The following is a 57,671-nucleotide window of genomic DNA, read 5'->3' as shown; positions in this document are numbered from 1 at the left end:
GGGCGACGCGGCAGGTATCTGGGCACCAGCAGACCGGGGTCACCGTAGACCGGGAGGCACGCCGCACCCGACCGCTGGGCCGCCTCCCGGGTGAGTGGCCCCCGGACCGCGAGCAGTTCGGCCCGCGGATCCACGTACTCGCCGGCCTCCATCACCCCTGCTCCCCACACCACGCAGCCCGGCCCCGCGAGCGCGACCACGCTGCCCGTGACGAAGTGCTTGCGGCCCGGGGCATGCGGAGCGACCCACCGGGCCGGGGCTCCGGAGATCCGGCGGATCAGCCAGGGGGTGAGCCGGTCACCAACGTTGCCCTGACTGGGCGCCCGGCACCAGAAGGCGGGTACGGTATCGACCACGTCACTCACTGTAGCGAACGGACCGCCCTTCTCGTGCGCACCTACCACCGGGATGTCCCGTGGCTGAGGTACGCGCTGGCGGCCATCGAGACGTGGTGCCACGGGTTCGCCGAAGTCGTCGTGATCACCCCGCGCACCGGATCGGCCGCTGTGCGCCGAGCGGTCGGCGGCGACGTACGTCTGGAGATCTGCCCGGACTACCGGGACGACTACCTGGGGCAGCAGGTGAGCAAGCTGTACGCGGACGAGTTCACGGCCGCCGGCCTCATCTGCCACGTCGACTCGGATGTCATCTTCACCCGCCCCGTCTCCCCCGCAGACCTTCTGGACGGCGGCCGCCCGTGGATCGTCCGCCGGGCGGTTTCCCAGCTCGGCCGGCACCGGCCCTGGGTCGCCCCGACGGAGGAGTTCCTGGGCCGGCCGGTCGCCTACGACTTCATGCAGCAGCCGCCCTTCACCTACCCGCGCCGACTCTATGCGCAAGTGCGCGCCCTGTCCCTGGAGCGTCACGGAATGCCGCTGGACCGCTATGTGGCGGGTCGGCCGCCTCGGGGCTTCTCCGAGTTCAACGTGCTCGGTGCCCACGCCTTCGCCACCCACTGCACCGCGTTCGCCTGGTACGACGCACACACGGCGCAGGTGCCGCAGTTGTGCAGGTGGTACTGGAGCAGAGGCGGCATCGACCCTGGCGTGCGGCAGGAGCTGGAAGGGATCGTCGGCAATCCGGCAGGGGACACATTCCCCGTCCGTTAGAACGCCGGACACCCCGCCCGACCCCCGCAACACCGCGTGGCGTCACCACACGGCCATCACATCGCGCTGCCCTCGGGAGGCGGCACGACCTCTCGAGGAACACCTCATGAAAATTACTGTCAGAGGCGCCGGCGCCGTCGGCGGGAATCTCGCCGCCAAGCTCAGCACGGCCGGTCACGACGCCCAGAGGGCCGGTGCCCGCGGCCCCGAGGCCGTCCGGGCGGACGTGCCGGAGACCGGGGCCCGAGCGGCGGACCTCGCCGACGCCGTCCAGGGACGGGATGTCATCGTCCCGGCCCGCCCGACGTGATGCCGGGCGAGCCCATCATGGTGTGGTGCGTCTGACAAGTGCACGCGGCCCGCCCCTCCCAGGCAGACGCGGACCGCGTAGCCGCGAAGTGGCCCAGTGGCGGGGCCGGGTGGCGCGTGCGTCAGCCCTACAGCATCACGCAGCTGTCGGCGTCTCCGACGTGGCAAATGTACAGGCGGACATCGGCCACGTCTTTGGCGTGATCCGCAGGCTTGATTTTGTGGAACTTGCCGTCGTTGGTCCAGGCGGAGCCGTTCCACTTCGAGTACTTGGTGTAGAGGCCTTCGCTCACCCCGTCGCTCGAACAGTGGTCAACGACCGCCATGTCCCAGTCGGTCTTGTAGGCCTGCTTGCCGTTGTACTGGATGGTCTCGTACCAGTGGTAGGTGCCGGAGGCGGTTCCGCAACCGTTGGCGGTACGGCCCGAGAAGGTTCCGCCCGAGGCGTGGGCGGTGCCGGTGAACGTAACCAGCAGGCCGGCAGCAGTGACTGCCGTGGCCAGTAGCCGCAGCGCGCCCTTGATGGCGTCATTTCGCATGGTGGGTCCTTTTCTTCCGTGAGTGGTGCCGCTGTTTGGGTCTGTGCGTGTCCGGGGTGGCTTCTGCGAAGGCACGGCTCCATCCCGGGTTCGCCGACTCCCCCTCGTCGGGCTCGTCCGTCCGCTGTGCTGCCGGGGCGGGGCCTTTGGGGGTGTCCGTCGCGTTGTTCTCTGTCGTGTACCAAGGTGCGCGCCGGGCCATCGGCTAACCTTGGACGAACATTGAATTGGCTGGTCGAAGGCGCTGTGCCAGGGTGGTCTCGAAACTCGGGGGGCACGGTGGGGGTTGAGTTCGCTGTCTTCGGCAGCGTTGAGGCGCGCGTGGACGGCCGAATCGTCGATCTGGGCCACGCCCGGCAGCGGGGTGTGCTGGCCGTGCTGCTCGTCGACGCCAACCAGGTGGTTTCGGTGGACCAGCTTGTCGACCGCGTCTGGGCCGACCGTCTTCCGCAGCGGGCCCGGAACACGCTCTACGGCTATGTCTCCCGTCTGCGGCAGGCTCTGGCCGTCACCGAGGGTGTGGATATCGTCCGGCGATCCGGTGGCTATGTCCTCGACGTCGAAGCGACGGCAGTGGACCTGCACCGTTTCTACGACCTTGTCGCCCGGGCTCGGGCAGCCGCGCGGAGTGTGCAGGACGAGCAGGCTGCGGCCCTGTTCGGGCAGGCACTCGGCCTCTGGCGGGGAAACGCCTTCGCGGGTTTGGACACCCCTTGGATCAACGCCCTCCGCGATGCCGTGGACCGGGACCGGCTCGCTGCCGAACTCGACCACACCGACGTTCGGCTCCGCCGCGGTCACCACAGCGGATTGCTGGGCGAGTTGTCCGCCCGGATCGAGAGGCACCCACTGGACGAACGGCTGGCCGGCCAGTTCATCCTTGCCCTGTACCGCTCCGGCCGCCCGGCCGACGCCCTCAGCCAGTACCGGCGAATCCGGCTGCTGCTGGCCGAAGAACTCGGCTGTGATCCCGGCGTCCCGTTGCGGCAACTGCACCAGCAGATCCTCACCACCGACCCCGCACTGAACGTCCCACCCGCCGGGCGCGCCACGGGCTCTGCACCCGCCCTCGTGCCGCGCCAGTTACCCGCACCCCACCCGGGCCCCACGGCACGGTTCGACGTTGTCCTGCCCGGTCCGCAGACACCGCAGCGCCCCAGGACGGGTAACCGCCTGATCGGCCGGGCAGCGGAGTTGGCGGTTCTCGACGGGGCGATCGAGGATGCCCTTGCCGGTGTGCCAGGGGTGGTCGAGGTAGTCGGAGAACCGGGTATCGGCAAGACACGGCTGCTCGGCGAACTGGAGGAGCGGGCGAGACAGCGCGGTTTCGTGTCCCTGGCCGGCCGCAGCGTGGAGTTCGACCGGGCTCCGTATGGTGCGTTCGTGGACGCCTTGGACGACCACCTCGGCAACCTGGACTCCGGAAGACTCCGGCAGGATGGCTCACCGTCCGGCGCGTTGGCCCTGTTGAGCACCGTCTTCCCCGCGCTCAGTGAGCGTCTCCCGACCGGCCCCGATCCGGTGACGGTCGAACGGTACTGGTTCCACCGGGCGGTACGGACGTTACTGGAGGCGCTGAGTGCCGACGGCGGGCTCGTGCTCAGCCTGGACGACCTGCAGTGGACGGACGACGGTACAGCCGAGCTGATCGACCATCTGGTACGGCACCCGCCGAGGACACCACTGCTGCTGGCCCTCGCCTACCGGCCCCGGCAGGCCCCGCCGCGACTGGCCGCAGCTCTGGCCCGGGCGGGAACACAGCAAAGAGTGGCCAGGGTTGAGCTGGGTCCGCTGTCCCCAGCCGAGGGAGCGGAGCTGTGCGGGGCCAGGAGGGATCACTGGCGTTTCCAACGGCTGTACGAGGCCAGTGGCGGCAACCCTTTCTACCTCGAGGCGCTGACCCGGAGCGTCGCACACGAAAGCCCGTCGGCTGTCCCGGCCCCTGTCGCCGGCGATCTGCCACAGTCGGTGCATGCCGCACTGCTGGAGGAACTGGGAGGTCTGTCGGCCACTGCGAGGGTCTGTACAGAGGCGGCCGCGGTGCTCGGCGACTCCTTCGAAGCCGACATGGTGGCAGTCGTGGCCCAGACCGGTGAGACGCAGGCCCTCGCCGCTCTGGACGAGGCCGCGGAGAGGGACCTCATACGCCAGATCGGCTCCACGCGGCAGTTCCAGTTCCGCCATCCGCTGGTGCGGGCAGCGGTGTACCAAGGAGCGGGCGGCGGTTGGCGGATCGAGGCGCATGCCCGGGCCGCGGTCGGCCTGGCGCTGCGCGGCGCACCGCTGACCGTCCAGGCGTCGCATGTGCAGCGTTCGGCGCGCGTAGGAGACGAACGCGCCGTCGACGTACTTGTACGGGCCGCCCGTCAGGTGATGACGGTCGCACCGGCCACCGCCGCGCACTGGACACACGAAGCCTTGCGGTTGCTGGGCACGCAGAGTCGGCTACGGCCCGAACTGTGGATCCAGCAGGCCAATGCGCTGGGCATGGCGGGACGTGTGTTGGAAAGCCGTGACGTCCTGCGCACGGCCTCCTCTTTCCTGCCCGCGCCGGCCCGGGGTCAGCGGGCCCGGGTGACTGCCCTACGAGCCACCATGGAGTGGGCGCTCGGCCGGTACGAAGAGGCCACGGCTCTGCTGCTTCGGGAGTTGGCCGATCACGAGGGCCGGCTGACGCCGGAGACCGCCGCGCTGGAGTTGGGGGTCGCAGTGGTCGCGCTCCGCACGAACGACTTCTCCACCGCCGTCGACTGGGGCGAACGCGCGTTGCGCTCCTCGGAACGCATCGGCGACCCGCCGCAGGCCACCGCCGTCCGCGCTCTGCTGGCACTGGCGCATACCTGCGCCGGCGACGCCCGGGCGACCGACTACCTCGACCTGGTGGCGGCAACCCTCGACGACACCGACGACCAGCAGCTGGCCGGGCAGATGGACACCCTCGTCATGACGGGCTGGACGGAGATGCTCCACGAACGGTACGACGCCGCACTGGGGCATCTCGACAGAGGCCTGGAAGTGTCACGCCGCACCGGCCAGAGCCTCGTGCTCGCGGACCTGTTCGCCGCCTCCGCGTACACCTACATGTGGCTCGGGCGGCTGGACGAGGCGGCGACATATGCGAGCGACGCGCTGGAGGCGGCCTCACTCGTCGGCAGCAGCGAGCCGCGCTCGCTGGCCGAGGTGGTGAGCGCGGCGGTCGCGATGTGGCGGGGAGACTTCGCCGAGGCACTGAAGATCTGTGAGGAGTCGCTGTCGCCTGACGGCCCTGCACTGGGCGCGCACCGGTCGGCGATGGTCGGGATGCTCGGGCAGACGCTGCTGCTCAACGACGATCCGAAGGGCTGTGTCAGCAAGGTGCTCGAAGCGGGCGGCGGCCCGCACCTGTTCGGGTTCGAAGCCCCGGTCCGCCCTATGTGGTTCCGGCTGTTGTCTGTCGCCCAACTGGCTCTGGGTGACGTGACGGCTGCCGAAGGATGGGCGGACCGCGCTGCCGCTGCCGCAACCTCTGACGGACCGCCCGGTCGGCGCGGTTTCGCATTGCTGGCCCGCGCCGAGGTACAACTCGCCCGGCAGAATCCGGCAGCGGGCCCCACCGCGTGCGAGGCTGCTACCGAGTTTCGCGCGGCTCGCATGCTCCTCAACGAGGGCATGGCCCGGCTGACGGCCGGTACCGCGCTGTCTGCCTTCGGCCGCCAGACCGAAGGACTCGCCCAGTTGGAACAAGCCAAATCTCTGTCCGTCACCTGCGGAGCCCTCGCCCTGTCCGAGCTGGCCGATCAGGAACACCACCGAATCGCCGTCCAACCCCCGCCTGCGACAACCGGAACCTGAGGGTGCCGAATGACACAAGTCCACCGCGCCTGTGGGCATGATGGCTCTCCTCGCGTGGGGGATGCGGGTGCGGGCAGCCCCCGGCTGGAGTACAGGACATGGATGTCCCTGCGGCCGCGGGCTGCGGAACCCAGACTCAGGATGACCGGCGGCGCCCGCCAGACGAGGCACCCACTTGGCCGAGTCGCGTCCCCGGATCTGCTGACAACAGCACCGGTCCCGTGCCCGAGCCCGTCGTAAGCAGCGCAGCGCCGCGCCCCAGGCCGTCACCGCCACCGGCGCCGGGTCATCAAGGAAGCGCATCGGGGCGTCCAGCGGTCCAAGTGGCGTATCACGGCATGCGAGTGGAGGCGGATGCTGGTGGAGTCTGCTGTGTCCCTGACCTCCACTCATTGGAGATACATCATGCTGTCCTTCCGTAAGACCTTCGCGGGCGTTGCCCTTGCTGCTGCCGCGGTGATGGCCGGTCCCGGCATCGCCTCGGCCAACGACCACTCCGAGCGGGGCGAAGGGCCGGCTCCCTACGGGCAGTGCAACGACTTCACCACGCAGCTCGGAGTGGTGAATGTCAACGAGGGCCCGGTCTGCATCAACTTCGGCCCTCTCGACGAAGCAGGTGAGAACAAGGGCGGTGGCGACGACGTGAACTTCGACTGCAACGCAGCCGTCACCCAGGTCGGCCTGGTCAACGTCAACCAGGGCCCGGTCTGTATCGACTTCTGAACCGCACGCTGAGGGGCGGGCTGCCCGCAACCGACAACGGTTGCGGGCAGCCGCACGCGGCTGAGAAGGGCCGGCGTTCACCGCTCGCATCGCTGCGGCCCGTACCAGAAGCAATACACACGTATGAGTGGGTGAGGGACGGCCGCCCGGGAGACCCGGACAGCCGCCCCTTTCCTGCGCTGTGCGTGCCCGCTGTCCGTGGCGTCAGGCGAGGACGTCGCCGGAGTCGTCGGCCGTTCTCAACTGCGCCGACGAAACCGGCCGAGAAGGACCGGACGGGCCGGCGCGCCCTGGTCCTTGAGCGCCTTGGCGGCCAGGGCGGTGACGGCCGAGGAGTCCAGGCCCCCGGACAGCAGGCTGCACAGGGGAACGACGGGGATGAGCTGCCGGGAGACGATGTCCTCGAGGAGTTCTCATACGGTGAGGATCGTCCGGTCCGGGGGTCGATGTGCTCCTTGGCCTCCAGGGCCCCGTACCAGTGCTTGGTCGGTCCCTTGCGGCGCACACGGATGAAATGGCCGGGACGGACCTCGAACATGCCGGTGAAGATGGCGTGTTCGGGGGGCCTGACCATGTCGAGGATCTCACTGAGACCGTCGGCGTTGACGCGGCGCGGGATATCGGGGTTGGCGAGGATCGCCGTCCGAGATCGGCCGCTGCGGGGCCGTACGCGGTTCGGCGGGTCCGGGGCGTGCCGGGCGGTTCACCGGTGGCCGTGTGGGATCAGGTGTTGTCGGGCCAGGTAAGGCGTCGGGCGTGGTGGGCCCATACGGCGATGACCATGAGTGCGGCTGTCATGCCGCCCAGGGTCATGACCGTCGAGGGTGAGCCGGCGTCGACGGCGAAGCGAGCAGGGCGCCGAGGGAGATCGTGGCCTGGAAGGAAGCGGTGAACATGACGGACGCGGCTTCGGGGGTGTCGGGGCTCGCCTTGGTGAACCAGGTCTGGGACGAGACGGGAACGGCCCCGTAGGCCACGCCCCAGACGATGAGGAGAGCGACGGCTCCGGCTTTCCACTGCCCCAGCACGGGAAGGAGCAACGTGGCGGCCGCGATCATGCCGGCGGCCGTGCCGAAGGTGGCGCGCGGGTGGCGCGCGACCAGTGAGCCGCCGAGAAAGTTGCCGAGGATGCCCGCCGCGCCGTAGACGAGCAGGAAGACGGTGATCAGCCCGGAGCTGACGTCGGTGACCTCCTCGAGGAACGGTGTGACGTAGGTGTAGGTCGCGAAGTGCGCCAGCACGACCAGAACGGTCAGCAGCAGCGCGACGCGGGTGGCGACGCTGTTGAGCATGCCGCGCAGCACGGTCAGGCGGGTCGTCCGGCGGGGCGGCAGGGGCGGCATGACCATCAGCAGCATGATCAGCACGGCGACGGTGAGGGCGCCCATGGCGATGAACGCGGTGCGCCATCCGGCCAGGTCGCCGATGAAGGCGCCGGCGGGCACGCCGAATACGGAGCCGAGGGGGACGGCGGAGAAGATCACCGCTGTGGCCCGGCCGACGGATTCGGCGGGTACCAGGCGTTCGGCCAGGGAGGCGCCGATGGACCAGAAGCCGCCGATGACGATGCCGACGAGGACGCGGGAGAGCAGGACCATCCAGTAGGCGGGTGCTGCCGCGGCCAGGAAGTTGGCGACGGCGAGAAGGATCATGAAGACGCACAGCATCAGGCGGCGGTCGATCCGCGCGGTCGCCACCGTGACGACGGGCGCGGCGATCGCTGCGAGGAGGCCGGGCATGGTCATCATCAGACCGGCCATGCCGTCAGAGATGGTGAAGCCGGCCCCGATCTTGGTCAGCAGCCCGATCGGAAGGATTTCCGTGGTGACGATGGAGAAGATGCCCAGCGTCACCGCGACGACGGCCAGCCATCCGATCACCGGGGAGCGAGGCGGTAAGGCCGCCCCACCCAGGTCGTGCGTGGTGGCGGTGGTGGATGCAGCCATGGATTCCGTCCTGTGATGAGTGTGCTCTTGCGTGATCAGTTCAACAGGCGGAGCGGAACAAAGGCTGGCAGATCTCCGACATCAACGTCGCCTCCGCGGGTGACGTCGCAAAGCCGCTCACGTGCTCCGCGGTGGTTCTCGCAGGTCACAGGGTTGAGCGGGGATCTCTCGGTGAATTCCCGCAGCCGCGCAGGTCGTGCGCGCCCTGGGCAGGCCCCGGAGTACCGGGCCTTTTTCCTGCACGCGGACCGACGGCCTGCGAGCAAGAAGGCCCTTGTTAGCGGGCCTGTCATGCTGCGAGAAGTTTGGGGCGTTCGACGAGCGGCCGCGTTCGAAGCTTGCGCCGGCGCTGACGCTGACGAGAGCGACGAGGTGGAGTGCGTTCACGGCCCGCCACCGCTGCTGGGCGGACTCGACGAGTTTGTGAGTCCTCGCCACCACGTGGCGGGACGGGAGGAGGGCGTGGGCGGATTCCTCTTCGGACGTTGAACTGCCGTGCTGTTCAGACCTCTTACGCGTGTCTCGACTGATACCTATATTTGCCCCATGGTCACTCGAAGCACGAACCCGCTGGCGGGAGTTGTGTCCGCCACGGCAGCGGGTGGTCGGCTGGTGTTCGTGCCAAGTCGAGTCCGGGAGTTCGGTGTCACGCTCGGCGGGAGCGTCATGGTCCCGCTGTGGGTGGCGACCCCCCTGCTGCTGCCGATGCTGGTGATCGCCCTGCTCACGGAGTCCGGCTTGCTATGGGCCATCGTCTGGGCCGGTCTCGGGCTGACAGCCCTGGCCGTGATCGGGCTCGCCCTGGCCTTGACGTTCACCGTGTCGGCCACGATGGTGCGGTGGATCGAGTTCCGCCCTCAGGGGAATGCGAAACAACTCGTGATCGCGCGCTCCCTGCGTTCGTCGACCGTCGCTGCGGCTGATCTGCGACGCATCGTCGTCGTCGAAGAGCTCAGGCTGGGCCAACGAAAGTCGCTCCAAGTGGTGTTGCACACGCGTGGCGGGACGGTGCAGTGCGCGCCGGGGTTTCAGGCCCCGATGTCCCGGATAGGCGCAGAGGCACTGCTCGCCTGGTTGACCAGCCAACTCGGTTCGGCTGATGTAGCGGTGGAGTACCTGGCGAAGGTCGACCGGTACTTCGCATGCCCGGAGGAATGGTGGACGCGATCACACCTGGCTGCCCTGTGGCACGTGCCCGTCGGCGCGGTCGACGAGCTGGCTGTCCGCCACGGGGGGTCCGCAGCTACCAGTACACGCCCCGGGCCATGGCGCTGTATTCACCGGCCAAGACGATGACGGTCTACAACCCGGATCGGGCGTACGAAGTCGCGGAGGAACTCCGCGGGGAGACCAACACGACTCCGGAGGCCGACGCTCCGCAAGAGGATCCGCGCCCGTGATCGGGCAGACTGCCAGCACAGGCTCGTCCAGGGACATGGCGTCTTGATCTTGCTGTTGGGGTCGATGCTCAGGGCGATGACCCGGGCATGGAGGGTCGCGAGGGCAGCGGGTGGGGTGGTCGCCGGTGGGACGCTTTTGGCGTGCGCATCGAGCAGTCTCCAGATCTTCAGCAGGGTGCGGCGCATGGCGGTGCGGCTGCTGCCGAAGAGCACGGCGAGGGGGTCCGCGGCCAGGGCGACCTGGAGGTGAAGGATGGCTGCCAGGACCTGGTCGGGGGCGGCGAGCCGGGGCGCGCGGCCGCGCTTGACGTCGCCGTCTCAAAGTGTCGGTGAGAGCGCTCAGTTGCTGCCGGGACGTGCCATCAGAGCGGGGTCGGACGGGAGAGAGTGGTCCCACTCCGGGGCCGGATCCTGCGGAGCCCGGGGTGCTGGGACGGCTCGGCAGGGCTGGGGGTGCAGGGCATAGTCCGGTCGCCGTGGAAGGCGTGTCGGGTCAGTGGCAGGGACGCCATCTCCGCGTCGCCGATCTGGACTCCGGTGGGGTAGAGGCTGGTGTCCAGCTCGGCCATGACACGCAGTCCGGTGCGGGTGGCGGTCGTGGCGATGGACTGGACGATGACTTCATGGCTGGTCAGCGGGCGGCCACGCCAGTTCATCGTGATGTGGGAGAAGAGGCGGTGCTCGATCTTGTTCCCCTTCGGTGTGCCGGGCGGCAGGTGGCAGACGGTGATCGTGTCCTGTTTCGGCCGCGAGCCGGGCAAGTTCGAGCTTCTAGGCCCGGGTGCGGCAGCCGTTCGAGCCGCCCGCGTCGGCGGTGATGAGCAGTCGCGTCGCCTGCGGGCAGGCGACGCGGCCCTGGCCGCACCACCAGCGGCGGATCGATTGTCGTCCTGCCGCGCAGGTGGGCAGTGGAACGGTGTTGGTCGTGGATCGTGCGGGCCCGTCGGCACTGCCGGGACCACGAACGCCTGTCCCGGGCCTCCTGGCCGTTTTGCCCACGTCATAGTGGGTGGCGGGGTGTCGGTTCTTCGAGCCGCGCGGCCTGCCGGGGCCGGCCCGGTTGTGTGTCGGCGCACGGGCCGGACAGGGCAAGTTGGGGCGGAGGTTCCTGAACTCCCGGCGAACCCGGGCGGGAGTGAGCCGACCGAGCTCGGCGGCATTCTCCCAGGGGCGGCGGAGGTCAGCAGCGGCGGCCGGGTGAGGCGAAGCCATCGTCGGCGACTTCACCGAGGGCGCGAGGGCGACGAGCGGCTGGGAGGGCGACCCGGCGAACCGGACCTCATGCTGCGTCTGGGGCTGCACCGGCTGCCCGCCGCCGACTACCCGCGGCTGCGCGCCCTTGTCCCACGCCTCGCCGACCACGACGGCGAACGGGGTCTGGTGGAGGGTCTCGACAGCCTGCTGAGCCGCGTGTCCGAGCCTCCCCTTGACGCCTTCCACGACGGAAGAGCACGCTGAGAACACGAGGTACACATCGGACATACACCTACGTCGGCAAGTGCGTCGTCGACACCGCCGAGGTGAGTACGACGGCGCCCGGGAAGTGGCCGCCATGTCCAGCGAGAACAGCACCCTCCGCGTCCGTGTCACGGCCGAGGACGCCGACACGCTGCGAGCACTTCTGCGCGAGGTCCGTCCCGACGTCGGTGGCGGCGTCCGACGGAGTGAGGACGGCACCTTCGGCATCGACGCCTACGTGTCGCCCGAGCAGGCCGAGGCCCTCGACCGCGAGGGCGTGGTGGTCACCGTCCACGACGACGCCACGGCCACCGGCAGAGCCCGCCAGAGCGAGGTCGGCGAGGGAGACCGGTTCGCTCCCGAGGACGCGGTTCCGCACGGACTCGCCCTCAAGGCGACGCGCGCCTAGGAGGGACACATGCCGTATCTGAACGTCACCGAGGTCGAGTCGGCCGTGACCAGTCTGGCCGCTGTCTACCCGGCCGCAGAACTCACCGAACTCCCCGAGCCCTCCGTCGAAGGCCGGACCGCGCACGCCCTGAGGATCGGTACGGGAGGCCGGGACGTCAACGACGCCGTCGTGCTGATCGGCGGCGTGCACGCCCGCGAATGGGGCAGCTGCGAGATCCTGGTCAGCCTTGCGGCCGACCTCCTGGAGGCCCACCGCGACGGCACCGGACTCACCTACGGCGGCACCGCCTTCACACCCGCCCAGGTGCGCGGCATCCTCGAGGGGCTCGACGTCGTCGTCTTCCCGTTGGTCAATCCCGACGGCCGGCACTACAGCCAGACCGTCGACCCCCTGTGGCGAAAGAACCGCAACCCTGCGCTGTCCGGCGGCGACCCGGCAGGAGTCGGCGTCGACATCAACCGCAACTACGACTTCCTCTTCGACTTCGGGACCGCGTTCCACCCGGCCGCTCCGGTGCGGGTCTCGACCGACCCGGCACACCCCCAGCAGGTGTACCAGGGCCCCAGCCCTTTCTCGGAACCCGAGACCCGCAACGTCCGCTGGCTGCTCGACCGGTTCCCGCGCACCCGCTGGTTCGTCGACCTGCACAGCTACTCCGAGGACATGCTCTTCGTCTGGGGCGACGACGACAACCAGTCCCTCGACCCGAGCCGGAACTTCCAGAACCCGGACTTCGACCACAAGCGCGGACTGGCCGACGACCTGCTGTACGGGGAGTTCGTGCCCAAGGCCGACGCCGACGACTCCGTCGTCCTCGCGGAACAGTTCAGCCGGGGCGCGAAGGGCGTACGCGGCAAGGACTACACCCCGATGCCCGGCTTCGACCTGTATCCGACCTGCGGAACCAGCGACGACTACGCCTACGCGCGCCATCTCATGGAGTCGGGCAAGGGCAAGGTCCTGGCCTTCACGGTGGAATGGGGCAAGAGCTTCCACCCGCCGTGGCCCGAGATGGAGCGCATCATCCTCGATGTCGACGCCGGCCTGCTGCAGTTCTGCCTGACCGCTGTCACCTAGCCTCGCGTGTCACCTAGCCTCGCGCCCGCGCCTGACCGCTCCCGCCCGGGGCCGGGTGAGAGCGGTCAGGCGCGAGCCAGGCCTACGCGGCGCGGTGGAAGAAGAACGGGTCGATCGACGGCGGCACACGCGTCACGTTGTCCAGGTCGAACAGCTGGTGGCTGACGAAGTCGGCGTGCCGTTGGTACGTCACTCCCTCGGGGAAGTCGGCGGGGTCGGGCGTGTTGTTGCCGGAGAACACCCCGTAGAAGTCCCGGCCGACCGAGAGCAGCCGGATGTAGTCGCCCAGGTACGGCAGGAAGTGCGCCCGCGGCACGTCCGCCCGCGCCTGGTGCAGCACGTGGCGCTCCGCCGGGGTCTGCCAGCCGTCGCCGGTCAGCTCCAGCGTCGTCACCCACTGCCCTTGCTTGAATTGTTGGTACGCCAGCCCCAGCAGGGAGTCCGTACTGACCGCGAGCGCCGGGTTCTTGGCGTCGGTGACGGTGCGGGCATCGGCCGACCAGGTCTGCCCGTGGTCGGTGGAGTGGCGTACGTGCAGCGTGCAGCCGACCCCGGGCGCCGCGCCGCCGCGGTCGCACCAGGCCACCCACACGCCGGCCGGATCCGTCGGGTCCACCGCGATGGCGAGATCGCCGCCGAGGCGCTCCTGTCCCATGGAGGCGTTGAACCTCTCGGTGCGTTCTGCCGCCACCCGCTGGCCGATCTCGGAATCCTCGGCGTCCTTCAGATCCTGGAACGGGTTCGGCCCTACGCCCCCCTCGTCGTCACGGGTGACCACGACGTCGAACGTGATGTTCAGGATGTCCCCGCCGGCTTCGCCGACGTCGCGCCAGCTCTCGAAGACCGCGTACACCGTGCCGTCGGGATGCAGCGCGATCCGCACCGGCGGCCCGTCCTGGCCGGACGGCGCGCGCCGCTCGATCACGCTGGGCTTGAACCCGGCGGGCGCCGACGCCGTGCGAGCGTTGTCGGAGACGTCGACCGCGGCGGTCTGCGGCTGCCGACCCAGGTCATTGTTGGCGACGTAGACACGGTCACGGGTGCCGTCGTGCAGCCGGACGCTGCCCGCCACCACCCACGGCTGGTCCGGCCTGTCCCGGGTGACGAGGACTTCCATCGGAGCCGTCGAGGAGATGCCCGGCGAGCGCAGGATCTGCATGCGGGTCGTCTTGGCCGGGTGCCGTCCGCTGAGGATGCCCGCGTACAGGGCCCCTCCCTCGGACGCGAACCCGACCGAGATGTCCCCGGTGCCCGTCTCGGCGGCCGCGCCCGGGACGATGCTCCTGAGACCCCAGGTCTGCCCGCCGTCGGTCGACACGTAGATCGGGGCGAGAGGGCCTCCCATGGGGTCGGGCGTGAACGCGGTCGCGACGATCTCTGAGGGGCGTTCGGGATTGACCGCGAGGTTGGGCTCGGCGTCCTGGCTGCGGTCGCCGCTCAGCGCGGCGGGAGTGATGTTGACGACTTTGAGCGTGGGCATGCCCACTCACCTCCGTGCCGCCTGCAGCGTCTGAAGTTTCTGCACCGGCTGGTAGTCCCCGGGGTGAAGGATTTGGAACGGGGCCCACTCAGCCAGCGCTCCCTCGGTGGCGTGCAGCATCCACATCCCCTCCTGCGAGGGCTGTGGCTTGGGCGCCTGATACCACTGGAAGTCCCGGCTGTTGGGATAGAGCACCGTGATCCGCCCGGGAGCGAGCTCCCCCTGCTCCACATGAGACACGTCGAGCTGAGCGCGCCACCAGTCGGGGGCATGCTCGCTGAACCTCTCGTCGGGGGCCCGCCCGCTGCCCGCCTGCTCCAGGCCCACGACCACGGCGATCACGACCGCGTTCGCCTCGTCGGCGTGCGTGACCAGGCCCTCGTCCTCGATGTCGCGCTCGATCGCGGAGAACGGCATCGCATCGGCGGTCCTCGCGACCCGGGAGACGTTCGGGGCCACGGCGTCGGCGGGCAGGCGTCCGACCTCCCGGACGGCGAGCCCTTCGCCGTAGGCCATTCCGTCGGTGAAGAACGCGGCCGCGTCGCCGACGGCCGGCGGATCGAGGTCGTCCGACAGCTGAATGGTGACCTCGCTTCCCCCGAGCCTTGTGAAGGCGTCGGGTGCGTGCAGCACCGTGTCCACCTTGACCACAGCCGTGCGTTCGCCGGCCGGTACCTCCGCGAGCCGTGTGTCACCGACGCGGGTGACCGTGCCCAGGAAGCTCAGCGGAGTCCGCCGGACCAGTCCCAGCACATCTTCAGGACCATCGGGCATGACGGGCCTCCTCTCGCCTCAGCCGGCCGCGCTACCGCGAGGCGTGCGCCGCGGCCGGGTGGGTTCGCCGCCACTCCGTCCGGGCGCCGAGTGCGCACAAGACGGTGACCAGGGCCGTGACGGCCACGATGAGCCACTCGACGGCTCCGTTCCCGGCGTCGGGCTCGACGCCGAAGAGTGTTTCGATCCAGTCGCGCCAGATGAGCGTGACGAGGAAGAGCAGTCCGGAGAGGGCTCCCAGGGCGATCTCCGCCCAGAAACGCCTGCGGACCGGCCGCCCCTCCTGGAAGGCATGGAAGCCCATTTGGAGCCTCCCTTCTCTGCACCCGGGGACGAACCGTCAGGCCGCCCCGGACGGATGCCGGGCTCGCGACAAGGGCTCGGTGCCGGAGCCACCGCGGCGCCGGGCGCCCTCGGCGGGGCGAGCGGACGCAGCGGTGCTCGACGTACACCTACGTTGCACACGTACTGCGTATACCAGTCTCCGCGCCCTCAACGCCCAGGTCAAGCGGGTCTCTCGCCGGCCTCGACGCACCGGGAAGCCCAAGGAACAGCCCTGCCGGCTGAGCCAGGGCAGCACTCCGCGCAGCGCCGCCACGGACCGAGAGCGATCTCCGCCGTGGTGACGGTGGTCCGGAGGGTGTCAGTGGCCGGGCCTGCTCGAGCGCATCCGACAGAGGAGGGTCAGTACTTGGCGGCCAGACTTACCTGGGTGTCGCCGCCGGCCCCTTCGAGACGCCATCGCAGCCACTTGCGGTCCGGCGCGTTCGTGTTCACGGACAACCAGTGTCCGGGGACGACGGCACCGTGCCAGTTCTCCACCCAGAAGCACTCGTGGCCGCCTATGCAAAAGGGACCGACGCAGATGCACTCCCACACGTCGACGAACAGGGTGCCGTTGCGCGACCCTTCCGCTCCGACCATCGCAATCCCGGTCCCGTAGCCCACGGCGTGATCCGTGCCGCAGATGGCCCAGTCCCAGCCCTGCACACAGGCTTGGGCACCGTTGCAGAAAGTGTCCTTGAACCAGCTTTGTTCGCCCGTGGTGCGGACGATCCCCTCGCTGTAGTCGGCCGGTTCGCCTGCCAAATGCACTCCCGCCTCGGGCGGGGGCGCGATGTCGCCGGTGGTGGCGGGGAGTTGGTCGACAGCTCGTCCGCCTTCCACGATCGCCCGCACTCCGGAGGGAAAGTCGAGGATTTGCAAGGCGTGGTCGTCCCCCAGATCCATAATGGTGCTGGCTCGCGGCGGCAGCCCGCGCTTGATGCGGCTGTTGGTAATGGTCATCGCAGCTTTCCTCCCTGTAACACCGAAGCGCGCCGGTGACACGATCGGCAAAGGCGGGTGTGCTGAAAGGAATTGGGGAGATCGTCAGAGGCCCGGTCACGGACTCACGCCCGTTCGTCTCCATCACTCTTCAGTCTGGCACGTAGCACGCCCACTGTCGTGCCGGCCCGCACCGTTCGTATTTCACCCGCCGCTTGCTCCCCGCCGCCACAACGACGCCGCCACATAATCCCGCGCCGACACTGGCCTACCCACCGGTCCGTCGCCCCCCGCGCGGCCAGCGCCAGCACGAACTCATCCACCCCCCTGCCACGGCAGGCACCGCCTGGTTCTGGATGGGCGCGCGATATTCCTTCGTGACCGCAAGGACCAGAGGAGGTCTCAGGCGCAGGAGGAGGCTGACGACGAGAGCTGAGTGAACAGCAGCGCACGGCCCACCCGCTGGGAAGGAAGCCGTTCCTCGCCAGGCCTTGACGATTTCCTCGAGAGTGGCACCGGGCCATCGGCCACACGATCCCGGAGAAGACCGACAGCCAGGTCGCGCGCCTGCGAAAGGCCTCGCGCGGCGGACAGCCGCCCGGCTTCGACGAAGACCGACCGCTACAAGAAGCGCAACACCGTCGAACGGGCGATCAACCGCCTGAAGAGTCCCGGGCGGTCGGTGAGGTCGACTCGGGGCGCCCTGCTGGTGTTTCCACCCGTGGGTTTCCCCGAGCCGCCTCCCGAACCCGGCGTGCCCGTCTCCGGGCACCGGGCTCTCCACAAATCCCGTTCCGGGGTGTTCAGTTCCTCATGCCGTAGTGGGCCACGGAGCCGGAATGAGTTTTCCCCGGTATCGGTATCTGGTCGTGCTTACCTTTGCCGGGTTGAACAGTTCCGCTTCCTTTGTGACGGGCCACCAGCCGCCGCCGTAATAGCGTCGACGGAGCTGTTTCCAAGTGATCCCGGGGTGCTTGCGTCGGATCCATCGTGTCACCCTCATCCACGCGTAGTGGCTGAGGTAACAGAAAGCGACGTTCGAAACTCCGGGGCGGAAATACGCGCACCATCCTCGCAACACCGAGTTCAGTCGGTGGAGCAAGGACTCCAGCGACAAGCCGACGTTCTGCCGTCCGGTCAGTTCCTTCACCTTGCCCGTGACGGAACGTACTGATTTCCGTGCCGGGTAGGTGTAGATGTACTGCCGATCAGTGCCAAGTTTCCGGTGACGCTGGATGCGCCATCCGAGAAAATCAAGGCCCTCGTCAATGTGCGTGATCTTTGTCTTCTCCACCGACAGGCGAAGGCCCATTGGCTTCAATGCCTCTGCGACCTCGTCGCGTAGTTCCTCGGCATGATCTCGGCGCCCGAAGACGAGTACGAGGAAGTCGTCCGCATACCGGACCAGCCGGTAGTTGGGCAATCCTCGGCGCCGTCTCCTGCGCCGATCCTCGGAGGTGCCATCTGGGCCTCCGAGGCCCTGGGCGATGTGCTCGTCCAGGACCGAGAGTGCGATGTTGGCCAGCAGCGGCGACAGGATCCCGCCCTGCGGGGTCCCGGTGCGTGTGTCCGTGAAGGCTCCGTCACGGGACAGGATCCCAGACTTCAAGAACGCCTTCACCAAGGACAACACCCGTTTGTCCCCGATTCGATTCCGCACCCGCTCCATGAGGGCCGGGTGCGCGATCTCGTCGAAGCACGCCGTGATGTCGCCCTCCACCACCCACTCGTATCCGTGGCTGGCGAGGTAGCGAGTCTCGGCGATCGCATCGTGAGCTCGGCGGTTCGGGCGGAACCCATAGGAACACGGGAGGAAATCCGCTTCGAATACCGGCTCCAGCACCAGTTTCAAGGACGCCTGGACCACTCGGTCCGCCACGGTCGGAATCCCGAGACGACGAAGCTTGCCGTTCGCCTTGGGAATCATCCGCTCGCGGACAGGAACCGGATGGAAGCTGCGGTCTCTGAGCTGGGTCCGCAGCTTGTCGAGAAACGCCTCGACTCCCTGCCCGGCTTCGATGGAGCGGGCGGTCTTCCCGTCTACTCCGGCCGTGCGGGCACCCTTGTTTCCCCGGACACGGTCCCACGCCACCAACAGGAAGGCAGGGTCGGCCACGAGGTTGAACAGGTCGTCGAACCTGCGATGAGAATCATCGGCAGCCCAACGGTGCAGCTTGGTCTGGATCTCCAGTACCCGGCGTTCGGCCTTCATCAAGGCCCATTCCAGCTCGTCGGTATTCACCGGCGACAGCCTCCTGGCATTCCAGTTTCCTTACTGCTGACTTGCTGGCCCCCTTCCCCATGTGACCGGCTTTCCCGGCCTCGGAGTACTACGAAGCCTCCGTCCTGCCCGACGGCCATCAGCCGGCGATGGGCCTGCTCCCGATCGAACTGGATGTCCGATATGAGGGCGACCGCGGACAGTTCCCACGTTCACCACGAAATCGATCGACAGGTGAGGTGCCCAGCTCTACCCCGGCAGCATCGCCACGCTTACGCCGCAGACTTTCGGCGTGGCCTCCCCACCGATGAGTAGAGTCGGCTTCGGAGTCGACCACCGACGAGCGCTGGTGGTCGTGCACTGCGTCCGGCCCAGATCCGCCAGGTTCGAGCCGGTGTCGTAATTACGGGGCGTCAGGCACTGATTTCTCGCGTGCACCTTCCTGTCTCGCTAGCCGGACCCGGGTCGTCTGGCAGTACCAACCCGTCCCGGCGTTGTCGGGGCTGCTTACCGCTCGGCTCGGCATCCCCCGAACCGAACTGCCCCCAGCTTCAACCGGATTGCTACGACAACCCGGTGGTGAAGGTCTCTCACCTCACTCGATTCCATGGCGCCTCGTGGCGCACCCACCCGCTACGACAAGCGCGGGTACGTCTTCCTCGGCACCGCCACAGCAGCAGCCTTGGTCATCTGGTTGCGAACTTGACAGCCCGGACAAGTCCTAGACCGCGGCGAGCAGCACGGTCAGCAGTACCCACCCGACGGCCGCCGGGACGATGATTTCGTATGCCCAGCGCACCTCTGGCCGGCCTGACCCTTCTTGGTCGTGGCGCCTGCCTCCTGGAGGGCACGCAAACTGTCGGTGGTTCTGCCGGACCGCGGCCGTAGGCGTTCCGTCTCCGCGCTTGGCGCATCGGGCCGTCCCGCGTCGAACAGCCCTCGGCGGTTAAGGGGCTGGCCACCCGCAACCAGCGAGGACTCCACCATCCTCAGCTGCTCGTAGCCGGCTTGTCTGACGCCACGCACGGAGACCGGGACGGCCCACAACTGGTACTTGGCGCCGGTCTGGCCGAAGACCTCGTTGGAGTGACCTGCCCGCAGGCCGGAGACGGTGCCCCAGGGCAGGGTGATGGTGCGAAACGGGTTGCGAAGCGCAACCGGTGGTCGTCGGCGAAGACTGCCGGCCGCATGGTGAAGGCGATCAACAGGGGAATGACCAGCAGCATCCCTGCCAGCGCTCTCCAGGGCGTGCCGCCTTTCGGCGCTGACGACTGTGCTGATGCCGAGCCACAGGAAGACAACAAGCAGTACTGCCCCTGTGGCGATGCCGACGGGCGACCGGAAGATCCGGTCGGTGGTGGCGGGCCGCGCGGTGGTCGGCGGTAACTGCGCCTCGGGTGTCGACATGCGTGCAGTGTTCCGGAACAACCCCCACAAACCGTCCGGCACCAGACAGTCCACCACCGCCAGCACATCGCCAGCCTAGTGAACAACCCAGTTTAGACAGTCTCTTAAGGACCCCGTTTAGGACCCCCTCCTATCCTGCTCACACCACAACACCCCCAACAACAAAACAAACCCCCCACATACCCCGCACCCACACCCGCACTCAAAGGAGACGCCACATGCATCAACCCAACGCCATACTCAAAGGCGGACCCACCTTCCAACTCACCGACGAAGACCGCATCCGCTTCATTGCCGACACCACCACCAAAGTCAAAATACTCAAAGGCAACCGCTACGAACACTTCGAACCCACACACACCACCATCACCAACAACAACCAACAACTCCACGTCTACACCTGGACCGGCTACACCTACGTCGCCGAATAACCACACGCACCCACGGCACCCCATCCCCCCACAGCAACCACTCCAGTGACCCGAAGGGAAAACGGAACCAACGAAACGCTGAACCTCACACCCACCCACCGACAACCTTGACCTCCCACTCTCCTCCACGACTCCGGGATCCGGCGTTTCCTGACCCGCCAACGTGGCGGCTTGTCGCACACAAGGCTCCAGGCAACCGGCAAACTCATCGACCTTTCTGTCAACTGTGGCCGGCTCCCCGGGAACTCAGCCCGCTGGTGGCTTTGCGTGATCCCCCGGGGCGTATCGGCTCCATGTCCCACCGGTCTCGTTGCGGAGCCCAGTAGTGGTCCCCCCCGTGGCAGCCGAGTGCGTCCGCGACGAGGGGACACGGAGTTCGAGGAGTTCTCCAAGCGCCCTACACGCGGGCTCCGAAGACCCTTGCCCTGGACTGGTGGGTCTGGTTTCGTACCGCGTTACGAGTGCGTGATCACGCAGACACGAGGAGAAACGAGCGGCGTGGACCGGGAAGCACAGGCGAGGATGAGGGACTTCCTGCCGGAAGGACTCGGTCAGGCGATACGGGAGACCGCCAGTGCCATCGCCGCGCTCCTGGACGGCGCGACGGACATGAGCGTTCCTGTACCGGGGTTGGAGTGGACCGTCGGCGAGACGGCCGCCCACCTGGCGCTGGCCAACGGCCTGATGGCCGGTCTCGCGTCCGGCCAGGAGCGCCCCTACGGAGACGGCACGCCGCACGGTCTCGCGGCGGCCAACGCGCAGAGTCTCGTCGAGTTCCCCGAGCGCACGGCGAAGCCGCTGGCCGCGATGATCGTGGAGCAGGCCGACGTATTCCTGGACGCGGTGGACCGAGCCGTCGCGGACGGGACCGCGGGCCGGACGCTCGCGACCCCGCTCGGTCCGATGGACCAGGACATTCTCGCCTCGTACCTGCTGACCCACATGCTGGGCCACGGTTACGATCTCGCCCGCGGGCTGCATCGGCCGCACATGATCAACGAGATCCGGGTCGGGTTGTGCCTGCCGTTCCTGAAGACAGCGATGCCGCGCGTCACCGCCTCCTCCACGCTGACGGCCCGTTACACCGTGCGCGTCCGGGGCGGCGCGCCATTCGGCGTCACGTTCACCGACGGCACGGTCGAGGTACTTCCTGACCCGCCGGAGCGTTCGGACTGCACCATCCTCACCGAGCCGGTCGCCTTCCTCCTCATCGCGCTGGGACGTCTGGGCCCGTGGCAGGCCATGGCACGCGGAGCGGTGCTCGCCTGGGGCCGCAAACCCTGGCTCGCCCCCCGCTTTCCCACGCTGTTCGTCGCACCCTGACCGTGGCGTTCCTTGACAAGCCCGGCGCTGAGAGCCGTCATGGCGGCGGCCCGAACGCCCCCGCCGGCAACGATCTTGGAATGGCACCGGTCAATCGAAAGCGCCAAGGCGCGTCCTGCTCGGCCGACTGCCGGCGGTTCTCACTCCTCCCTCCCCCGGCCAAAGGGGATAGACCAAGCCCCTGCGGCAGCCGCGAGCACGACGGCCCCCGTGGCTGGCGTCGTAGCGGGCAATCGCGGGGCGGGGCCGGCGTCAGCTCGGCTTCAGCATCACCGCCTGGCCGCCAGAGGGTGCCATGGCCATGCCGAGCGCGGTCGCCGAGGTGACGGTCCGGGTGCTCACCACTACGGGGGTCTGGTAGGCGGAGGCGCCTGGTGTGCCGTCGGCGTAGACCGTGGCCGTCCAGTTGCCGCTGCCGAGGAAGGACAGCGAGAGCGACAGCGTCCGGGCCGACTCGTTGGTCATCGCACCCAGGTACCACGCGGCGCCCTTGCGGCGGGCGACCGCGACGTACTGGCCGATCGAGCCGGCGAGGGTGTGACTCTCGTCCCAGGTGGTGGGGATGGCGTCGAACCACGGCAGCCCGGGCCAGTTCGCGGTGTTGGAGAACTTCGACGGCGAGTCGTACCAGTAGATGAAGTTGAGCGGCTGGTAGTACACCGCCGCCATCGCCATCTGGTGGGCGTTGGTGGTCTGGTCGCGTGACTGGCCGTAGCAGATGGTGTAGTCCATCGGTCCGCCGACGTTGCGGGCGAAGGGCAGCGTGACGTTGTGTGAGGCCGTCGGGAACTGCTCGTTGCCTCGAACGCCCTCCATGCTGACCCAGTTCGGGTAGGTGCGCTCGTAGCCGAACGGGCGAACGTCGTCGTGCATGTCGATCAGCAGGTTGTACTTGGCCGCCGTCTTCGCCCAGGCGGTGATCTGGTTCGTCATCGCCTGGGTGCCGTCGTTGATGAAGCCGAGTTTGACGCCCGCGAGGCCCCAGCTCCGGTAAAGGCCGAACAAGCTGTCCGCGTCGGCCAGCGCCATGGGGTTGACGTAGAGCAGCAGGCCGATGCCCTTGCCGGCTGCGTAGGAGAGGACGGTGGGCAGGTCGATCTCGGGGATGGACCTGGTGGCGTCGGCGGTGCCGCGCTCGGGACCGTACCAGCCGGAGTCGTACTCGATGTACTGCATGCCGCGCGCAACGGCGAAGTCGACGCCGGCCAGGCCGGCGGCGGTGGTCAGCTGGCAACGGAAGACCTTGCCCGGCTTGATCCACGACGTGTCGGACAGGACGTTCGCCGGGGCCAGGTTGAGGACCAGTTCGGCGTTGTCGACCAGTTCGGAGTGGGTGGAGCCGGTCACCACCGCGCGCCAGGGGGTGGCGAACGGAGTGGTCACCGTGGAAGTCGTCTGGACCGTCCCGCCCCCACGGGCGGTGTGCTCCATCAGGTGGGCGGCCAGTGCGTTCGGCTGGCCGGACACCGAACTCAGCATCAGGCGGGGGAAGTTGACCCGGGACGACTCACAGATGCAGGCGATCAGAGCGCCGTTCGCGTACGTGGCCGTCAGCGGGAGGTCGGTCAGCGGGCCGGTGTCGGTGCCGGAGGTCCCGGTGGACGGGATCGAGCCCGGGGCGACCGGGTTGTACGCGTCCTCGTCCCGGGCGCTGTAGACGAGCGTGCTGTCGGGGAGGACGAACGTCGTCAGCTCGTCGGCGACGGTGGCGACGCCCCTGTCCAGCAGCACGTACCGGAAGGCGACACCGGTGGGGTAGGCGCGGATCTGGACGCTGAAGTTGATGCGGGTGGCGGTGTCCTGGAGGTTCCAGCGCATCTCCTGGTGCCAGTCGCGGACGGTCGCGTTGCGGCCGTAGACCGGGCTCCAGGTGTTGTTGACGGTCCAGTGCTGGTAGTTGGTGACGACCGTGCCGCTGCGACCGAGCATCGTCCCGTCGCTCAGCTTCAGACCGAGGGCCGAGGTGTTGACGACGCTCGCGCCCCTGCGCTTGGCCGACCAGCTCAGCGTGCCGCCCGTCAGGGACATCGTGATCGTGGTGCTGCCGTCGGGGGCCGACGCGGTGACCGAGGCGTCCGCTGCGGCGGCGGTGCCCGTCGCAGCGACTCCGACCGCGGCGGCACCGACGGCGACCGCCGTGCCCTTGAGCAGTCCCCGCCGGGAAAGCGCCGGGGGCCGCCCTCCCGGGTCCGTCTCTGCGTCAGTCGGGCTTGATGGAATTCGCATGGCAGTGCACCCCTCCATCGAGTGGATCCGCGCCGGACCAGGACATCGGATGTTTCGGATGGCCACTTGCCCGCACGCCCTAACACAACCGAACAGTAATAAACGGTTTTCAACGCTTCGGCAGTTGTACGTCAGGGCGGGGGAAAGGTCAACAGTTCCTGCGGCGCGCATCCCGGCGCTCGGCCGAGCACCTCTCGACGCCCCCGGCTTCGACCTGCGTGACGCGCCCCAGCCCTGCAACCGGCCCGCCCGAAGACGCCATTGCCCACCAACGGCACCCGAAACCGGACAACGACCCGACCCGCACGCTGGACCGCGCCCCTTCGAAATACCCCGTGGTCATCCCGTGCGAAGCCGTCGGGGGGCCGTACCGCGAGGCCGGGCCGCTTCCCTCATCGCAAACAAAACCAATCACTTTCTCTTGACATCACAGCGCACCTGCCGCTGTCATGATCGACGGACATCCCATCCCCCCTTCCGTACTGCCGCGTGTGCCACCCTTCGCGGCCCCGCCCCTGTCGAACGTGCCGCCAAGCACCCACACCGTGTGCCACGGCCCGCACAGCCGACCGGCCTCGCTGCGGCCGGACACGTGGTCCTGTTCCTGGCGCTGCGTCATGACGTCATGACGTCATGTCAGAACCTCTCAGGAGAGGCAGAGCATGCCGAATCGAGCACCCCACCACAGACCCCCGCACGGCCGGTGCCACACGGTCACCGCCGCGTTCCTCACGCTGATCGGATGCCTCGCGGCTCTGCTGTTGCCCGCCGCGACCGCCCACGCCGCCACCGTCTCGTTCACCCTGGGCGCCACCAGGACCGACCAGAACGGCAACACCCTCCAGCTGCACGGGCTGGGCATCGTCAGGGTCGGCTCCATCTGGTACGGCTTCGGCGAGGACAAGACCGGTGAGGCGTCGACGGACACGTCTTTCCAGGACATCCCCTGCTACACCTCGACCGACCTCGCCAACTGGACCTACCAGGGCCAGGCCCTGAGCAGGCAGAGCAGCGGCGACCTGGGACCGGACCGGGTCGTGGAGCGGCCGAAGGTCATCTACAACGCGTCGACCAGCACGTACGTGATGTACATGCACATCGACAGCAGGAACTACTCCGACGCCAGGGTCGGTGTGGCGACCAGCAGCACCCCCTGCGGCCCGTACACCTACCGGGGCAGCTTCCGGCCGATGGGCAACCTCAGCCGTGACATCGGCCTGTTCCAGGACACCGACGGCACCGGCTATCTGATGAGCGAGGACCGCAACAACGGCCTGCGCGTCTACCAGCTCTCCGCCGACTACCTCTCCGTCGGCAGCCTGGTGACGACCCTGGGCAGCGGTGGCAGCGGCGGCAGCGTCGAGTCGCCCGCCATGGTGAAGGTCGACGGCAGGTACTACGTCTTCGGCTCCCACCTGACGGGCTGGAGCCTGAACGACAACATCTACGCGACCGCCACCTCACTGAGCGGACCGTGGTCGGCGTTCCGCAACTTCGCCGCTCCCGGCACCCGCACCTACGGCAGCCAGACGGCGAACGTCATCACCGTCCAGGGCACCTCCGGCACCACCTACATCTACGCCGGCGACCGCTGGGATCCAGGCAACCTGGGCGAGTCGAAGCTGATCTGGCTTCCGCTGACCATCAGGGGCACGACGGTGAACCTCGGCCAGTACCCCACCTGGTCCCTCGACGCGTCGGCGGGCACCTGGACGCCCGACTCCGGTGTGCCCACCAACGCGGTGCACACGCTCACCAACGCGGGCAGCTCCCTGCTGATGGACGTCGCGAGCGGTTCCACCGCGACCGGCGCCAAGATCATCCAGTGGCAGTCCAACGGCGGCGACAACCAGAAGTGGACGCTGAACCGGGTCGCGGACAACATCTTCACCCTCAAGAGCGTGAAGAGCGGTCTGTGCCTGGACGTCCCGAGCAGGTCCACCGCGGAGAACGTCCAACTGCAGCAGTGGACCTGCAACGGCGGCACCAACCAGCAGTTCGCTGCCGATCTCGTAGGCAGCCTGACCGGCACCAAGTTCATGCTCGTCAACGTCAACAGTGGACTGACCATCGGCGTGGACTCCACCTCCACCACGGCGGGCGCCGGCGTCGTCCAACTGACCGGCGCCAACGCGGCCGGCCAGCAGTGGACGATGTCGTGACCGTCCGGACGTGCTCTGTCTGCAACCGCCCCAGGCCGCTCTCGCCGGCGCAGGCCTCACACGCGGGCCGGACATGACGGGCGGATGATCCCTTCCGAAGCCGGGAGCCGGGCGGGTCGCTGACGTGGCCCTGCCCGTCGCCTCGACGTGAATGCCTCGCGCGCACCACGCGAGGCGTCCACGTTCGGTACCGGGCGTCGGCCCGGCCCGGCCCGTCTCCGCGGTCAGCTCCGGGAATTGGTCGTCGTCCCTCGACCGTCGGCGGGTCGAGGACGATGTCGAAGCGGACCTGTGTCCAGGTGCCCTCGACGACCCGCCGGTGCGGCGTCGGAGTGCCCGCCGGATGCCGGTGAAGTTCTTGACCAGGGTCTCCTTGACGCCGAAGTCCGTGTCGGAGTCGAGCAGTTCGTCGCCCCGGACGAAGGCGGGCCTTGACCCCTGATCTTGGACAGACGAGACACTGGGTCCTGGGGATCAATTCCGAGACCCTGCGGAACTCGGTCCGGGCAGTTGGCTCGAGCCGGCCGCGGGGAGGCCGGGCCGAGGCACCCGCCGATCCGCCCACGCCGCCGGAGGCGGAGAATGCCGCTCTACGCAAGAAGCTCCGTGAACTGGAGGAAGAACGCGAGATCCCGCGCAAGGCGGCCAGGTATTTCGCACGGCGCCGCCGGCAACGCGGCGGGTCGTCCCCCGGCCCGCTGTTGCCGCGTCAGCCCGTGGCACCGCCGTGGTTCCGCAGGACGTTCAGTGCCCTGTCGAAGGCCGAGTCCCTCTTCTTGTCGAACTCCTCCTTCGTGAAGACCGGCTCAGTGAGGTGCGGCGGAATGCCCGTGCCGTCGAAGGTCCTTGCCGACCGGGTCAGGAACTCCTCGTTCGGCAGCCAGGCCGACATGCCGTTGGGGAGCTTGCGCGGCATGACGTCCGAGAAGACGCCCTGTGTGGGCTGCCCGATCCGGACCATCCTGCCGGGCCGGTCCATGAGGGCCTGGGTGAAGGTCTCCCCCGCGCTGACGGTCGAGCCGCCGGTCAGCACGGCGACCGGCCCGGTGTAACGGGGGCCCTGGGCGGGCGTGACGTACGCGCGCTGGGGGCGGGTGTGCCGGGTGGGGTCGGCCGGGTTGTTGCGGGCCCGTTTGGAATAGGCGAGGTAGGACGTGTCGGTGAGGCGCTCGGCGATGTGGATTCCCAGGGCGTCGAAGCCGCCGCCATTGATCCGCACGTCGATGACCAGGCCCTTCAGGCGCTGGGTGCGCTCCTGGCTGAGGACCGTGTCCAGCGTCCTGTCGAGTTCGGCCAGCTGGGCGGCGTAGGGGGCGCCGTCGTCCGCGTATCCGCCGAAGCCGGAGATCCGCAGATAGCCCTGCCAGCCGGGGAGGTCTGCGTAGGTGATCCGCCCGCTGGCGAAGTCCTGGAGGTTCCGGGCGTCCTTGAGGTCGCGCGCCACGATGAACGTCTTGACCTTGGTGTCCAACTCCTCGGTGGGCATGACGGTGCCGGGGCGCACCTGTGCGAAGACCCGATCGCCGTCCTGGACGGCGACGTGGGCGTCGTAGAGCGGCTCGACCATCTCGCTGAACACGGCGTAGAGCTCGTCCCTCGTCGTCCCGGCGTGTACCCGGGGCCGGTATCGGTCGCGTACGGCGTGCCAGTCGATGCCCTTGGCGGAAAAGAAGGGGTAGTTCTCCTCGAAGGAATGCCAGAAGACGTCGAAGGCAGCGAGCGGCCCCAGGGGGGCCGGACGCGTGCAGGCGTCGGGCAACTCCGGGATCCGGCGCAGGTTCCGGTCGCCGACGGAGCCGTCCACCCGCAGGGACCCGCGGTCGCGGCCTGCGGGGGTGCGCACGGTGAGGACAGTGCCGTCGGGCATGGTGTAGGTGCCGGGACCGGTCCGCTGCGCGGAATCGCCCTTGAGGCAGCTGACGGCGGTGGTCTGGTACTCCTGGAAGATGCCGTTCCGGATCAACAGCAATGTGCCGTAGCCGTCCATGCGCCAGATTCCGTCGGGGCCCTGCTGGTGGGCAGTGGCAGCCGGCGCGGCTGGGCCGGCGAGGGCCAGGGCAGTGACGGTGGCGGTGGCGGCGGTAGCCGTGGCGAAACGCACGATCCTGCCTTCTCTGTAGGCGACTTGCTCGGACAGCACCACGGTCGCCGACATCGCGTTCTCTCCGCCATCCGGCTGCCCTCATGATCGGCAGTAGGGTCAGCCCCCGCTACCGGCAGGGCCCGCAGGCGATCGCAGTTGGGCCTGGACGCCCTGATGGCTGACGTTGAGACTCCCCCACTGTCCCTGCCGGCTGGCGTCGCGTGGGTGAGTATCCCCACGCCCGCCAGCTGTTCGACCTTGTGCTGGAAGAATTGGGGCTGTTGCCGCTGATCTCGAAGGATCTTGCCAAGGCACGGTGGACAGCGGTCCAGTGGACAGAACCCGCTCTGCACTCCGGCATGGCGTCCCGGGTCGAGACCTGGGCCGGGTTCCCAGCTCACGACGACAGCGTCCGCCTGGCAGCGCCCCCGCAGTCCATCGGTGTCGCCGCCGGATGGGGGCCAGGTCGAATCCCGCTCGCTCGAGCGTCCGACATCCTTCAGCGAGCAGCGCGTCTGCTCTGCCTCGGTGGCCACTCAGCCACGTTGCCCCGGTGTCGAGCCCACGACAGGCGCTCCGTATTTCGGAAGGCGTTACGTCAGAGGGGACGAGAGCACCGGGGATCGTGGAGAGCGAGGGCCCTGCGGGGGCGCGAACGGCTTCTCAGACGAGGCGCTTGCGACCCCAGATGAAGAGGAAGGCCACGATGCCGACCGTCAGGGCGAACAGAATCGACGCCCCGAGCCACTGCATACCGCTCATCTGCGAGATGGGGAGGTAATCCACCGACGCGCCGACGATGTCCGCCTTCTTCATGCACGACGTGGTCGCCTCCTCCGACAGCGTGTCCGCACACGTGGTCAAGTCGAACCGTTTCCCGCTGCCGCTGACATACGAGGTGTCGAGCCAGTGTGCGGTGCGGGGCACCGAGGGGAAGGTGATCGTAGTGCCGGGACTGACCGGCTTGCTGGTGGCTGTGACGATGTCGCCGAGCGACAGCTTGAAGTAGCCCCAGACGGCCTGGAGGGCGACGGTGAATCCGAGGGTCACGACCATGGCCGCCAGCGTGCGGCGCAGGATCACACCGATCAGCACCCCGCCGAACACGGAGAGGAGGGAGAGGGCGACGGGCACCGGACCCGTGGTGTTGAAGAACTCCCGGGAGGCCCAGTCGATGTCCGCGTAGTGGAGCTTGATGGGGCTCCACCACCAGGCGAACACAGCCGACAGCGTGACCGTGGTCACCGTCACCACCAGCCCGGCCAGCGCCAGCTTCGTGGCGAGCCAGCGGTTGCGGCTCACGGACTGGGCGGCGATCAGCTTGGCCGTGCCGTTCTCCAGGTCGCCCGCGAGCAGCGGGGCGCCGAGGAGGACACCGAGCATGACGGGTATCGCCGTGAGACCCGTGGTGACGGTAGTGAACGCGCCGATGTACGGCTTGAACTCCTTTTCCGCGTCGTCGAGGTTCTTGGCGGGAAAGCCGTAGGCGCCGAGGAAGTCCATCATCTGGCCGCGCTGGTAGACCATCCAGGCCACGCAAAGCACGGTGGCGGCGATCATGGTCCAGAACGCGGCCCGGTGCTGGCGCCAGACCAGCCAGGTCATACCACTCAGGCGGGGCCGCCGGGTGGCCTGCGTGGTGGTCGCGTTCCGGGCGCCGTGCCTGGGTCCGTTCTTGGTTGCGTTCATGGTGCCGTTCATCGTCTCGTTCGTCGTCCTGTTCTCGCCGTCGGTCGGGGGGCGGGTGAAGGTGCTCATGCCGCCACCGTCCCGGTGCCGAACGCCTGACCCTGGACCTGGGCGGTGGGGGTGATCAGCGGTGGCGCGTCGGGGGAGCGGAGATAAGCGAGCAGGAGTTCCTCCATGCTCGGGGCGGCCACCTCCCAGGGGCCGGTGACCGGGCCCTCCGGGCGGATGAGCGCGGTGAACTGCCGACCGCTGGTCCGGGACTCGACCAGGGTGTGGTACCCGAGGTCGGCGGGCAGGCCCTCGCCCTCCCGGGCCCCGGTGACCACGGTGTGCACGGTCATCAGGTCGTCCACGTCACCGGCAAGGCGCACTCCGCCGCCGGAGACGACGACGAGGAAGTCGCACACGTTGTCGAGTTCGGCGAGGACGTGGGTGGACATCAGCACGGTGGTGCCGCGCTCGCCCGCCTCGGCGAGGAGGGTGCCCATGAGTTCGTGGCGCACGACCGGATCGAGGTCCGACATCGGCTCGTCGAGCAGCAGCAGGTCAGGGCGCTTTCCGAAGGCCAGGGCGACGGCGACGCGGGTGCGCTGGCCGCCGGAGAGGGTGCCGATCTTCGCGTCGAAGGGCACGTTGCCCGCGCGGACGATGTCCTCGGCGGCGCGCTGGTCCCAGCCGGGGTTCAGCTCCCGCCCCATCCGCAGGGTCTCCGCCACGGTGAAGCGACGGAACAGCGGCTTCTCCTGCGCGAGGAAGGCCGTACGCCGACCGGACTCCACCGCGCCCGGCGCCTCACCGAACAGACTGAGCGAGCCCCGCGTCGGCTTCAGGACATGGGCCGCAAGGTTCAGCAGCGTGGTCTTGCCCGCCCCGTTGGGGCCGACGAGCCCGCAGATCCTGCCCGCCGGAAGCCGGAAGGTGCAGTCCCGCAGCGCCCAGCCCCGCCGGTAGCGCATCCCCAGCCCGTGCGCCTCGAGCGCCGGCTCCCCCGCGTACATGACGTCACTCACCTGTGCTCCTCGTTGTCCTGGCCCCCGTGACCGCCTTGGTCCCGGGGGCGTACTGCCTTTCCAGCGCCGCCGCGACCAGCGCGGCGACGTCCTCCTGCTCCAGACCGGCCCCGGCCGCCTTCGCCATCCACGCCACCAGCTCCCCGTACAGCGGCGAGTCGGTGCCCGTCTCGGCGCGGCCCAGCGTGCGGCGCACGAAGGTGCCCAGGCCCGGTCGCGGTTCGACCAGACCCTCGCGCTCCAGCTCGCGGTACGCCTTGAGAGTGGTGTTCGGATTGACCGCGCTCGTCTCGGCGACGTCCTTCGCGGTGGGCAGCCGGTCACCCGGCACCAGTACGCCCAGCCGCAGGGCCTGCTTGGTCTGCTGCACGATCTGCTGGAAGGCGGGGACACCGCTCCGCCTGTCGATGCGGTACTCCACGGCCACCACCCCTCCATCATCATTCCACTACTTGATTAGTGGAATGATGATGGAGGGGTGTGACGGCAGTTGTCAACGGGGTCCGGGAGCTGTCCAGAGACAGACCAGGAGACAGGAAGCGGCAAGGACGGGGCGAGGAAGAGACGAGATCCGGTGTCCGGTGTCCGGTGTCCGGTGTCCGGTGTCCGGTGTGCCCGGAGGGACCTGAGAGGCTCCGCCCCACCCCGCCGCCCTCGGAGGGTGTCAAGGATCAGCGAAGTACGCTCCTGCCCATGGATACGTTCTTACCGTTCCTGATCCTGGCCGCGATCCTCGCGGGGGTGCTGGGCTTCTTCGCTTGGCTGGCCTCACGTATTCGCCGTCGGGGCCTCGCAGGCGGTGCCATGAGCGCAGCCTTGGCCTCGTATGAAGAGGCATTCCGCGTCACGGCTCACGAATCTCACGTGGAGAGCCGGGCGCAAGCGCAGCGCAGGGCGCCGATCCTGTCGCCCGACGAGCACTGGGGACGAAGCCCCGGTGAAGCCGGCCCTGCGGCGGCAGTGCATCGTCGGCCGCGTTCTCGCCGGCCTCGACGGGGCCGTGGGGGCTGGGTCGGTCGATGGAGGCGCGGTCACTGACCACCGGTCACAGCAAGTGGAACGCCGGGCACGCTCCCGACGCGCTGCACCTGCCCCTTTCCCGTCTGGCGGCAGGGGCGCCGCTCCCGGCGGCAGCGCAGGGCAGGCCGGTGGTCACGATCTGCCGCTCCGGGGCATCACCGCCGCCACCCTCACCGGCGGCACCGCCGCCTGGACGCACCTCGGCCACGACACCCACCGCCCGGCCGGCACCCGCACCCCCTGAGCCATGGACCGCCAAGTCCGCCTCGCCGCCGGAACCCTCGTCCTGACCGGCCTGATCGTCGGGCCACGCTGGAATGCCGCCCGCTGGCTCTCTGCGGGCGTCGCGGGCGGCCTGGTCTTCTCCGCCCTCACCAACACCTGCGGCACGGCCAAGATCCTCGCCAAGCTCCCCCACAACCAGCCCAAGGCCACCGACCTGGACGACACCCTCACCGCCCTGACCGGCTGACCCCGTGGCCGCGAAAGCGGGTGACGTTCTCGTCGCGCGGTGCCAGGCATGAGGCGGATCAATGACGCGCATGCGGCCAGGCATCGGCGTGCCGTGCTGCATAGATGTAGTCGAGGCCGTCGTATCCGGTTTCGTCGAGTTGCTCTGCTCGGGTCAGACCGGCGCGCACTGCGACGCGTTGCGAGGCGATGTTGGCCGGCCGGACGCGGGCGATCAGTGGGAGATCGGGAACGTGGCGGGATGCCCAGGTGGTGACCGTCGCCGCGGCCTCGCTCGCGAAGCCCTGGCCCCAGGCCGACGGCGCGAAGCGGTAGAAGAGGTTGAGGACTTTCATGCCACGCAGTTCCATGGGCTTGATCCCGCAGAATCCCAGTTGCAGGGCGGAGTCGTGGCGTCGGACGACCCAGTACCCGTATCCGCACCGCTGCCACTGGTCGTTCCAGCGGCGATACAGTTCCCTGGCTTCATCGAGCCGGGTGAGCGCGTCGGAGGGGTTGTGGAGGCAGGTTTCGGGGTCACGGTGGATCGTGAAGATCGCGTCGATGTCGGCTTCGGTCGGACGCCGCAACGACAGTCGGGCGGTTCGCAGTTGTCCGTCTGCCGGGTTCAGGTCACTCATATGACGATCGTAGAAGTGCGTCGGGTGGCCCTGGCCGGGTAGTCGGTCCACGTGCGGACCGGTGAGTCCGGCGCGACGTTCGTCTTCGGCTTGGCCCAGGCGTTGCGCCAGCGGACGTAGGAGGCGTGTCCTGCCGCGCTCCCGGTCCTGCTGTACGGCCGTCTCGATCAGGCCGCCGCGGCTGAGGCACAGCGTGTGCTGACCAACACCCTGTTCAGCTCACCGAGATGAACCCGGTCATGCCGGAGGTCCTTCCCTTTCCGCTTCGTTTCGCAGGCGACCCGCAGGTTCCTGATCAGGTCGGCCACGGCCCCGATTCACCGGTGTGGCTGCAGCCGCGAGGCCGGTCACGGCTGGTCGCGTGGCTCTCCCCGCCCCCGGCTTCCCCCGGCTTTGGAGAGAAGGCCCTCGCGCAGTTGCAACGGTGCCATGCCGTGCCAGCGGCGGACAGCCCGGCGCAGGGCGCGTTCGTCGGAGAAGCCCGTTTGGCGGGCGACCTCGCGGAGGGTGATTTGGGGGCGGTGCAGGAGCTGTTCGACGCGTTCACGGCGGACGCCCTCGACGATCGCCCCGTAGGAGGTGCCGCAGTCGGCCAGGCGGCGGCGCAGCGTCCGCTCGCTCGACGCGTGTCTGCGGGCCTGTCCGGAGAAGGAGGGGACGACCGGGAGGCTCTGCGTGAGAGAGATCTCCAGGATCTCCAGCAGGTCCTGCTGACGGCGGCGGGATGCCATCTGCGCTTCGAGGAGTTCAAGGGTCGAGGCGTAGGTGACCGGATCGCGGCCGGGCATCGGCCGGTTGATACATGCCTGCGGTACCACCAGCCGGTTGCGGAGGGCGCCGAAGTGCAGGGGGCAGCGGAAGAGGTCGCGGAAGGGCTGGACGTCGCGCGGGGCGGCGAAGGCGAAGTGGTCAGCCGGCTCACCTCGCTTCTGCACCGGTCACGACAGAGCACCACAGAATGCTCCGGTGTCCCGGTGCAGAGCGCGCTTCGACGATTGCCGGGGAGGACCGCGCAGCGCGAACGAGTACGGTGCGAGGCCGACTACTTGGCGTACATCAGCGTGCCGAAGCCGAGCTGGTCGTAACCGCCGCTGGTGGCTCCGTAGTCACCGCCGCCCCCCTCGGGAGAGGCGACGTTGTAGTACATGGCGGAGACGTACTTGTCGTCCAGGCCCAGACGCCGGTTGTAGTGGAAGTGGAGCATGGCCCACACCGGCCGGACCTGACCGCGGGAGCCGGCGGCCACCACCGTCTGGGACGACTGAGCACAGCTCTGCCCGGTGCCCCAGGTGTAGGTGGTGTACGGCACCTCCTGGCCGAGGTTGTACTTGGCCACGTACTGGGCGGCCTTCATGAAGCGCCGGCTGTCGTACGAGTACAGGTCGTCGCCCTGGTTCCAGGCCATCTCGCAGATCGCGCCCATCTGCCCCATGCCCATGACGGTGTGGCCCTGGTCTCGGCCGGACTCCTGCCACTGTCCCAGCGCGTAACCGTCGGAGTCGGTGAAGAGGTAGGGGACGGCGTGCGCGAGGGAGCCGTTGCCCGCGCCCGACGTGAAGTAGGTGACGGCCTGGTCGTACTTGGCCGCGCTGTCGGTGAGGATCCCGATGGCCATGACCGACGCCATGTTGCACAGGTCCCAGTTGGCCCAGTAGTTGGTGATGCATGCGCCGTTGTGGCGGGTCAGGAAGTCGTTGTTGAGGGGGTAGAAGACGTTGACCATCATCTCCTGGAAGGCAGCGAGATCGAACCCCGCGTAGCCGCGCATGAGTTCGGCGGCCTGGCACAACTCCCAGCCGTAGATGCCGGCCGCGAGGAACCGGTCCGCGTTGCCGGTGACGGTGGTCAGCGTGGACGACCACGCGTTGAGGATCTTCGAGGCGGTGTCGCCGTTGGCCGCGGTGCCGCCCACCTGCCAGCGCAGTGCGTTCTGGTAGGCGGCGGCGATGTCGTTGTAGAGGATCCCGTAGTTCTCACCCGTACCGCCGCGGATGATCGTGGCCTGCGGGTTGGGGGTCCAGGTGGACTGCGCGTGGGAGTTGGCGGTCAGTCTGTTCCAGCCGGACAGCCAGGGGTCGGTGCCGGCGGCGACGCGCACCTTGGCGCGGTGGATGTCACCGGCGTTGTGGAGCATGCCGGGGTGGATGAAGGTCGTCGGCGCCGCGCCGGCGGGGGTGCCCGCCAGCACGGCCGCCGTGCCCCCGAGGGCGAGTGCGGCCGTGAGGCCGCCCGCGGTCCTCAGTAGACCGCGGCGGCCCAGCAGATCGTGTTCGAGGGGCTGGTGGGGGGAGATGCGGCTCATCTCGGTGTGACTCCAATCCGTGGGGGGATCAGTCGGAGTTGATGCTCACCTCGTCGAACTCGGTGGTGACGAGGGTCAGGGGGTCGCGGGAGCAGACCACGAGACCCACGTGGGAGGGGGCGTCGCCGAAGCCGGGGATGTCGCCGGAGGCGAGGGCGGTCCAGGTGGCGCCGTCGTCGGTGGAGACGGCCGCGGCGAAGGCGGTCCCCGTGCGTTTCAGCCTCAGCAGCAGAGGCAGATGGAGGGTGGGGGCGGTACCGGAGAAGACGGATGCGCCGGCCACCGCCCTGCGCAGCATCAACTGGGCGGCGGTCCCGCCGGTGACGACGAGCCCGGCGGCCTGGTCGAACGGCGACAGGGACTTGGCCATCAGCAGTCCGACCCGGTCGGCGGTGGCTCCGGTTCGGGAGAGGAGCCGGGCGGTGGCCGTGCAGTCACCGATGACCGGCCGGCGTACGAACTGCCCGGTCATGCCCTGGCCGTTGGCGTTCAGATCGATGCCCGCGCCGCGGACGGTGAACGTCCCACCGTCGTAGGAGGTGCTGCCGGGCGTGCGGATCGCCACCACACCGAGCGTCCCGTAGGCGCGGTCGTCGAGGATGACGTCGCCGAGGTCGCCGTAGGTCCAGGGGACGGGCGGTGGCGTGCCGACGGTGAGGGTGAGGGGTGCGGTCGTGTGGCCGGAGGCGTTGCCCGCTCCGGTGGTGACGTCGAACTCGCCGGTCCGGGCGGGTGTTCCGGAGATCAGGCCGGTGCGCCGGTCGAGGCGCAAACCGCCGGGGAGGCCGTCGGCGGCGAACCGGACGGGCTCGTGTGTGGCGCGGAGAAGATGCCGGAAGGGCACACCCTTGTTCGCGAACGCCTGTGATCTGGAGGTGATGCCGGGTTCGGCCGGGGTGGGCATCGCGGCGGTGGCCGGTTCGGACAGCGGTCCGCGTCCGCCGGCGCTCGTCTTCGCGACGGCGTAGTGGTACGTCGTGCCGGGCTCCCCGGTCCCGTCCGCGTAACGTACGCGGGTGCCGAAGCCGACGGGGCCGGTGCCGGTCGCGATCGTGCGGTAGGGGCCGTCCGCATGCGGGGCCCGCAGCACCGTGAAGCGGGCCGAGGGATCCGGATGGGTCCAGGTCAGTTCGATGGCGTCGGCACCGGTGGTGGCCGTGAGGCCGGTGCCGGTGAGGGCGGGGCGCGGCGTGGACCAGATTTCGCCGCCCGAAGCCGTCACGACGGTGACGTTGTCGAAGGCGCCGGCGCCGGTCTCGGCGTAGTCCTCGTCGACACCGAGACATGAGGTGAGGACGAGCCCCGCGTAGGTGGTACGCCCCAACGCGACCTCCGTCGAGCCGACTTCGCTCCAATGCATGCCGTCCGGGGAGATCGCGCCGGTGCATCGGCGGCCCCTGCGGGTGACGCGCACCCAGTACGGCGCCCGCAGCCGGTAGCCGTCGCCGGCGCCCTCGACGTACGGCGCCTCCAGTGGGGTCGCCGACTCCGGCAGCGCGCCGAGGGAGGAGATCGGGAAGGAGGCGTTCACTGTGATCGCCTCCTGCTGGGACGGTGGCACGGGCGTGCTGCCGGTGGCGGAGACAGCGGCGCCGGTGGTCGGCCGTACGCTCCACACACCGCTCCAGGTGTGCAGCGGCAGCCCCTGGATCAGCATGGCGGCGTGGGCGGCGTCCGCGTCGAGGGAGTCGCGGAGGGTGACGCCGATCTTGGAGTACTGGGAGCTGAGGGGCCACACGATCCGCGCGGTGACCGTCCCGTCGCCGCGCAGGGGCAGGTGCGCGAAGTGGTAGGTGTCGGCGGTGCCGCTCGCCTCCAGGACGAACCGCTCGCCGTCGAAGGAGGCCGAGCCGGGGACGTGCACGGTGCCGAGGTCCTGGGCGGCCCAGCGGCCGGGGAGACCGGCGCCGGCGCAGACCGTGCTCGAAACACCGCTGCCGCCTAGGGAGTTGGTCGCGGAGACGGTGTAGTGATACGTGCGTCCCGGGCGCGTCGCGGTGTCCGTGTACGTCGGCCGGTCGACCGCGGTGGCGATCTCCTCGTACGGGCCCTCGGGCTGGGCGGCCCTGCGGACCGTGTACGTGCTCGCCCCGGCGGACGGCAGCCAGCTCACGGTGACGGACCTGGCGGCGCCGACCGCGGTGACGCCCGCCGGGGCCGTGGGCACGGCCGGGGCGGTGGGCCTCATGCCGGCGTAGGCGAGTGTGCCCCAGCTGGGCAGGTCGTCGTTGCTGCCCTCGACGACGCGGGTGCCGCCCGCGCCCCGGAAGACGGCCGCCTCGGTGTACGGCGCGTCGAGGCCGCGGACTCCCGTGTAGTGGGCGTATGCCATCTCGTAGATGGGCGGCAGAGAACCGCGGCCGGTCGCGGAAACCGACTTCTTGACGTACTTGCCGGTGCGGTCGAGGTCGGGGGCGAAGGGGACGTCGTTTCCCAGGTTGTAGCAGGCGGCGTACTCGAAGTTGGCGAGGATGCGGTGGGCGTCGAAGCCCCACAGGTCGACGCCCTGGTGCCAGGCGACCTGGGCGATGTCGCCGGTCAGGCCGACGGCGAGCTGCTCGTGGCCCTGGTCCCGGCCGGACTCCTGGCCCTGGCCGGCGTCGGTGACGACGCGGTGCGGGACGCTGCCGTTGCCGGCGCCGGCCGCGGCGAAACGCAGCGCATCCTCGAAGAGCACGGGCTCCTCGCAGAACGCGCCGATGGCCAGGATGGTCTGAAGGGCCGTCAGGTCCCAGTTGCCGTTGGCGTAGAGCATGTAACCGGACACGGCCGGATACCAGACGTCGAGGAAGGAGCGTTCACAGCGGGCGATGTCCGCGTCCGGCCATCCGTCGTAGTCACCGTGGCGCAGCAGCTCGGCCGCGTTGACGAACTTGAAGGCCTGCAGCCCGGCACCGAGCGGGCCGTCCGCGCCGGTGACCGCCGCCAGGGACGCCGACCACGCGTCGAGGATGTCGCGCGCCTTGTCCGCATGGGCCCGCTCGCCCGTGACGGACCACATGAGCGCGTTCTGGTAGGCGGCGGCCGAGTCGGCGACGGCCTGGTTCTGGAAGTTGGAGGGGCCGCGGCCCCATGAGGTGATCTGCCCGGTGTTCTGGACGGCGTACGTCGACTTCGATCGGGCGTGCGCGGCCAACGCCAGGTATCCGTCGTAGACGGGTGACTGCCGGGCGGTGACGGCGGCCCTCATCCGAGCCAGATCGGCGGCGGTGTGCAACAGGCCGGGGTGCGTGAAGGTCCGGGTACGGGTCTCGTGTTGTGCGGCGGCCCGGGCCGTTCCGGGCGCGAGCAGTCCGCTCGCGCCCGACACCAGCAGCAGGGCGGTCGTGCCGCCGAGGAAGCCCCGGCGGCTCGGAGTGGGAGTGCTCATGACGCGGCGGCCGCCTCTGCCTCGGCGGTCGTGAGGAACTTCAGGTTCGTGACGTGCTCGTTGTAGAACCACTGGATCGCGTCGGTGGTGTAGTACCAGCTCGGCTTCTTCATCGAGTCGGCGATGGCCACCCCGTTGATCACGAGGTTCTCGAAGACGACGTTGTCGATGGCGTGATCCGCGTCGTAGCCGAGGAACAGCGACGGGCTGGCGTGGGTGCCCGTGTAGCTGAGATTCTTGACGTACACGTCCTGGATGCCGCGCCCCACCGAGGTGTTGTACTTCGGGTTGAACATCACCTTCATGTAGATGACCTGGCCCCAGCGGAAGTCCTCGATACGGACGTCCTCGATACGGACGTTCTTGATGAGGTTGGAGTCGCCGGGGTTGAGGGCGATGCAGCCCTGGTAGTTCATCTGGGGCTCGCGGTGGTCGAGGACGTCGATGTTCCTGATGACCAGGTTCTCGAGCGTCTCGGGGGCGTCGGTGTTGCCGTGCGTGCCGACGTTGATGGGGTGGGCGACATCGGCCCACAGCGTGCAGTTCTGGATGGTGATGTCGCGGGTGTCGCCGTAGTAGTCCCAGCGGTGGCAGTAGATGGCGAAGCAGTCGTCGGAGTTGCGCATGAAACAGCCGTCGAAAACGATCTCCGTCGAGGAGAAGACGTCGAAACCGTCTCCATTGCCCTTCGAGCTGAACGCGCGCGCTTTCGTGACGTGCACGTTCTCGCTCATGCCGAACGTGCCGGCGTAGCCGTTCGGGTTCATGATGATGACGTCCTCGACGCGGATGTTCCTGCTGCCCTCACAGAGGATCGCCCCCGCGCCGCCGTTGATCATGCCGTGCCCCCTGAGCGCGGACTTCTCCACGTTCTTGAAGAACACCTGCGCCTGCAGGACCGCGCCGCCCGCGAGATAGACGGTCTTGCCGCTGGGGACGGTGAGGACGTTGCCGGTGACGGTGTGCACGCCGGGACCGAAGTAGATGACGTCCGGGTCGTCGGCGCTGCACGGGTGCTGCTCCACGTGGTTGGTGATGACGTGCAGACAGTCGAATATCTCGTCGTTGATCTGGACGACTACGTCCCGCGGCTCGTCGAGGGTGAACACCAGTGTGTCACCGCCGACTTCCGGCTTGATGCCCAGGACGTCCGGTCGCACCCGGGCCTTGGTGGTGCCGCCCTTGAGGTTGGTGACCTCGATCTCGACGGCGCCTCGGAAGTCGAAGTAGACCATCGACGAGTTGTACACCTTGCCGGAGCCCGTGGTGGCGTTGATCTCCTCGAGCTGCGGACGGTAGACGTCCAGGGTCTGCCACTCGCCGCCGCGGGCGGTGCGGACCCGCACCTTGAAGCTGGTGTTCGTCGGCATGGACGTCGGCCGCGGGTAGGTGACCAGCTTCGGTGGCGACTTGGCGTCGTCGGCGTGGGCAGCGGTGCCCGTCGGTCCACCCGACAGACCGGCGGCGAGGACGGTGGCGCCCGCCGCCCGGAGCGCGGTACGGCGGGACAGGGACGTTTCCATGGGTGACTCCTTGCAACAAGGGGGTACGAAGGGCTACTTGCGTCCGGTGGTGGACTTCCGGCGACGGAGCCGCGCTGGGCGACGAGAAAGATCAGCGGGAATCGGGACGACGTGGCACAGCACCGAGACAGCGGCCGGGAGGTTGTTCACGGGCGGTCCGCTCGGGGTGACGTACGGGGTCATGACGGCGACGGACAGGGTGGTGCGGTCGCTGGACTGGAGCAGCACGGGGCGGCGAAGTCGCATCAGCGCCAGGCGCACGCGATCACGAAGCTCGCGGCCGGGACCGGGACCGGCCTGGACTGCGGCAGGAAGATCCGATCAGCCCGCGCGCACTCCCAGGGATGACCGAGGCACGCCGTGCGATTTTCAGCAACCGGTTTCTACAGGCGATGCAGGGAGCTTCCTTCCGAGCGCACGCCGCGTCAAGAGGGAGGACGTGATTTCGAAAACTGTGGAGCTGCCGAAGAAGGGGCCTCAGCCCTTGCGTTCCGACCGATCCCGACAACCGGTTGCCTGCCGGCCAGCAGAAACACAGCCCTGTGCCCGTGCCGATGGGACCCTCACCCGTATCGCGAGACAGATCGAAGTAACCGGTTTCCGATCTCGCACGGGACCGGTGCCCGGCACCGCGCATCAGGCAGCACCATGCCTTTGACCTTCATCCGCCCCCACCACACGATTGACCGGCCCCCTCGTCGGTCATACGGTAGAACGCGCTTTCAGAAACGGTTTCTACTCCCCTCTCGAGCACCCACTGCCTGTCGCCCCCACTCGCCCCCTTGCCTCCCACCCCAGGAGAGCCATGCCCAGCGCTCAGCCACCCAGGGCCGTGTTCGCGATCGATCCGGTCCACCTCCCCCTGCTCTTCCCCCCGCCGCTCCTGGCCCGGCTGAGGCAGGCGTCCGCCCTCGACCCGGCCCTCGTGGTACGGGACTTCGCGGATCCCTCGGCCGCGCCGGCCCTCGCCGACGCCGAGGTCCTGATCACCGGCTGGGGCTGCCCCCGCCTGGACGCAGATCTCCTGGCCGCCGCCCCACGCCTGCGCACCGTCCTGCACGCCGCCGGCTCCGTCCGCTCCCTCGTCGGCGATGCCCTGTGGGAGCGCGGGATCACCGTGTCCAGCGCGGTGACCGCCAACGCCCTGCCGGTCGCGGAGTACACCCTCGCCATGATCCTGCTCGCCGGCAAGGACACCTTCGCCCACCGCGAGCGCTTCCGCGCCACCCACACCCACCCGTCCCCGGCCGAGACCGCCGCCACCGGCAACGTCGGCCGCCGCATCGGGATCATCGGCGCCTCGCGCGTGGGCCGCCGCCTGCTGGAACTGCTCCGTCCGTTCGACTTCACGATCCTGCTGCACGACCCCTACGTGAGCTCCGCCGAGGCGGCATCGCTGGGGGCCGAACTGCTGTCGCTGGAGGACCTGTTGAGGTCCAGCGACATCGTGTCGCTGCACGCGCCCGACATCCCGGAGACCTACCGGATGCTTGACGCGGATCGACTGGCCCTCATCCGGGACGGCGGCGTGTTGATCAACACCTCCCGCGGCGCACTGATCGACCCCGACGCACTCGTGGGCGAACTGGTCTCCGGCCGCCTTCACGCCGTCCTCGACGTCACCGAACCCGAACCGCTCCCCCCGGGCTCCCCGCTGTACCGCCTGCCCAACGTCTTCCTCACCCCGCACATCGCGGGCTCGCTCGGCAACGAACTGGAACGCCTCGGCCGCATCGTGACGGAGGAACTGGAACGCCTGGCCTCGGACCTCCCCCTCCTCCATGAGGTACGGCACACGGACCTGGCCCGTGCCGCATGAGCACGCCGCGGGCCGAGCCGCCCCCGCACCGCGCCGACGGCTCGCACCCACCCGCCTCGACCGGGCCGGACATTCAGTACACTCCCGACAAAGGACGACGTCAGCCGACCACACGAAAGCCCACGCCAGTCCACAGCCCCCGACCCACCCCGAACCGGTGGGATACGGTTCCGTCACCCAGGCCCGTCGCCCCATCCAAGGAGCCCTCCGGTGAGTCAGCGCAAGTCGCCCGGTGACCCCGCCCGCGCCACCATCCGCGACGTCGCGGAGCGGTCCGGCGTCTCGGTCGCCAGCGTCTCGCGCGTCCTGTCCGGCAACTATCCGGTGTCGGAGGATCTGCGCCGCCGCGTGATGAAGGTGGTCCAGGATCTGGACTACGTCACCAACGCCCACGCCCGTTCGCTGGCAGGCGGCGGCACGCCCACCGTGGCGATCCTCATCAACAACATCACCGGGGCCGCGTTCGCCCACGTGGCCAAGGGGGTCGAGGGCGCCGCCAGCCTCCGCGGCTGGCTGTCACTCGTCGGCACCACGGGCGACGACCCGGAACGCGAACTCGCTCTCGTCAACCTCATGCGCCAGCAGGGTGTGGCGGCGGTCGTCCTGCTCGGCGGCGCCTACGACTACGACGAGTACCAGTTGCGCATGGCACGTTTCGCCCGTTCCCTGGACGCGGCCGGCTCCCATCTGGTCCTCGTGGGCAGGCCGCCGCTCGAGGGCGACGTGCCGGCCACGACGGTGGACTACGACAACGAGGGCGGCGCCTACGCCATGGCCAGCCACCTGCTGTCGGCCGGACACCGCAGGGTCCTCGTCCTGCCCGGCCCCGCCGAACTCACCACCGCTCAGGGCAGGCTGAGGGGGGCGCAGCGGGCGTTCGAGGCTTTTGGCGTGCCGTTCGACCCGGGCATGGTGCGGCACGGGCCGTACGACGACGAGCACGGCTACCGCGCCGTCGAGACGGCGTTGCGCGAGACTCCGGACTTCACAGCGGTGCTGGCGGGGACCGACGTGGTGGCGGCGGGGGCGATGCAGGCGCTGAGGGCCGCCGGGCTTCGCGTCCCGGAGGACGTGTCCATCGTCGGCTACGACGACATCCCGCTCGCTTCCCAACTGACGCCCCAGCTCACCACAGTGCACGTGCCGTACGAGGAGATGGGGAGGGCCGCCCTGCGCGCGGTGGCCGACCGCCGTGAGGACGGGCCGAGACGCCGTAAGGGCGCCGACGGCGACCACCTGGTGCTGGGCACGCATGTCGTCGTACGTCACTCCGTGCAGGCGCCGCGTCGCTCCCGCTGACGCCCTTCCGCACTCCCTCAGGTAGCAATGTTTCCGTAACCGTTTACTGACTGCGATCAGCCGGACTCCCCACCAGTTCAACAAATCCCGCCACACCTCTTGCTACTTCCAAGCCGCCCGGCCTACCGTCACGGGAACCGCTTTCTACCTCTTCCGCTTGTGGGGATCCCACCCCGAGCCGACGGTTCCCGGCCCCTTCCGCCGCCCCCCCCCACGCCCGGCCCGCCACCGAAGCCCTCTCGGCTCCGAGCGCCGTCCGTCCTGTCGTTGCGAGACGCCTACATTGCGAAGGAATACGCCAGATGAACTTCACCAGCCCCCGGAGAAGGTTCGCCCACGCCGCCGTCGCGGGTCTCGCGCTCACCGGCCTGCTCTCCGCCTGCGGCGGATCCGGCTCGGGGGCCGACGCCAAGTCGTCCGGGCCGGTCACCCTGCCCTTCTGGGGCTGGGCCAACGGCCAGGAGGCCGTCGTGACGGCGTTCAACGCCTCACACAAGGACATCAAGATCAAGTACACCAAGGTCACCGACCAGTTGACGATGCAGAAGCAGCTGACCAATGCGGTCAAGGCAGGCAACGCGCCGTGCCTGGTGCAGAACACCGCCGAGTACGTGACCAGTTGGGTCTCGCAGGGTGCTCTCGCCGACGTCTCCCAGTACGTCGACGCCGCCAAGGGCAAGTTCAACCCCGGCGCGTGGGCGAGCGCGCAGGTGCAGGACAGAACCTACGGCGTCCCGACCAGCTCGTCGCCGAACTTCACGATCTACCGCACCGACGTCTTCGAGAAGTACGGCATCAAGCCGCCCGCCACCTGGGACGACTTCATAGCGGCGGGCAAGGAGCTGAAGAAGCACGGCGTCAAGATCACCAACTACGCCGGTGAGGACCCGAGCACCCTGGAGGTGCTGGCCATGCAGGCTGGCGCTCACTGGTACGCGATCGACGGCAACTCCTGGAAGGTGGCCTTCCAGGACGCCGGGACGCTCAAGGCCGCCAAGGTGATCCAGGACGTCATCGACAACGACCTGAACTCCACACTGTCGTTCGCGGACTACGCGGCCGTGCAGCGCAACTACGACAACGGCGCCACCGCGACCCGGCAGATCTCCACCTGGCAGATGGCCGGCATGGCGCAGAACTTCACCAAGTCCTTCGGCAAGTGGGCCCTCTCGCCCTGGCCCACGTTCCAGGGCGAGGCGGCCAGAACCCCGGCCGGCACCAACCTCACCGGCAGTGTCACGCTGGTGACCAAGCAGTGCACGAACCAGGAGCAGGCCGCACAGGCGGCGCTGTGGATGTCCACCGACGCCGGCGCGGTCAAGACGATGTCCAGTCCGACGACCGGCAACGGCGTGTTCCCCGCGCTCGCCGACAACCAGTCCTACGTCGCCGGGTCCATCTCCGACAAGCTGCTCGGCAAGAACTACCAGCCGGCCCAGAAGGTCGTCACGGACAGCCTGAGCACCGTGACCACGGACTGGACCTTCGGTCCGAACTGGACCGCCATGTTCTCGGAGATGCAGGCCGGTTGGGCGAAGGTGGTCAACAAGCAGGAGAAGGTCACCGATCTGCTCGCGCACATGCAGCAGTGGACGGTCCAGGACCTGAAGTCCCGCGGCATCAGCGTCAAGGGCTAGAGGCAGAGGGCGACGGACGATGATCCGCTCCCAACGCTGGAAGGGCGCCGCCTTCACCGTGCCCTTCCAGCTCGGCTTCGTGTTTCTCTACCTGCTCCCGATCGGCTACGCGGTCTACGAGTCGCTGTACCGCGAGCAGCAGTCGGGGCTGGGGCTCGGTGGCTCCACCGAGACGTTCGCCGGGCTGGACAACTACCGGCACGGCGTGACCGACTCGGCGTTCATGGGCTCGGTCCTGCGGGTGGTGCTGTTCGCCTGCGTGCAGATCCCGGTGATGCTCGTCGTCAGCCTGGTCCTGGCGCTGTTCCTGGACGCGCTCACCTCCAAGGTCGCGGGCCGCTTCCGCATCCTCCTCCTCGTGCCCTACATGATCCCGGGCGTGGTCGCCGCCCTGGTGTGGATCAACCTCTACAGCCCCGACGTCGGGCCGCTGACCCCCTTCGGCAAGGTCTTCGGATTCGACTGGAACTTCTTCGCGCCGTCGATGGTGTGGCCGTCCATCGGCAACCTGCTCACCTGGCACGGGGTCGGCTACAACATGGTGATCATCTACTCTGCGCTCCAGGGCGTCCCGCGCGAGCTGTTCGAGGCCGCGCGCCTCGACGGCGCCTCCGAGCTGCGGATCGCGCTCAGCATCAAGATCCCGTTCGTCCGGGGCGCGCTGGTACTCACCGGCATGCTCTCCATCATCCAGATGCTGCAGATCTTCAACGAGCCCGCACTGTTCCGGAACATCACCCCACAGACGGTCAGCGACGGCTTCACTCCGATCATGATCATCTACAACCAGGCCTTCAACGCCGGCAACTACCACTACGCCGCGGCCCTTTCGGTGCTGCTCGCGCTGGTCCTCGGCGTCGCCTCGTTCCTCTTCTACCGACTGACCGCGAAGGAGGCCGACTGATGACGCTCATCGAGGAGCGCGCCGAGCCGCGCACTGTCCGACGCCTCGGCCGCCCCGACGCCGCCGCCCGCACCCGCGGCGGCCAGCGGTTCCTCCTGCTGGGTCTGGTGCTGGCCAGCATGTACAGCCTGTTCCCGGTGTGGTGGCTGCTCGTCGCCTCGACGAAGGACCGCACGGGCCTGTACCAGTCGAACGGCCTCTGGTTCTCAGGCTGGCACCTGTGGACCAACCTGCATCAGCTGTTCACCTATGAGGACGGCATCTTCCTGCGCTGGACCGCCAACTCGTTCCTGTACGCGGGTGTCGGCTCGCTCGGCGGCACCCTGCTCGCGCTGCTGACGGGCTACGGCCTGGCGCGCTTCCAGTTCCCGGGGCGCAATCTGGTGTTCGCGTGCGTGGTCGGCTCGTTCCTGATCCCGATCGCGCTGCTCACCCTTCCCCTCTACCTGCTGTTCTCGGAGATCGGTTGGGTGGACACGCCCTGGGCGATGCTGGTGCCCTGCCTGATCAACCCCTTCAGCGTCTATCTCGCGAAGGTCTACACCGAGGCGACGATTCCGTACGAGCTCCTGGAAGCCGCCCGGATCGACGGCGCCGGCGAACTGCGCATCTTCTTCAGCATCGTGCTGCGGATGATGACCACGGGCGGCGCGACGGTCTTCCTGCTGGCGTTCGTCAACACATGGAACGCCTTCTTCCTCCCCCTCACCGTGCTGCGCGGCGAGGAGAACTGGACACTGAACCTGGGCCTGTACAACTGGTCCGGCAAGCGCCTGGAATCCGGCGTCGACCTCACCGGTCTCGTCCTGACCGGTGCGCTGCTTTCCATCGTGCCGATGGCGATCATGATGGTCGCGATGCGGCGGTACTGGCGGAGCGGCGTCACGTTGGGGGCTCTCAAGTGAGCCCCGTACCAGGAGACTTCACGTGACCGTGCTGCACAACCCCGTCATCCGCGGTTTCGCCCCCGACCCCTCGATCGTCCGGGTCGGCGACTGGTACTACGTGGCGACGAGTTCCTTCGAGTGGTTCCCGACCATCCCCGTCCACCGCTCCCGCGACCTCGCCCACTGGGAGTATGCGGGCCATGTGCGCGGGGCCGTCCCCGGCGGCTGTCTGGCCGGGGTGCCCGACTCGGGCGGCGTCTGGGCCCCATCGCTGAGCTGGGACGGCGAGCGTTTCTGGGTGGTGTACGCGATCGTTCGGTCGGTGGGGACGCCGTACTTCGACGCGGACACGTATGTCAGCACCGCCACCGAGGTCGACGGCCCCTGGTCCGCGCCGCGGCGGGTCGCTAGCCACGGTTTCGACCCCGCGCTCTTTCATCACGAGGGCCGGCTGTGGTTGCTCAACCTGCAAAACGACCACCGACCGGGTGGACGCCGGTTCGCCGGGATCGTCCTGACCGAGCTGGACCGGAAGACGCTGAACCCGGTCGGTGGCACCCACTTGCTGCTGCAGCACGAAAGGCTTGTCGAGGGACCGAAGCTGGTGTTCCGCGACCACTGGTACCACCTCGCACTCGCGGAGGGCGGTACGGGTTTCGAGCACGGCGTGCGCGTGGCCCGCAGCCGCGCGCTCACCGGCCCGTACGAACTCGACGACCGCCCACTGCTGACGTCGCGGGACGACCCCTCGCTGCCTCTGCAGAAGGCCGGACACGGTGAACTGCTCCAACTGTCTGATGACAGTTGGGTGTTGAGTCATCTCACGGCGCGTCCGCTGGGTAGGGCGGCCGGCCCGCGCTGCACGCTGGGCAGGGAGACGGCCATCCAACGGGTGGTGTGGGACGCGCAGGGGTGGCCCAGGTTGGCGCACGGGGGTCACCATCCTGCGGTCGAGGTCGACGTACCGACGCGTCCGCACCCTCTCGTGGCCGCGCCCGCCGAGGGATTGGGCTGGCCGTGGAGTTCCCTGCGGGGCGCCCCCGACCCGTCCTGGGCCGACGCCGACACACGGCCCGGCTGGATCCGGCTGCGCGGTCGCCACGGTCCTGAATCCCGCTGGGCGCACAGTCTGCTGGCCCAGCGCATCACCGAGCACCGGGCGCAGGCCCAGGTCACCGTCGAGGCGCGGCCGGAGACCTTCACACAGGCCGCCGGACTGGTGCTCTGGTACAACACCGAAGCCCATCTGAGTCTGGACCTGACCTGGGCGGAAGCCGAGGGTGAGGAGCAGAGCGGGCAGCAGTGGCGCGGCGGCGGCCGCACGGTGCTGCGTCTCGTGGAGCGCGACGAGGCCGGCACGCGCGTGGTGGCCGACGCGGACATCGAGGCCGGGAACGCGGTGACGCTGGGCGTGACGGTCAATGGGGGCGAGGCCCGGTTCTGGTACGTGCGCAACGGGCAACGTATCGCGATCGGCGGGCCATTGGACTTCAGCAAGCTCTCCGACGACCACGGCTCGAAGCTTCGCTTCACCGGTTCGATGGCCGGCATCCATGCGGTGGATCTGGTGGACGCGGCGTTCTCGGCGGACTTCGCGGGATTCCGGCTCATCTGCGGGTGACAGAGGACAGGCGTCGCCGAGTTCGAAGTTCCGCCTGATCACAGCCCTCCAGACGAACTGGGCTTTCCTGAGGCTGTCTGCTCCACACCGTAGCCGGGTTGGATGATGCGTGTATCGATCATTCCGCGTGGGGCCGCCACAGCCAGCGCAGAGCGTCCGGAAGCAGGACGCCGCCGTGGTTGGCACTGTGTCCGCCGTCTCCCAGGACAAGGCGGAAGTCGTAGCCCGCTTCAGCGAGAGCAGCTGCCACACGCAGGTTTTCGGCGAGCCAGTTCCACCGTGGCTCATTCCAGTGCAGGTCGCGGTGGCCGCCTTGCATGAAGATGCGCAGCGGCTTGCGGGGGACGCGGGAGATGAGGTCCGGGTAGGGGTTGCCGTCCGGCATCTGCGCGAAGCTGGACAGGTATCCGATGACGCGGCGGAACTTGTCCGGACGCAGCCAGGCGGCGGTAAAAGCGCAGTTGCCTCCGCTGCTCCCGCCGCAGATTCCCCACCTTTCGGGCGACTGGGCGATGGTGTAACGCTCCGCAACCTGCGGGATGATCTCGGTGATGAGGAAGGTGACGTACCGGTCGTCGAAGGCGTCGTACTCGTTGTTGCGGTTCTTCGGGTTGTCCGCATGGGGGAAGACACCAGGATCGACGAACACGCCGATGGTGACGGGGATGTCGCCGCGGTGAATGAGGTTGTCCAGGACGATCGCGCCGCGTACCTCCCCTGCGGGGTCCAGGTACCACCATCCGTCCTGGAACACCATCAAGGACGCCGGTACCGCCGGGTCGTACTGTGCGGGCACGTGCACCCAGAACTTCCGGAAGGTTCCCGGGTAGACCTCGCTGCCGCTCCACTCGAACCCGACCGTCTCGCCGGCGGGCACGCCCGCCCGCGGTGCGGAATCGGGTCCGTGGATGTAGCGCACGTCCGACTGGTCGATCGGAAGTGGCTGGTACGGCATCTCCATGGTCACGGGGAGCAACCCTAGGGCGATCACCACCTTTGGCCGCAAGGGGTTTTCGTCCAGACGCTCCACCTCGCAGCCTCAGCGCGAGGTTGGGAAAGGCTCACCGACTTGCTGGAAGTCCCCTCTGCTGGAGACGCCTCAAGATCCTTTACGAGCTCGAAGGCACAACAGCCGCTCTCGGCTTACCAGATTCCTTCGATGATCTCGTCGACGATCTCGTCGACGGTGAGACTCCCTTGCGACTGGTCGTCCTGGAAAGGCACCGAGTCGAACGCGAATCCGTGCACGCCGTTGCTTCGCCTGCTCCTCGCTGTCCGCTTCGCTTCGTTCGCGTCCGTCGAAACGCTTCAGCGGCAGAAGCCTCGCGCCGGGCCCGCGCGGATTCCCTCAATCACCCGTCACCAGTGTGGCCGCGCGGTAACATCGCGGCGCGCCACGAGGGGGAGCCCATGACACCGCAAGGTCCGGGCGGGTCCGACGCGAGGGATCCGGAGGAGACGGAGCGCGCGCTGCGGCAGGCCGAGGCCCGGGGCGTCGGCGGCGCCGGGCTCGCGGACCTCCTCGACCGGTCCGCCGCCGCGCACAGGCGTCGCTTCTGGAACTCCGGCGACACCCGGGACCTGCACCGGGCGGTGGACCGCTACCGGCGGGCCGTGCGCGCCGACCCCGCCCGACGGGCCGTGTGGTCCAACGAGTTGGCGGTCAGCCTGACCGATCTGTACGACGTCACCGGCACCGCCGACGACCTCGCCGCGGCGCGGCGGGCGGCCGAGGAGGCGACGGCCGCCGCCGAGGAGGGCTCACCGCAGTGGGCGCGGTGCGCGGCGACCCTCGTGCTGTGCCTGTGGGACCTGTACGACGCCACCGGTACGCTCACCGACCTCAACACGGCGATCGACCTCGGCGACCGGGCCTCGGCCGCGCTGCCACGCACGGACCGCGCGTGGGCGCGGGTGCGCAGCAACGTCGGAATGCTCCGGATGGACCGCTACGAACGGCTCGGCGCCGCCGACGACCTGCATGGCGCGGTACGGCTCGCCGAGGAGGCCGTCGAGGGCGCGCACCTGGACGACCCGGAGCTGGGCGGCTGGCTGAACAACCTCGGCAACGCGCTGCTGACCCGCCACGGCACCCAGTTCCCCGACGGAGCCGCGCCCCGCCCCGGCGAGCGGATCGACCTCACCGACCTGGACGCGGCGATCGCGGCGTATCGCAGGGCCATCGAAGTCTCCGAGTGGAAGGTCGCGGGGCGGGCCACCTTCCTGTCCAACCTGGGCAACGCGCTGACCGACCGCGTCGAGGCGCTACGGCTGGGCGAGTCGCGCGAGAGCGGTGAACCCGAGCTGCGCGAGGCGGTGCGGGCTCTCAAGGAGGCCGTCGGCCTCACCCCGTCGACGGCCCCGTACCGGGCGAGCAGGCTGAACGTCCTCGGCGAGGCCCTGCGGGCGCTGTCCGAGGAGACCGGCTCGGCCGACGACGTCGACGCGGCGCGCACCGCGCTGCGGCAGGCGTGCGCGAGCGGCCTGTCCGTCGCCCCGGAGATGACGGTGGACGCGGCGCACAACTGGATCCGGTGGGCGATGCGGCGCTCGGCCTGGGACGAGGTGGGCGAGGCCGACGGCCATCTGCTGCGGGCCGCGGAGGCCCTGCACCGGGCGCAGTCGCTGCGCCGCCACCGAGAGGCATGGCTGCTCGCGTCCCGCGGGCTTGCTCAGGAGGGAGCCTTCGCGCTGGCCAGACAGGGCAGGCCGGAGGCCGCCGCGGTTCGCCTCGAACGTGGGCGCGCGGTGCTGCTGAGCGAGGAACTCGGTCTGGTCCCGGCCCTGTTGAATCGCCTGCCCGCACCCCTGCGGGACCGGTACTCCGACGCCGTCCGCCGGGTCCAAGAGGCGCTGCGGAACGCGGGCTGAGCGCCCGGCGGCCACCGGACGAACCCGATACGGCGGATACCGCGACGGCGGCCGGGGTATTCCTCATCAGGGCCCGTGGGGGCGGGCCACGATGAGGGGGTGGTCCGTCGTGGAACAGGGTCTGCTCGCCCGTATGTTCAGTCCGTACACGTGGCGGGCGAGGATCCGCCCGGTGCTGATCGCGGCGCTGCCGCCGGCCCTGCCGGTGGTGGTGCTGGTGCCGGACTGGTCGGCTGCGCGCCGGGTGTGGGCGCTCGTGGTGGTGTGCGGACTGCCGCTGCTGCTGGGGCAGTTCAGCCGGTCCCGTGGGCGGCGGCTGGAGCCGGCTCTCTTCGAGCGGTGGGGCGGCAAGCCGTCGGTGCAGCTGCTGCGGTGGCAGGGTCCGACGGGGACCGCCCACCTGGCCTATCTGCACGCCCGTATCGAGCAGATCGCGGGACCGCCGCTGCGGCTGCCGTCGGCCGCGGAGGAGCGGTCCGACCCGGCGGGCGCCGACGCCGTCTACGAGGTGGCGGGCACGGTGCTGAGGACCCGGGCGCGGGCGCTTGCGGGCAGTGAGCTGGTGGCGGAGGAGAACCGCGAGTACGGCTTCCGCCGCAACGCGCTGGGGCTACGGCCGCTGGCCCTGGGTGCGGGGGCCGTCGGTCTGCTCGGGGCGGTGCTGTACGCGGTGGTGGGCTGGCCGCCGGCCGGTTCCGCGAAGCCCGTGATGTGGGTGCCGCTGGTACTCGCGGAGCTGGGGCTGCTGCTGTTCTGGCTCCGGACGGTGCGGCCCGCCTGGGTGGAGGAGGCGGCGTGGACGTACGCCCGCCGCCTCATCGAGACGGCGGGCCTGCCCGATCCGGAGTCCCGGACGTCGTAGCCACCGTCAGGCGGTGGCGAGGGCGGGGTGCAGGACCGTGTCGCCGTTGCAGTACAGGGCGTAGAGCAGGCCGAGCGGATTGCGGTGGCCGACGGCGAAGTGCTCCCGGGTGGCACGGACCGCCTCGCCCATCGGCTCGCCGGACAGGAACCGGTCGAAGAAGGCGGTCGCCCAGGCCGCGGCGAACGGTGCGGGTGTGTCCGCCTCGGTGCCGAGCACGCCCCGGGAACGTTCGAGGAAATAGGTGAGGAAACTCGTCGTGGACGACGGCGAGGTGAAGGCGGTACCGCACGCGTTCAGCACGACGATGGGCAGCCCGGGCAGCGCACCGCCGTAGTCGTGGAGGGTGCGCAGGGGGATGCCGCCGTGGGCGTCCTCCACGGCGAGCCTGGCGGAGGCCGGTCCGCCGTCCTCGGGGTCGTGGGCGACGGCATGGCAGTAGAGGTAGAGGATCTCGGCGGGGTCTCCGTCACCGCGCAGGGCCTTCAGGACGGTGTTCTGCTGGTCGTGGACGGCGAGGCGGGTCAGCCCCCGGTCCAGGTAGCCGCGCCAGTACGTCTCCTGTCCCCGCACCAGATCGCGTTCGCCGTCCCGGTCGATGCTCCGGTTGAGACCGAGCGTGACGCCGAGGCCCGGCCGGGTGTCGATGGCCACCTCCGTGACGCCGCCGCCCGCGTCGGCGCAGAGGGGAATGCAGTCGACCTGATGGCGCAGGCCCAGGATGTGGCGGAAGTCGGCTTCGCGTATGTCCTCGACGGGGCACATGAGATGCCAGGGCAGCAGGGGCTGCTCAGTGACGAACTGCACGCTGCGCGGCGCGGACTCGGCGAGGTAGTCCTGGATCTTCCGCCCCACGGCCTGCAGTTGGGCGTCCGCACGGTCGAAGAACAGCGCGCGGAACATGCGGCAGCCGGCCTCGGCGAGCTGCGTGGTGTACCTCTCGTAGGCGTCCGGTGAGAGTTCGAGCCCGGTCACCGCGCCGCCCTCGGCGAGCGGTCCCCACTCGGTGGCCAGCATGCGCAGGGGTTCACGGGCGTCGCGGGCCACGGCGTCGAGGTCGACGTCCTTCTTGCGCAGGTGTGCCCGGTACGCGTGGCCGATGCCGCCGGAAACGACGATCTCGTAACTGTGGCCGTCGGGGGCCGGCCACAGGTGCACGGACAGCCCGCGGTCCCGCTCCCTGCCCACCGCGGTCCGGGACAGGCCGCGAGCGCTCGTGCGCACCGCCCACTCGCTCGCGTTGACGAGCATCGAGTGCACATAGGTGTTGCCGTGGAGGAACACCGCGTGGAACTGGGGAGTGCCGGCCGTGAGCGGTGTCACCCGGAAGCGGGCGCGGTCGGGCGAGGGGCCCTCGCGGGGCACGGTGAGCGTGTCGGAGAGGGGCTCCACCACGGCGTCGGCGCTGTAGACCCGTACGGTCAGGGACACGGGCCAGGCGTCCGGCTCGTCCAGATGCCCGAGGGGCGCCGCGACGGCCGTGTCCCGCGGGGTGTCGGCGAGGTCGAAGGCCAGCACCCACGCGCCCGGCACACCCGGGTCGCCGGGCTCGGCCACGGCGTTGATCCACCGGCCGGACGGGCCAGGCGGGTCGTCCGGCAGCAGGACGCCCGCCCGCAGGGCGAGTCGTCGGGCGGGGCGGCTGCCGGTCCCCTCCTCCGTGTCCGCCGCGCGGTCGGTGGGGATGGTCTTGCCGATCAGGGCCGGGGCGAGCCGCTTCCTTACCTCGGCGTGGCCGAGCAGCAGCCGCAACAGAACCAGGGCGCGGCGCTCGTACTCCATCGGCGGTGCCGTCGCCAGTTCCTCCACGGCGGTCAGCAGCCGAGGGCGCAGTTCGGGCCAGCCCTCGCCCACCAGGACCGGCAACTCGTACCAGAGGTCGATGAGTTCGACGAGAGCGGGATCGGGGTTCACTGTGCCCTCTCCGGATCGGTGTGCGTGCGGGTCACCCGGCCGGGTGTCACCGTCACGTCGGCGCCCGGCCGGTCCTCGGGCGGGTGGACGGCCCGGAATCCCCGCTCGGCGGCGAGCTCGGGGCAGGCGTACTCGGTGGTGCTGAGTGAGCGGTAGTTGAACCACAGCACGGGGTCTTCGTACCGCCGCGCGATCCGGGCTATGGCCCGCCGGTCGGGGTGGCCCGAAGCGGGCGCCGCTGGTGGAGAACAGCCAGTGACGGCAGTCCAGTCGGGCGAGGAGTTCCGGGCTGAGGTTACGGCTGCTGCCGTGGTGCGGCACCTTGCACAGGTCCACCCGGTACGGCCGTCCCCAAGGGGTGTCGTCCAGGCGGCGCAGACCGTCGCACAGGGTCTCGGCGTGCGCGTCGGCGCCGAACAGCACACGGGCGCCGTCGTACTCGGCGAGGAAGGCGATGCTCGACCGGTTCGGCACGGACTCGTCGCGGGCGTAGGGGCCCAGCGCCAGCTCCTCCCAGGCCACACCGGCGCCGCCGCCGCGCAGGACGTCCGGGGGCGCGGCGGTCTCGGGGGCGAGTCGTTCGCGTTCGGTCTCCTCCACCCAGCGCGTCCAGTCCCGGCTCAGGTCCAGCAGAGCGCCCCGCTGCGGGGACAGCAGGGTCAGCCGCAGCCCCCGGACGTCGAATTCGGGCAGCGCCCCGCCGACCGGGACGGCGACGGCGCGCCCGTTGAACCTCGTGTTCCAGGGCTGGTCCACCAGCAGCCGGGAGAAGGTGTCGGCCTGGACGTGGCTGAGGACGTCGCCGAGGATCTGGCGGTCGCCGTTGAACCACACCTCGTCCGCGGTGAAGCCCTCCGGCGGATCGCGGAACAGGGGTATCAGGCCGCCGATGTGGTCGGCGTCGAGATGGGTGCAAACAACGAGGTCGAAGGCGCGCTCGGCGACCGGCTGTCTGCGGAACCGGGCGGCGAGGCCCTCGGGCAGCCGGCCGCGTCGGCCGGCCCGCCCGCCGTCGACGAGCATGCGGCGGGTGCGTCCTTCGTACGTCCACTCCACCCAGAGGCAGTCGCCCTCTTGGGCCGGCAGTGCTTCGACTCTGATCACGTGCGGCCCGTCACGCCCCGAAGTGGCCGAAGCCGGCCCAGGAGTGGAGGTCGGCGAAGGAGCGCTCGTCGTCCTCCTGGAACTCCAGTGCCAACAGGAGTCCCTCGGTGGTCTCGTCGTCCGGCAGCCAGGGCTCGCCGGCGACGAGGGCCTGCTGGAGGAGGGCGAACCGTTCGCCGTTGGGTACGTCGCGCAGCCAGGTCTGGGCGTCGCGCAGCGCCGTGGCCGGGTGGGCATCCTCGGTGCGCCAGCGCCGGTAGAAGTCGGTCATGAGGAGCGCGGCCGGTACGTCGGGCAGCGACCACATGGCGGCGACCACCCCGGCGACGCCCGCCTGGAGCAGTCCGCCGGGCAGCGACACCACCTCGTCCGGCAGGACGGTGCCCGGCAGATACGACTCGCAGGCGGACAGGACGGCCAGGCGAAGCGTCAGCCGCAGCGCCAGCAGGTCGCGCAGCCGCAGTTCGTCGGTGCCGGCCAGCAGCAGTCCGCTGTCCAGCGGGGTGAGCAGGTCGGCCTGCCCGTGACAGGCGAAGTGCGCGGCGTCGGCGTCGGCGAGGGCGTCGCGGACCGCGGCAGCGTGGGCAGCCGGGCCGCGCAGCACAGTCGTACGGGCCGGGAAACCGGCCGCCGCCGCGCGGGCCTCCTGCTCCGCCGAGCCCAGGGGCGACCGTCCGGCCGGGTCCACGACGACGGCCAGCCGCTCGACGCGGCCCCCGGCCCGTGCGCGGGCCGAGGTCAGGGAGCGGGCGTTGGGCACATAGCTGAGGACGAGGTCGTCGAGGGCGTACCGGCGTCCGGTGGGTGTCGCCGCGTCCTCGGTCCAGGCCGCGTGCAGGGGCAGCAGCCCGAGCAGGCCTCCGGCCACCAGGACGGCGCCGTCAAAGGCGCGCAGGGCGTCGCAGACCGGGCCCATGAGGTCGTCCCACAGCCACTTCGTGGTCGTCTCCAGGGACTTCTCCCACTGCGTCAGCCGTCCGGCGCGGTCGGCCGCATACCCCTGGTGGGCGTCGTCGTGGGCGCGCGCACGGGTGCGCACCGCCTCGGCGGTCAGGGCGGGCAAGTCCACCTGGCGTACGTCGTGGTCGTGCACGACGAGCGCGACTCCGCCGCGTTCGGCCGCCGAGAGGTACACCAGCGGCTGCTCCTCGGCGGCGCGGTGGACGTCCTCCTCGGTCGGTTCGGGCAGGAAGTCCTCGAACCCGTCGAGCTGCCGGATCTCGTCCACGACGGCGTCGAGTTCGCGCCTGGCCGCGCGGATCTCCTCGAAGCGGTCCACCCCATCACCCCCAGCGGTCGGCTCCTTCACCGATCCGGTGGAACTCAGCGTAGATGAACACTCACACTGGGGAGGCGAGTCGACCGTTCGAGAGGGAGTGCCGGTGACCGACGACCGGGCCGAGGCGGCGTACCGGGCACGTGACCGGTATGCCGAGACGGGTGATCCGCAGGCGGCCCGCGAGGCCGTGGAACTGCTGCGGACGCTGGCGCGGGAGGAGCATGTCGCCGCACATATGGATGAGTTGGGCGGTGCGCTGCTCGATCTCTTCGAGGCGGAAGGCGAGTTCGCGGTGCTCGCCGAGGCACTGGAGGTGCACGAGGAGCATGTGCGGCTCGCCCGGGACGCCGACTCGCTCAACAACCTGGGCAACTGCCTGCGCGTCTGCCACGACGAGACCGGTGACGAGCATCTGCTGGAACGGGCGCGGGAGGTACTCGAGGAAGCCGCCGAGTTGTCCCCGGCGAACGCCACGGTCGCGGACAACCTCGGTCTCGTCCTGACGGACCTGTACGGCGCCGAGGGCGAACCCGCGCTGCTCGACCGCGCCCTGGAGCTGCACACGCGTGCCGTGCTGCACGGCGCCGCCGAGGATCCCAACCACCTGCTGCACGTGACGAATCTGGCCTCCGCCCACATGCACCGCTACGACCGCGCCGGCGATCCGGCCGATCTCGACGCCTGGGCCGAGGGCTGCGCACGGGCGGTGGCGCTCACCCCCGCCGGATCCCCGAACCTGCCGCTGCGGCAGGCCAATCTGGCCCTCGCCCTGCTGGAGCGCCACGCCCGACGCGGCTCTCCCGCCGATCTGGCCGACGCCGTGCACGCCGCCCGGCGGGCCCACGACACGAGTCCCGCCGACGCGGCCGACAGGGCCCGGCAGTCCGGTGTCCTCGCGAACGCGCTGATCCGGAGGTACCACGAGGAAGGCGATCCGGGGGACATGGACGAGGCGACCGTCCTGCTGCGCGCCGCCACCGCGGATCGTCCCCAGGGGCACTCCAATTCGCCGCACCTCTGGAACAACCTCGCCCGCACCCTCCTGGAGCGCTACGAACGCGACGCGGACCCTGCCGAGTTGGAGGAGGCCGTCGAGGCAGCGGAGCACGCGGTGGACCTGCTCGACGGGCCCGAACCGCTGCTGCCGCTCTGTCTGAACACGCTCGGCACGGTGTTCACCGCGCGCTATCTGCACCACGGCGACGAGGAGGACCTGGAGCGGGCCGTGGCCTGTCTGGAGCGGTGCGCCCAGCTTACCGACGAGTCGGCCCCGGCTCTGCCCGGCAGGCTGA

The 57,671-nt window shown here is 69.4% G+C and carries 44 protein-coding genes and 7 pseudogenes (2 of these 51 only partly in view); 23 read left to right on the top strand and 28 right to left on the bottom strand.

Features of this window, described 5'->3' with window-relative positions; translation table 11 throughout:
* Positions 1 to 356, bottom strand: the start of a protein-coding gene (locus tag QF032_RS38770) for a polysaccharide pyruvyl transferase family protein (RefSeq protein WP_307049366.1). It extends 409 nt beyond the left edge of the window; the window shows 356 of its 765 coding nt (coding positions 1–356); its start codon is at positions 354 to 356; the stop codon falls past the left edge of the window.
* Positions 357 to 389: 33 nt separating this feature from the next.
* Here QF032_RS38770 and QF032_RS38765 point away from each other — a divergent pair, with 33 nt between their 5' ends.
* Both QF032_RS38765 and QF032_RS38760 read left to right on the top strand, forming a co-directional pair.
* Complete coding sequence (locus tag QF032_RS38765) at positions 390 to 1,109, top strand: hypothetical protein (protein WP_307059776.1); 720 nt, start codon at positions 390 to 392, stop codon at positions 1,107 to 1,109.
* Positions 1,110 to 1,215: 106 nt separating this feature from the next.
* Positions 1,216 to 1,419 (top strand): NAD(P)-binding domain-containing protein, encoded by a 204-nt coding sequence (locus QF032_RS38760; RefSeq protein ID WP_307059774.1) that lies wholly within the window; start codon positions 1,216 to 1,218, stop codon positions 1,417 to 1,419.
* Between the two features lie 127 nt (positions 1,420 to 1,546).
* Here QF032_RS38760 and QF032_RS38755 read toward each other — a convergent pair whose 3' ends face one another.
* Entirely contained in the window at positions 1,547 to 1,957 is a 411-nt protein-coding gene (locus tag QF032_RS38755; RefSeq protein ID WP_307049361.1) for a hypothetical protein, read from the bottom strand.
* A 186-nt stretch (positions 1,958 to 2,143) separates the two neighbouring features.
* On the opposite strand from QF032_RS38755, the gene QF032_RS38750 reads away from it, so the two are divergent.
* Complete coding sequence (locus QF032_RS38750) at positions 2,144 to 5,788, top strand: BTAD domain-containing putative transcriptional regulator (protein ID WP_307059772.1); 3,645 nt, start codon at positions 2,144 to 2,146, stop codon at positions 5,786 to 5,788.
* Between the two features lie 405 nt (positions 5,789 to 6,193).
* Complete coding sequence (locus QF032_RS38745; RefSeq protein ID WP_307049357.1) at positions 6,194 to 6,511, top strand: hypothetical protein; 318 nt, start codon at positions 6,194 to 6,196, stop codon at positions 6,509 to 6,511.
* Between the two features lie 239 nt (positions 6,512 to 6,750).
* Here QF032_RS38745 and QF032_RS38740 read toward each other — a convergent pair whose 3' ends face one another.
* From QF032_RS38740 to QF032_RS40975, 3 genes and pseudogenes are all read right to left on the bottom strand, one after another.
* The gene (locus QF032_RS38740; RefSeq protein WP_307050533.1) at positions 6,751 to 6,876 is read right to left on the bottom strand and encodes an asparagine synthase-related protein; all 126 of its coding nucleotides are present in this window, start codon (positions 6,874 to 6,876) and stop codon (positions 6,751 to 6,753) included.
* Between the two features lie 358 nt (positions 6,877 to 7,234).
* Positions 7,235 to 8,457, bottom strand: a pseudogene (locus tag QF032_RS38735) (MFS transporter).
* A gap of 289 nt (positions 8,458 to 8,746) precedes the next feature.
* Positions 8,747 to 8,895: pseudogene (locus QF032_RS40975) on the bottom strand (IS256 family transposase); the annotation flags it as partial.
* 108 nt (positions 8,896 to 9,003) lie between these two features.
* On the opposite strand from QF032_RS40975, the gene QF032_RS38730 reads away from it, so the two are divergent.
* Both QF032_RS38730 and QF032_RS40970 read left to right on the top strand, forming a co-directional pair.
* Complete coding sequence (locus tag QF032_RS38730; RefSeq protein ID WP_307059770.1) at positions 9,004 to 9,753, top strand: hypothetical protein; 750 nt, start codon at positions 9,004 to 9,006, stop codon at positions 9,751 to 9,753.
* A gap of 245 nt (positions 9,754 to 9,998) precedes the next feature.
* Positions 9,999 to 10,190, top strand: coding sequence for a hypothetical protein (locus tag QF032_RS40970; protein WP_307049350.1), 192 nt, complete (start codon positions 9,999 to 10,001; stop codon positions 10,188 to 10,190).
* A gap of 63 nt (positions 10,191 to 10,253) precedes the next feature.
* Here QF032_RS40970 and QF032_RS40965 read toward each other — a convergent pair.
* Together QF032_RS40965 and QF032_RS38715 are read right to left on the bottom strand one after the other, a co-directional pair.
* A pseudogene (locus QF032_RS40965) lies at positions 10,254 to 10,760 on the bottom strand (ISAzo13-like element transposase-related protein); the annotation flags it as partial.
* Positions 10,761 to 10,832: 72 nt separating this feature from the next.
* Positions 10,833 to 11,048 (bottom strand): annotated as a pseudogene (locus QF032_RS38715) (NF041680 family putative transposase); the annotation flags it as partial.
* Between the two features lie 90 nt (positions 11,049 to 11,138).
* Here QF032_RS38715 and QF032_RS38710 point away from each other — a divergent pair.
* The 3 genes from QF032_RS38710 to QF032_RS38700 all read left to right on the top strand — a co-directional run bounded on the left by QF032_RS38710 (position 11,139) and on the right by QF032_RS38700 (position 12,804).
* Positions 11,139 to 11,315: a hypothetical protein gene (locus QF032_RS38710; protein WP_307050582.1), complete on the top strand. Its 177-nt coding sequence runs from the start codon at positions 11,139 to 11,141 to the stop codon at positions 11,313 to 11,315.
* A gap of 94 nt (positions 11,316 to 11,409) precedes the next feature.
* The gene (locus QF032_RS38705; protein ID WP_306945121.1) at positions 11,410 to 11,724 is read left to right on the top strand and encodes a hypothetical protein; all 315 of its coding nucleotides are present in this window, start codon (positions 11,410 to 11,412) and stop codon (positions 11,722 to 11,724) included.
* 9 nt (positions 11,725 to 11,733) lie between these two features.
* Complete coding sequence (locus QF032_RS38700; RefSeq protein WP_307059768.1) at positions 11,734 to 12,804, top strand: M14 family metallopeptidase; 1,071 nt, start codon at positions 11,734 to 11,736, stop codon at positions 12,802 to 12,804.
* Positions 12,805 to 12,886: 82 nt separating this feature from the next.
* On the opposite strand, the gene QF032_RS38695 is transcribed toward QF032_RS38700, so the two are convergent.
* The 7 genes and pseudogenes from QF032_RS38695 to QF032_RS38665 all read right to left on the bottom strand — a co-directional run bounded on the left by QF032_RS38695 (position 12,887) and on the right by QF032_RS38665 (position 20,018).
* Positions 12,887 to 14,284 (bottom strand): hypothetical protein, encoded by a 1,398-nt coding sequence (locus QF032_RS38695; RefSeq protein ID WP_307049346.1) that lies wholly within the window; start codon positions 14,282 to 14,284, stop codon positions 12,887 to 12,889.
* Positions 14,285 to 14,290: 6 nt separating this feature from the next.
* On the bottom strand, positions 14,291 to 15,058 hold the full coding sequence (locus QF032_RS38690; protein ID WP_307049344.1) for a hypothetical protein: 768 nt from the start codon (positions 15,056 to 15,058) through the stop codon (positions 14,291 to 14,293).
* A 31-nt stretch (positions 15,059 to 15,089) separates the two neighbouring features.
* Complete coding sequence (locus QF032_RS38685) at positions 15,090 to 15,362, bottom strand: ABC transporter permease (RefSeq protein ID WP_307049342.1); 273 nt, start codon at positions 15,360 to 15,362, stop codon at positions 15,090 to 15,092.
* Between the two features lie 225 nt (positions 15,363 to 15,587).
* Positions 15,588 to 15,677 (bottom strand): annotated as a pseudogene (locus tag QF032_RS38680) (polysaccharide deacetylase family protein); the annotation flags it as partial.
* A 65-nt stretch (positions 15,678 to 15,742) separates the two neighbouring features.
* Complete coding sequence (locus QF032_RS38675) at positions 15,743 to 16,345, bottom strand: hypothetical protein (protein WP_306945110.1); 603 nt, start codon at positions 16,343 to 16,345, stop codon at positions 15,743 to 15,745.
* A gap of 790 nt (positions 16,346 to 17,135) precedes the next feature.
* Positions 17,136 to 18,566, bottom strand: a complete 1,431-nt coding sequence (ltrA, locus tag QF032_RS38670; RefSeq protein ID WP_307054263.1) for a group II intron reverse transcriptase/maturase — start codon at positions 18,564 to 18,566, stop codon at positions 17,136 to 17,138.
* Positions 18,567 to 19,289: 723 nt separating this feature from the next.
* Entirely contained in the window at positions 19,290 to 20,018 is a 729-nt protein-coding gene (locus tag QF032_RS38665) for a PH domain-containing protein (RefSeq protein WP_307059766.1), read from the bottom strand.
* Between the two features lie 152 nt (positions 20,019 to 20,170).
* On the opposite strand from QF032_RS38665, the gene QF032_RS38660 reads away from it, so the two are divergent.
* Both QF032_RS38660 and QF032_RS38655 read left to right on the top strand, forming a co-directional pair.
* The gene (locus tag QF032_RS38660) at positions 20,171 to 20,383 is read left to right on the top strand and encodes a DUF5988 family protein (protein ID WP_306945106.1); all 213 of its coding nucleotides are present in this window, start codon (positions 20,171 to 20,173) and stop codon (positions 20,381 to 20,383) included.
* 522 nt (positions 20,384 to 20,905) lie between these two features.
* Positions 20,906 to 21,706: a maleylpyruvate isomerase family mycothiol-dependent enzyme gene (locus QF032_RS38655; protein WP_373430514.1), complete on the top strand. Its 801-nt coding sequence runs from the start codon at positions 20,906 to 20,908 to the stop codon at positions 21,704 to 21,706.
* A gap of 252 nt (positions 21,707 to 21,958) precedes the next feature.
* Here QF032_RS38655 and QF032_RS38650 read toward each other — a convergent pair whose 3' ends face one another.
* Positions 21,959 to 23,932, bottom strand: coding sequence for a glycoside hydrolase family 97 protein (locus QF032_RS38650; RefSeq protein ID WP_307059762.1), 1,974 nt, complete (start codon positions 23,930 to 23,932; stop codon positions 21,959 to 21,961).
* A gap of 662 nt (positions 23,933 to 24,594) precedes the next feature.
* Here QF032_RS38650 and QF032_RS38645 point away from each other — a divergent pair.
* Positions 24,595 to 26,094, top strand: a complete 1,500-nt coding sequence (locus tag QF032_RS38645; RefSeq protein WP_307059759.1) for an RICIN domain-containing protein — start codon at positions 24,595 to 24,597, stop codon at positions 26,092 to 26,094.
* Between the two features lie 709 nt (positions 26,095 to 26,803).
* Here QF032_RS38645 and QF032_RS38640 read toward each other — a convergent pair.
* The 4 genes from QF032_RS38640 to QF032_RS38625 form a co-directional block, all read right to left on the bottom strand.
* A complete protein-coding gene (locus tag QF032_RS38640) occupies positions 26,804 to 28,249 on the bottom strand; it encodes a S41 family peptidase (RefSeq protein ID WP_307059757.1) in 1,446 nt (481 codons plus the stop codon).
* A 591-nt stretch (positions 28,250 to 28,840) separates the two neighbouring features.
* Positions 28,841 to 29,935: an ABC transporter permease subunit gene (locus tag QF032_RS38635; protein WP_307049331.1), complete on the bottom strand. Its 1,095-nt coding sequence runs from the start codon at positions 29,933 to 29,935 to the stop codon at positions 28,841 to 28,843.
* Positions 29,932 to 30,864 (bottom strand): ABC transporter ATP-binding protein, encoded by a 933-nt coding sequence (locus QF032_RS38630; RefSeq protein ID WP_307050529.1) that lies wholly within the window; start codon positions 30,862 to 30,864, stop codon positions 29,932 to 29,934. The genes QF032_RS38635 and QF032_RS38630 overlap by 4 nt, the downstream gene beginning before the upstream one ends.
* A gap of 4 nt (positions 30,865 to 30,868) precedes the next feature.
* Positions 30,869 to 31,306 (bottom strand): GntR family transcriptional regulator, encoded by a 438-nt coding sequence (locus tag QF032_RS38625; RefSeq protein ID WP_307059755.1) that lies wholly within the window; start codon positions 31,304 to 31,306, stop codon positions 30,869 to 30,871.
* Between the two features lie 622 nt (positions 31,307 to 31,928).
* Between QF032_RS38625 and QF032_RS40790 the strand changes: the two are divergent.
* Both QF032_RS40790 and QF032_RS40785 read left to right on the top strand, forming a co-directional pair.
* Positions 31,929 to 32,048, top strand: a pseudogene (locus QF032_RS40790) (rhodanese-like domain-containing protein); the annotation flags it as partial.
* Between the two features lie 95 nt (positions 32,049 to 32,143).
* Positions 32,144 to 32,368 carry a YgaP family membrane protein gene (locus QF032_RS40785; RefSeq protein ID WP_373430440.1) on the top strand — a complete coding sequence of 75 codons (225 nt, stop codon included), beginning with the start codon at positions 32,144 to 32,146 and terminating at the stop codon, positions 32,366 to 32,368.
* A gap of 58 nt (positions 32,369 to 32,426) precedes the next feature.
* Here the strand turns inward: QF032_RS40785 and QF032_RS38615 are convergent, their stop codons facing one another.
* The 6 genes and pseudogenes from QF032_RS38615 to QF032_RS38590 form a co-directional block, all read right to left on the bottom strand.
* Entirely contained in the window at positions 32,427 to 32,987 is a 561-nt protein-coding gene (locus QF032_RS38615) for a GNAT family N-acetyltransferase (protein WP_307049327.1), read from the bottom strand.
* A 347-nt stretch (positions 32,988 to 33,334) separates the two neighbouring features.
* Positions 33,335 to 33,892, bottom strand: a pseudogene (locus tag QF032_RS38610) (helix-turn-helix domain-containing protein); the annotation flags it as partial.
* Positions 33,893 to 34,029: 137 nt separating this feature from the next.
* The gene (locus QF032_RS38605; RefSeq protein WP_307049325.1) at positions 34,030 to 35,289 is read right to left on the bottom strand and encodes an alginate lyase family protein; all 1,260 of its coding nucleotides are present in this window, start codon (positions 35,287 to 35,289) and stop codon (positions 34,030 to 34,032) included.
* A 28-nt stretch (positions 35,290 to 35,317) separates the two neighbouring features.
* Entirely contained in the window at positions 35,318 to 38,659 is a 3,342-nt protein-coding gene (locus QF032_RS38600) for an alginate lyase family protein (protein ID WP_307059753.1), read from the bottom strand.
* Positions 38,656 to 40,182, bottom strand: coding sequence for a glycosyl hydrolase family 28 protein (locus QF032_RS38595; protein ID WP_307059751.1), 1,527 nt, complete (start codon positions 40,180 to 40,182; stop codon positions 38,656 to 38,658). The genes QF032_RS38600 and QF032_RS38595 overlap by 4 nt, the downstream gene beginning before the upstream one ends.
* A 33-nt stretch (positions 40,183 to 40,215) precedes the next feature.
* Positions 40,216 to 40,443: a hypothetical protein gene (locus QF032_RS38590; protein ID WP_307049319.1), complete on the bottom strand. Its 228-nt coding sequence runs from the start codon at positions 40,441 to 40,443 to the stop codon at positions 40,216 to 40,218.
* A 544-nt stretch (positions 40,444 to 40,987) separates the two neighbouring features.
* Between QF032_RS38590 and QF032_RS38585 the strand changes: the two genes are divergently transcribed.
* The 6 genes from QF032_RS38585 to QF032_RS38560 all read left to right on the top strand — a co-directional run bounded on the left by QF032_RS38585 (position 40,988) and on the right by QF032_RS38560 (position 48,349).
* Positions 40,988 to 42,001, top strand: a complete 1,014-nt coding sequence (locus QF032_RS38585; RefSeq protein WP_307059749.1) for a hydroxyacid dehydrogenase — start codon at positions 40,988 to 40,990, stop codon at positions 41,999 to 42,001.
* Between the two features lie 210 nt (positions 42,002 to 42,211).
* Complete coding sequence (locus tag QF032_RS38580) at positions 42,212 to 43,300, top strand: LacI family DNA-binding transcriptional regulator (protein WP_307049317.1); 1,089 nt, start codon at positions 42,212 to 42,214, stop codon at positions 43,298 to 43,300.
* A 302-nt stretch (positions 43,301 to 43,602) separates the two neighbouring features.
* Positions 43,603 to 44,937: an ABC transporter substrate-binding protein gene (locus tag QF032_RS38575; RefSeq protein WP_307049315.1), complete on the top strand. Its 1,335-nt coding sequence runs from the start codon at positions 43,603 to 43,605 to the stop codon at positions 44,935 to 44,937.
* A 19-nt stretch (positions 44,938 to 44,956) separates the two neighbouring features.
* Positions 44,957 to 45,841, top strand: coding sequence for a carbohydrate ABC transporter permease (locus tag QF032_RS38570; protein WP_307059747.1), 885 nt, complete (start codon positions 44,957 to 44,959; stop codon positions 45,839 to 45,841).
* Positions 45,841 to 46,746, top strand: a complete 906-nt coding sequence (locus QF032_RS38565; protein WP_307049311.1) for a carbohydrate ABC transporter permease — start codon at positions 45,841 to 45,843, stop codon at positions 46,744 to 46,746. The genes QF032_RS38570 and QF032_RS38565 overlap by 1 nt, the downstream gene beginning before the upstream one ends.
* Positions 46,747 to 46,768: 22 nt before the next feature.
* Positions 46,769 to 48,349 carry a family 43 glycosylhydrolase gene (locus QF032_RS38560; protein ID WP_307059746.1) on the top strand — a complete coding sequence of 527 codons (1,581 nt, stop codon included), beginning with the start codon at positions 46,769 to 46,771 and terminating at the stop codon, positions 48,347 to 48,349.
* A 118-nt stretch (positions 48,350 to 48,467) separates the two neighbouring features.
* On the opposite strand, the gene QF032_RS38555 is transcribed toward QF032_RS38560, so the two are convergent.
* The gene (locus QF032_RS38555; protein ID WP_307060533.1) at positions 48,468 to 49,310 is read right to left on the bottom strand and encodes an alpha/beta hydrolase; all 843 of its coding nucleotides are present in this window, start codon (positions 49,308 to 49,310) and stop codon (positions 48,468 to 48,470) included.
* Positions 49,311 to 49,759: 449 nt separating this feature from the next.
* Here QF032_RS38555 and QF032_RS38550 point away from each other — a divergent pair, with 449 nt between their 5' ends.
* Both QF032_RS38550 and QF032_RS38545 read left to right on the top strand, forming a co-directional pair.
* On the top strand, positions 49,760 to 51,220 hold the full coding sequence (locus tag QF032_RS38550) for a hypothetical protein (RefSeq protein WP_307059744.1): 1,461 nt from the start codon (positions 49,760 to 49,762) through the stop codon (positions 51,218 to 51,220).
* Positions 51,221 to 51,329: 109 nt separating this feature from the next.
* Positions 51,330 to 52,082, top strand: a complete 753-nt coding sequence (locus QF032_RS38545) for a hypothetical protein (RefSeq protein WP_307059742.1) — start codon at positions 51,330 to 51,332, stop codon at positions 52,080 to 52,082.
* Positions 52,083 to 52,088: 6 nt separating this feature from the next.
* Here the strand turns inward: QF032_RS38545 and QF032_RS38540 are convergent, their stop codons facing one another.
* Complete coding sequence (locus tag QF032_RS38540; protein ID WP_307059740.1) at positions 52,089 to 55,100, bottom strand: MBL fold metallo-hydrolase; 3,012 nt, start codon at positions 55,098 to 55,100, stop codon at positions 52,089 to 52,091.
* Positions 55,101 to 55,110: 10 nt separating this feature from the next.
* On the bottom strand, positions 55,111 to 56,379 hold the full coding sequence (locus tag QF032_RS38535; protein WP_306945073.1) for a CHAT domain-containing protein: 1,269 nt from the start codon (positions 56,377 to 56,379) through the stop codon (positions 55,111 to 55,113).
* A gap of 103 nt (positions 56,380 to 56,482) precedes the next feature.
* On the opposite strand from QF032_RS38535, the gene QF032_RS38530 reads away from it, so the two are divergent.
* Positions 56,483 to 57,671 carry the start of a tetratricopeptide repeat protein gene (locus QF032_RS38530; RefSeq protein WP_307059738.1) on the top strand. The gene runs 1,472 nt beyond the window's last position, so the window shows 1,189 of its 2,661 coding nt (coding positions 1–1,189); the start codon lies at positions 56,483 to 56,485; its stop codon lies off the right edge, out of view.

The organism is Streptomyces achromogenes (assembly GCF_030816715.1).
Classification (GTDB): domain Bacteria; phylum Actinomycetota; class Actinomycetes; order Streptomycetales; family Streptomycetaceae; genus Streptomyces; species Streptomyces achromogenes_A.
The sequence above is the reverse complement of the archived record's forward strand: the minus strand, read 5'-3'. Positions and strand labels throughout refer to the sequence as shown.

Excerpts from the sequence above, each read along its gene's own strand:
- QF032_RS38760 (WP_307059774.1), top strand. The coding sequence starts at position 1,216 with ATGAAAATTACTGTCAGAGGCGCCGGCGCCGTCGGCGGGAATCTCGCC.
- QF032_RS38755 (WP_307049361.1), bottom strand. The coding sequence starts at position 1,957 with ATGCGAAATGACGCCATCAAGGGCGCGCTGCGGCTACTGGCCACGGCA.
- QF032_RS38745 (WP_307049357.1), top strand. The coding sequence starts at position 6,194 with ATGCTGTCCTTCCGTAAGACCTTCGCGGGCGTTGCCCTTGCTGCTGCC.
- QF032_RS38730 (WP_307059770.1), top strand. The coding sequence starts at position 9,004 with ATGGTCACTCGAAGCACGAACCCGCTGGCGGGAGTTGTGTCCGCCACG.
- QF032_RS38710 (WP_307050582.1), top strand. The coding sequence starts at position 11,139 with ATGCTGCGTCTGGGGCTGCACCGGCTGCCCGCCGCCGACTACCCGCGG.
- QF032_RS38705 (WP_306945121.1), top strand. The coding sequence starts at position 11,410 with ATGTCCAGCGAGAACAGCACCCTCCGCGTCCGTGTCACGGCCGAGGAC.
- QF032_RS38700 (WP_307059768.1), top strand. The coding sequence starts at position 11,734 with ATGCCGTATCTGAACGTCACCGAGGTCGAGTCGGCCGTGACCAGTCTG.
- QF032_RS38695 (WP_307049346.1), bottom strand. The coding sequence starts at position 14,284 with ATGCCCACGCTCAAAGTCGTCAACATCACTCCCGCCGCGCTGAGCGGC.
- QF032_RS38690 (WP_307049344.1), bottom strand. The coding sequence starts at position 15,058 with ATGCCCGATGGTCCTGAAGATGTGCTGGGACTGGTCCGGCGGACTCCG.
- QF032_RS38685 (WP_307049342.1), bottom strand. The coding sequence starts at position 15,362 with ATGGGCTTCCATGCCTTCCAGGAGGGGCGGCCGGTCCGCAGGCGTTTC.
- QF032_RS38675 (WP_306945110.1), bottom strand. The coding sequence starts at position 16,345 with ATGACCATTACCAACAGCCGCATCAAGCGCGGGCTGCCGCCGCGAGCC.
- QF032_RS38660 (WP_306945106.1), top strand. The coding sequence starts at position 20,171 with ATGCATCAACCCAACGCCATACTCAAAGGCGGACCCACCTTCCAACTC.
- QF032_RS38655 (WP_373430514.1), top strand. The coding sequence starts at position 20,906 with ATGAGGGACTTCCTGCCGGAAGGACTCGGTCAGGCGATACGGGAGACC.
- QF032_RS38650 (WP_307059762.1), bottom strand. The coding sequence starts at position 23,932 with ATGCGAATTCCATCAAGCCCGACTGACGCAGAGACGGACCCGGGAGGG.
- QF032_RS38645 (WP_307059759.1), top strand. The coding sequence starts at position 24,595 with ATGCCGAATCGAGCACCCCACCACAGACCCCCGCACGGCCGGTGCCAC.
- QF032_RS38640 (WP_307059757.1), bottom strand. The coding sequence starts at position 28,249 with ATGTCGGCGACCGTGGTGCTGTCCGAGCAAGTCGCCTACAGAGAAGGC.
- QF032_RS38635 (WP_307049331.1), bottom strand. The coding sequence starts at position 29,935 with ATGAGCACCTTCACCCGCCCCCCGACCGACGGCGAGAACAGGACGACG.
- QF032_RS38630 (WP_307050529.1), bottom strand. The coding sequence starts at position 30,864 with ATGTACGCGGGGGAGCCGGCGCTCGAGGCGCACGGGCTGGGGATGCGC.
- QF032_RS40785 (WP_373430440.1), top strand. The coding sequence starts at position 32,144 with ATGGACCGCCAAGTCCGCCTCGCCGCCGGAACCCTCGTCCTGACCGGC.
- QF032_RS38615 (WP_307049327.1), bottom strand. The coding sequence starts at position 32,987 with ATGAGTGACCTGAACCCGGCAGACGGACAACTGCGAACCGCCCGACTG.
- QF032_RS38605 (WP_307049325.1), bottom strand. The coding sequence starts at position 35,289 with ATGAGCCGCATCTCCCCCCACCAGCCCCTCGAACACGATCTGCTGGGC.
- QF032_RS38600 (WP_307059753.1), bottom strand. The coding sequence starts at position 38,659 with ATGAGCACTCCCACTCCGAGCCGCCGGGGCTTCCTCGGCGGCACGACC.
- QF032_RS38595 (WP_307059751.1), bottom strand. The coding sequence starts at position 40,182 with ATGGAAACGTCCCTGTCCCGCCGTACCGCGCTCCGGGCGGCGGGCGCC.
- QF032_RS38585 (WP_307059749.1), top strand. The coding sequence starts at position 40,988 with ATGCCCAGCGCTCAGCCACCCAGGGCCGTGTTCGCGATCGATCCGGTC.
- QF032_RS38575 (WP_307049315.1), top strand. The coding sequence starts at position 43,603 with ATGAACTTCACCAGCCCCCGGAGAAGGTTCGCCCACGCCGCCGTCGCG.
- QF032_RS38570 (WP_307059747.1), top strand. The coding sequence starts at position 44,957 with ATGATCCGCTCCCAACGCTGGAAGGGCGCCGCCTTCACCGTGCCCTTC.
- QF032_RS38565 (WP_307049311.1), top strand. The coding sequence starts at position 45,841 with ATGACGCTCATCGAGGAGCGCGCCGAGCCGCGCACTGTCCGACGCCTC.
- QF032_RS38555 (WP_307060533.1), bottom strand. The coding sequence starts at position 49,310 with ATGGAGATGCCGTACCAGCCACTTCCGATCGACCAGTCGGACGTGCGC.
- QF032_RS38550 (WP_307059744.1), top strand. The coding sequence starts at position 49,760 with ATGACACCGCAAGGTCCGGGCGGGTCCGACGCGAGGGATCCGGAGGAG.